General features: G+C 57.7%; 48 protein-coding genes and 3 tRNA genes. 35 read left to right on the top strand and 16 right to left on the bottom strand.

Annotated elements, in window-relative coordinates; genetic code table 11:
* Positions 1–572: TCP-1/cpn60 chaperonin family protein (locus tag ACK5JN_RS17665; RefSeq protein WP_416871352.1), on the top strand; the 572-nt coding region annotated here is incomplete at its 5' end.
* A 133-nt stretch (positions 573–705) separates the two neighbouring features.
* Positions 706–1059 (top strand): DUF4156 domain-containing protein, encoded by a 354-nt coding sequence (locus ACK5JN_RS17660; RefSeq protein ID WP_416871351.1) that lies wholly within the window; start codon positions 706–708, stop codon positions 1057–1059.
* A 49-nt stretch (positions 1060–1108) separates the two neighbouring features.
* Here ACK5JN_RS17660 and epmB read toward each other — a convergent pair whose 3' ends face one another.
* The gene (gene epmB, locus ACK5JN_RS17655) at positions 1109–2137 is read right to left on the bottom strand and encodes an EF-P beta-lysylation protein EpmB (protein WP_416871350.1); all 1029 of its coding nucleotides are present in this window, start codon (positions 2135–2137) and stop codon (positions 1109–1111) included.
* Positions 2138–2177: 40 nt separating this feature from the next.
* Between epmB and efp the strand changes: the two genes are divergently transcribed.
* The 3 genes from efp to sugE all read left to right on the top strand — a co-directional run bounded on the left by efp (position 2178) and on the right by sugE (position 3515).
* Positions 2178–2744 (top strand): elongation factor P, encoded by a 567-nt coding sequence (gene efp / locus ACK5JN_RS17650; protein WP_163447350.1) that lies wholly within the window; start codon positions 2178–2180, stop codon positions 2742–2744.
* Positions 2745–2911: 167 nt separating this feature from the next.
* Entirely contained in the window at positions 2912–3058 is a 147-nt protein-coding gene (gene ecnB / locus ACK5JN_RS17645) for a lipoprotein toxin entericidin B (RefSeq protein WP_395596572.1), read from the top strand.
* Between the two features lie 139 nt (positions 3059–3197).
* A complete protein-coding gene (gene sugE / locus ACK5JN_RS17640; protein WP_416871349.1) occupies positions 3198–3515 on the top strand; it encodes a quaternary ammonium compound efflux SMR transporter SugE in 318 nt (105 codons plus the stop codon).
* 96 nt (positions 3516–3611) lie between these two features.
* On the opposite strand, the gene frdD is transcribed toward sugE, so the two are convergent.
* Genes frdD through frdA form a run of 4 tightly spaced genes read right to left on the bottom strand, consistent with a single transcriptional unit; the run spans position 3612 to position 6902 of the window.
* On the bottom strand, positions 3612–3968 hold the full coding sequence (gene frdD, locus ACK5JN_RS17635) for a fumarate reductase subunit FrdD (RefSeq protein WP_064546815.1): 357 nt from the start codon (positions 3966–3968) through the stop codon (positions 3612–3614).
* Positions 3969–3978: 10 nt separating this feature from the next.
* Positions 3979–4374 carry a fumarate reductase subunit FrdC gene (gene frdC, locus ACK5JN_RS17630; RefSeq protein WP_416871353.1) on the bottom strand — a complete coding sequence of 132 codons (396 nt, stop codon included), beginning with the start codon at positions 4372–4374 and terminating at the stop codon, positions 3979–3981.
* Positions 4375–4384: 10 nt separating this feature from the next.
* Entirely contained in the window at positions 4385–5119 is a 735-nt protein-coding gene (locus ACK5JN_RS17625; protein WP_416871348.1) for a succinate dehydrogenase/fumarate reductase iron-sulfur subunit, read from the bottom strand.
* Positions 5112–6902 (bottom strand): fumarate reductase (quinol) flavoprotein subunit, encoded by a 1791-nt coding sequence (gene frdA / locus ACK5JN_RS17620; protein ID WP_416871347.1) that lies wholly within the window; start codon positions 6900–6902, stop codon positions 5112–5114. Before frdA ends, ACK5JN_RS17625 begins: the two co-directional genes overlap by 8 nt.
* A 311-nt stretch (positions 6903–7213) precedes the next feature.
* Here frdA and epmA point away from each other — a divergent pair, with 311 nt between their 5' ends.
* Positions 7214–8191, top strand: coding sequence for an elongation factor P--(R)-beta-lysine ligase (epmA, locus tag ACK5JN_RS17615; protein ID WP_416871346.1), 978 nt, complete (start codon positions 7214–7216; stop codon positions 8189–8191).
* Positions 8192–8417: 226 nt separating this feature from the next.
* Complete coding sequence (gene yjeM / locus ACK5JN_RS17610; protein WP_416871345.1) at positions 8418–9920, top strand: glutamate/gamma-aminobutyrate family transporter YjeM; 1503 nt, start codon at positions 8418–8420, stop codon at positions 9918–9920.
* Between the two features lie 76 nt (positions 9921–9996).
* Here the strand turns inward: yjeM and ACK5JN_RS17605 are convergent, their stop codons facing one another.
* Both ACK5JN_RS17605 and ACK5JN_RS17600 read right to left on the bottom strand, forming a co-directional pair.
* Complete coding sequence (locus ACK5JN_RS17605) at positions 9997–12090, bottom strand: glycoside hydrolase family 36 protein (protein WP_416871344.1); 2094 nt, start codon at positions 12088–12090, stop codon at positions 9997–9999.
* Between the two features lie 21 nt (positions 12091–12111).
* A complete protein-coding gene (locus ACK5JN_RS17600) occupies positions 12112–13350 on the bottom strand; it encodes an oligosaccharide MFS transporter (protein WP_416871343.1) in 1239 nt (412 codons plus the stop codon).
* 249 nt (positions 13351–13599) lie between these two features.
* Here ACK5JN_RS17600 and ACK5JN_RS17595 point away from each other — a divergent pair, with 249 nt between their 5' ends.
* A complete protein-coding gene (locus ACK5JN_RS17595) occupies positions 13600–14595 on the top strand; it encodes a LacI family DNA-binding transcriptional regulator (RefSeq protein WP_416871342.1) in 996 nt (331 codons plus the stop codon).
* A 52-nt stretch (positions 14596–14647) separates the two neighbouring features.
* Here ACK5JN_RS17595 and mscM read toward each other — a convergent pair whose 3' ends face one another.
* The 3 genes from mscM to rsgA form a co-directional block, all read right to left on the bottom strand.
* On the bottom strand, positions 14648–17971 hold the full coding sequence (mscM, locus tag ACK5JN_RS17590) for a miniconductance mechanosensitive channel MscM (protein WP_416871341.1): 3324 nt from the start codon (positions 17969–17971) through the stop codon (positions 14648–14650).
* A 20-nt stretch (positions 17972–17991) separates the two neighbouring features.
* Positions 17992–18972 carry an archaetidylserine decarboxylase gene (gene asd / locus ACK5JN_RS17585; RefSeq protein ID WP_416871340.1) on the bottom strand — a complete coding sequence of 327 codons (981 nt, stop codon included), beginning with the start codon at positions 18970–18972 and terminating at the stop codon, positions 17992–17994.
* A gap of 119 nt (positions 18973–19091) precedes the next feature.
* On the bottom strand, positions 19092–20147 hold the full coding sequence (rsgA, locus tag ACK5JN_RS17580) for a small ribosomal subunit biogenesis GTPase RsgA (RefSeq protein ID WP_416871339.1): 1056 nt from the start codon (positions 20145–20147) through the stop codon (positions 19092–19094).
* Positions 20148–20254: 107 nt separating this feature from the next.
* On the opposite strand from rsgA, the gene orn reads away from it, so the two are divergent.
* From orn to ACK5JN_RS17560, 4 genes are all read left to right on the top strand, one after another.
* Positions 20255–20800 carry an oligoribonuclease gene (gene orn, locus ACK5JN_RS17575; RefSeq protein ID WP_416871338.1) on the top strand — a complete coding sequence of 182 codons (546 nt, stop codon included), beginning with the start codon at positions 20255–20257 and terminating at the stop codon, positions 20798–20800.
* A gap of 180 nt (positions 20801–20980) precedes the next feature.
* Positions 20981–21056: transfer RNA gene (locus tag ACK5JN_RS17570), tRNA-Gly, on the top strand.
* A gap of 35 nt (positions 21057–21091) precedes the next feature.
* A tRNA-Gly gene (locus tag ACK5JN_RS17565) sits at positions 21092–21167 on the top strand.
* Between the two features lie 36 nt (positions 21168–21203).
* Positions 21204–21279, top strand: a tRNA-Gly gene (locus ACK5JN_RS17560).
* Positions 21280–21548: 269 nt separating this feature from the next.
* Here ACK5JN_RS17560 and queG read toward each other — a convergent pair.
* On the bottom strand, positions 21549–22688 hold the full coding sequence (gene queG / locus ACK5JN_RS17555; protein ID WP_416871337.1) for a tRNA epoxyqueuosine(34) reductase QueG: 1140 nt from the start codon (positions 22686–22688) through the stop codon (positions 21549–21551).
* Here queG and nnr point away from each other — a divergent pair.
* The 15 genes from nnr (at position 22687) to ACK5JN_RS17480 (ending at position 40534) form a co-directional block, all read left to right on the top strand.
* On the top strand, positions 22687–24213 hold the full coding sequence (nnr, locus tag ACK5JN_RS17550) for a bifunctional ADP-dependent NAD(P)H-hydrate dehydratase/NAD(P)H-hydrate epimerase (protein WP_416871336.1): 1527 nt from the start codon (positions 22687–22689) through the stop codon (positions 24211–24213). The genes queG and nnr overlap by 2 nt on opposite strands.
* Entirely contained in the window at positions 24206–24667 is a 462-nt protein-coding gene (gene tsaE, locus ACK5JN_RS17545) for a tRNA (adenosine(37)-N6)-threonylcarbamoyltransferase complex ATPase subunit type 1 TsaE (RefSeq protein WP_416871335.1), read from the top strand. Before nnr ends, tsaE begins: the two co-directional genes overlap by 8 nt.
* A gap of 16 nt (positions 24668–24683) precedes the next feature.
* Positions 24684–26048 (top strand): N-acetylmuramoyl-L-alanine amidase AmiB, encoded by a 1365-nt coding sequence (gene amiB / locus ACK5JN_RS17540; RefSeq protein ID WP_416871334.1) that lies wholly within the window; start codon positions 24684–24686, stop codon positions 26046–26048.
* A gap of 9 nt (positions 26049–26057) precedes the next feature.
* The gene (gene mutL, locus ACK5JN_RS17535) at positions 26058–27908 is read left to right on the top strand and encodes a DNA mismatch repair endonuclease MutL (RefSeq protein ID WP_416871333.1); all 1851 of its coding nucleotides are present in this window, start codon (positions 26058–26060) and stop codon (positions 27906–27908) included.
* Positions 27901–28851 carry a tRNA (adenosine(37)-N6)-dimethylallyltransferase MiaA gene (gene miaA / locus ACK5JN_RS17530; protein ID WP_416871332.1) on the top strand — a complete coding sequence of 317 codons (951 nt, stop codon included), beginning with the start codon at positions 27901–27903 and terminating at the stop codon, positions 28849–28851. The genes mutL and miaA overlap by 8 nt, the downstream gene beginning before the upstream one ends.
* 149 nt (positions 28852–29000) lie before the next feature.
* Positions 29001–29306, top strand: a complete 306-nt coding sequence (gene hfq / locus ACK5JN_RS17525) for an RNA chaperone Hfq (protein ID WP_052284691.1) — start codon at positions 29001–29003, stop codon at positions 29304–29306.
* 126 nt (positions 29307–29432) lie between these two features.
* Positions 29433–30713 (top strand): ribosome rescue GTPase HflX, encoded by a 1281-nt coding sequence (hflX, locus tag ACK5JN_RS17520; protein WP_416871331.1) that lies wholly within the window; start codon positions 29433–29435, stop codon positions 30711–30713.
* A 156-nt stretch (positions 30714–30869) separates the two neighbouring features.
* Positions 30870–32129 carry an FtsH protease activity modulator HflK gene (hflK, locus tag ACK5JN_RS17515; protein ID WP_416871330.1) on the top strand — a complete coding sequence of 420 codons (1260 nt, stop codon included), beginning with the start codon at positions 30870–30872 and terminating at the stop codon, positions 32127–32129.
* 2 nt (positions 32130–32131) lie between these two features.
* A complete protein-coding gene (gene hflC / locus ACK5JN_RS17510) occupies positions 32132–33136 on the top strand; it encodes a protease modulator HflC (protein WP_064546859.1) in 1005 nt (334 codons plus the stop codon).
* Between the two features lie 70 nt (positions 33137–33206).
* Entirely contained in the window at positions 33207–33404 is a 198-nt protein-coding gene (locus ACK5JN_RS17505) for a DUF2065 domain-containing protein (protein ID WP_416871329.1), read from the top strand.
* Positions 33405–33506: 102 nt separating this feature from the next.
* A complete protein-coding gene (gene purA, locus ACK5JN_RS17500) occupies positions 33507–34805 on the top strand; it encodes an adenylosuccinate synthase (RefSeq protein ID WP_416871328.1) in 1299 nt (432 codons plus the stop codon).
* A 228-nt stretch (positions 34806–35033) separates the two neighbouring features.
* Entirely contained in the window at positions 35034–35459 is a 426-nt protein-coding gene (gene nsrR, locus ACK5JN_RS17495) for a nitric oxide-sensing transcriptional repressor NsrR (RefSeq protein ID WP_416871327.1), read from the top strand.
* Positions 35460–35497: 38 nt separating this feature from the next.
* Complete coding sequence (gene rnr / locus ACK5JN_RS17490; protein WP_416871326.1) at positions 35498–37954, top strand: ribonuclease R; 2457 nt, start codon at positions 35498–35500, stop codon at positions 37952–37954.
* Between the two features lie 89 nt (positions 37955–38043).
* Positions 38044–38775: a 23S rRNA (guanosine(2251)-2'-O)-methyltransferase RlmB gene (gene rlmB, locus ACK5JN_RS17485; protein WP_416871325.1), complete on the top strand. Its 732-nt coding sequence runs from the start codon at positions 38044–38046 to the stop codon at positions 38773–38775.
* Between the two features lie 136 nt (positions 38776–38911).
* On the top strand, positions 38912–40534 hold the full coding sequence (locus ACK5JN_RS17480) for an isovaleryl-CoA dehydrogenase (protein WP_416871324.1): 1623 nt from the start codon (positions 38912–38914) through the stop codon (positions 40532–40534).
* A gap of 59 nt (positions 40535–40593) precedes the next feature.
* Here ACK5JN_RS17480 and yjfN read toward each other — a convergent pair whose 3' ends face one another.
* The gene (gene yjfN / locus ACK5JN_RS17475; RefSeq protein ID WP_416871323.1) at positions 40594–40869 is read right to left on the bottom strand and encodes a DUF1471 family protease activator YjfN; all 276 of its coding nucleotides are present in this window, start codon (positions 40867–40869) and stop codon (positions 40594–40596) included.
* 121 nt (positions 40870–40990) lie between these two features.
* Positions 40991–41305, bottom strand: coding sequence for a biofilm peroxide resistance protein BsmA (gene bsmA / locus ACK5JN_RS17470; protein WP_416871322.1), 315 nt, complete (start codon positions 41303–41305; stop codon positions 40991–40993).
* A 206-nt stretch (positions 41306–41511) separates the two neighbouring features.
* Between bsmA and yjfP the strand changes: the two genes are divergently transcribed.
* Positions 41512–42240 (top strand): esterase, encoded by a 729-nt coding sequence (yjfP, locus tag ACK5JN_RS17465; RefSeq protein ID WP_416871321.1) that lies wholly within the window; start codon positions 41512–41514, stop codon positions 42238–42240.
* On the opposite strand, the gene ulaR is transcribed toward yjfP, so the two are convergent.
* Together ulaR and ulaG are read right to left on the bottom strand one after the other, a co-directional pair.
* On the bottom strand, positions 42237–42992 hold the full coding sequence (ulaR, locus tag ACK5JN_RS17460; RefSeq protein ID WP_416871320.1) for an HTH-type transcriptional regulator UlaR: 756 nt from the start codon (positions 42990–42992) through the stop codon (positions 42237–42239). The genes yjfP and ulaR overlap by 4 nt on opposite strands.
* 133 nt (positions 42993–43125) lie before the next feature.
* Positions 43126–44190: an L-ascorbate 6-phosphate lactonase gene (gene ulaG / locus ACK5JN_RS17455; RefSeq protein ID WP_416871319.1), complete on the bottom strand. Its 1065-nt coding sequence runs from the start codon at positions 44188–44190 to the stop codon at positions 43126–43128.
* A gap of 362 nt (positions 44191–44552) precedes the next feature.
* Here ulaG and ulaA point away from each other — a divergent pair, with 362 nt between their 5' ends.
* Genes ulaA through ACK5JN_RS17425 form a run of 6 tightly spaced genes read left to right on the top strand, consistent with a single transcriptional unit; the run spans position 44553 to position 48960 of the window.
* Positions 44553–45953, top strand: coding sequence for a PTS ascorbate transporter subunit IIC (ulaA, locus tag ACK5JN_RS17450; RefSeq protein WP_416871318.1), 1401 nt, complete (start codon positions 44553–44555; stop codon positions 45951–45953).
* Positions 45954–45964: 11 nt separating this feature from the next.
* Positions 45965–46270: a PTS ascorbate transporter subunit IIB gene (ulaB, locus tag ACK5JN_RS17445; RefSeq protein ID WP_185669107.1), complete on the top strand. Its 306-nt coding sequence runs from the start codon at positions 45965–45967 to the stop codon at positions 46268–46270.
* Between the two features lie 10 nt (positions 46271–46280).
* Positions 46281–46748: a PTS ascorbate transporter subunit IIA gene (gene ulaC, locus ACK5JN_RS17440; protein ID WP_416871317.1), complete on the top strand. Its 468-nt coding sequence runs from the start codon at positions 46281–46283 to the stop codon at positions 46746–46748.
* A gap of 14 nt (positions 46749–46762) precedes the next feature.
* The gene (ulaD, locus tag ACK5JN_RS17435) at positions 46763–47413 is read left to right on the top strand and encodes a 3-keto-L-gulonate-6-phosphate decarboxylase UlaD (RefSeq protein ID WP_416871316.1); all 651 of its coding nucleotides are present in this window, start codon (positions 46763–46765) and stop codon (positions 47411–47413) included.
* 9 nt (positions 47414–47422) lie between these two features.
* On the top strand, positions 47423–48277 hold the full coding sequence (locus tag ACK5JN_RS17430; RefSeq protein ID WP_416871315.1) for an L-ribulose-5-phosphate 3-epimerase: 855 nt from the start codon (positions 47423–47425) through the stop codon (positions 48275–48277).
* On the top strand, positions 48277–48960 hold the full coding sequence (locus tag ACK5JN_RS17425) for an L-ribulose-5-phosphate 4-epimerase (protein ID WP_416871314.1): 684 nt from the start codon (positions 48277–48279) through the stop codon (positions 48958–48960). The genes ACK5JN_RS17430 and ACK5JN_RS17425 overlap by 1 nt, the downstream gene beginning before the upstream one ends.
* 149 nt (positions 48961–49109) lie before the next feature.
* Here the strand turns inward: ACK5JN_RS17425 and ACK5JN_RS17420 are convergent, their stop codons facing one another.
* Positions 49110–49385 carry a DUF1471 domain-containing protein gene (locus ACK5JN_RS17420; protein WP_416871313.1) on the bottom strand — a complete coding sequence of 92 codons (276 nt, stop codon included), beginning with the start codon at positions 49383–49385 and terminating at the stop codon, positions 49110–49112.
* 337 nt (positions 49386–49722) lie between these two features.
* Here ACK5JN_RS17420 and rpsF point away from each other — a divergent pair, with 337 nt between their 5' ends.
* A complete protein-coding gene (rpsF, locus tag ACK5JN_RS17415; protein WP_042321529.1) occupies positions 49723–50118 on the top strand; it encodes a 30S ribosomal protein S6 in 396 nt (131 codons plus the stop codon).
* Positions 50119–50141 lie beyond the last annotated feature (23 nt).

The following is a 50141-nucleotide window of genomic DNA, read 5'->3' as shown; positions in this document are numbered from 1 at the left end:
ATTACGACCGTGAAAAACTGCAGGAGCGCGTAGCGAAACTGGCTGGCGGCGTTGCGGTAATCAAAGTCGGTGCGGCGACCGAAGTTGAAATGAAAGAGAAGAAAGCCCGCGTTGACGATGCCCTGCACGCGACCCGTGCTGCGGTAGAAGAAGGCGTGGTTGCTGGTGGTGGCGTTGCGCTGGTGCGTGTAGCCGCTAAGCTGGCTGGCCTGACCGCTCAGAACGAAGATCAGAACGTCGGTATCAAAGTTGCGCTGCGCGCAATGGAAGCACCGCTGCGTCAGATCGTCTCCAACGCCGGTGAAGAGCCGTCTGTGGTGACCAACAACGTGAAAGCGGGCGAAGGTAACTACGGTTACAACGCGGCAACTGAAGAAGACGGCAACATGATCGACTTCGGTATCCTGGACCCAACCAAAGTAACCCGTTCTGCTCTGCAGTACGCGGCTTCCGTGGCTGGCCTGATGATCACCACCGAGTGCATGGTGACCGACCTGCCGAAAGGCGACGCGCCTGACTTAGGTGCTGCTGGCGGCATGGGTGGCATGGGCGGTATGGGCGGCATGATGTAATCGTGCGCTATACCCCATAGCAACAAGAAACCCCCGCGCAGAAATGCGCGGGGGTTTTTCTTTTAGTCATCTTTTTAGTATAAGGTTTACACGCGGACGACATGCGTCCAGCTCATTGATTGTGGGGATTAACATGCAGGTAAAATTTTTAGCAGGGATTGTCGGCGCGGCATTGCTGTTAGCGGGCTGTAGCTCTACCACCGAGCTGACCTCAGCCGGTCAGAGCGTGCGCTTTGTCGAAGATAAGCCGGGCGCAGAATGCCAGCTGCTGGGCACTGCTAAGGGCGCGCAGAGCAACTGGCTTTCCGGCCAGCAGGGCGCAGAAGGCGGCTCAATGCGCGGGGCGGCAAACGCGCTGCGTAACCACGCGGCGGAAATGGGCGGCAACGTGATTTACGGTGTCAGCAGCCCGACGCAAGGCATGCTCTCCAGCTTCGTTCCTACCGACAGCGAAATGAACGGCCAGGTTTATAAGTGCCCGAACTGATGCGTTCTAAACCCTCTCTTAGTCATTAAGAGAGGGTTGGCTCCTCTTCTTATCGCTGGCGCAGCTGCAAATCCAGCGGCGTCTTGCTTGGCTCACCGCCAATCTCGCGCGCCAGCTTCGGCACCATATAGCCGGAAACCAGCGTTAACAGCTCCCGCATAATTTCACGCGCTTCGTCATCGCTGACGAGGAAGTGCGCCGCGCCCTGCACTTTATCCAGCACGTGGAGGTAATAGGGCATCACGCCGGCGTCAAACAGCGCGTTGCTGAGGTTGGCCAGCGTCCGGGCGTTATCGTTCACCCCGCGCAGCAGCACGCTCTGGTTGAGCAGCGTCACGCCGATCTGGCGCAAGCGCGACATGGCTTCGCGAAACTCGGCGTCGATCTCATTGGCGTGGTTGATGTGGTTCACCAGCAGAATCTGTAATGGTGAACGTGCGAAACGCGCGACCAGCGTATCGGTGATGCGCGCCGGAATGACGATCGGCAAGCGGCTGTGGATGCGCAGACGCTTAATGTGCGGAATGGCCTCCAGCTGCGTGAGCAGCCAGTCCAGCTCGTGGTCCTTCGCCATCAGCGGATCGCCGCCGGAGAAGATAATTTCGTCAAGCTCCGGATGCGCACCCACGTAGTCCAGCGCCGCCTGCCAGTTGCGCTTGTTGCCCTGATTATCGGCATACGGGAAATGGCGACGGAAACAATAGCGGCAGTTTACCGCGCAGCCGCCCTTCACCAGCAGCAGGGCGCGGTTATGGTATTTGTGCAGTAAACCGGGTACCACGCTGTGCTGCTCTTCCAGCGGATCGGTTGAGAACCCCGGCGCGGCGATAAACTCTTCTTGCGACGTCAGTACCTGGCGCAAAAGCGGATCGTTCGGGTTGCCTTTTTCCATACGCGCGACGAATGCGCGCGGAACGCGCAGGGCGAAAAGACGCTTAGCCTCGCGGCCAGCGAGCAAATTTTCATCGGCGTCTATATTCAAAAGACGGAATAGTTCATCCGGATCGGTGAGAACATCGGCAAGTTGTATCAACCAACCTTCTCTGGATGGGGTATTTAGGGTTACAATATGCGCCATTTTGTGGCTAAGCTACCATTTAACAATTTCAGAGGGCCTTATGGCGACTTACTATAGCAACGATTTCCGTGCTGGTCTTAAAATCATGATGGACGGCGAACCGTACGCGGTTGAAGCCAGCGAATTCGTTAAACCAGGTAAAGGTCAGGCGTTCGCGCGCGTTAAGCTGCGTCGTCTGCTGACCGGCACCCGCGTAGAGAAAACCTTCAAATCTACCGACTCTGCAGAAGGCGCAGACGTTATCGATATGAACCTGACTTACCTGTACAACGACGGTGAGTTCTGGCACTTCATGAACAACGAAACCTTCGAACAGCTGTCCGCTGACGCGAAAGCGATCGGTGACAACGCGAAATGGCTGCTGGACCAGGCTGAGTGCATCGTGACCCTGTGGAACGGCCAGCCGATCGCAGTGACCCCGCCGAACTTCGTAGAACTGGAAATCGTAGAAACCGATCCAGGTCTGAAAGGCGACACCGCAGGTACTGGCGGCAAGCCGGCTACCCTGTCCACTGGCGCAGTGGTTAAAGTTCCGCTGTTCGTCCAGATTGGCGAAGTGATCAAAGTCGATACCCGCTCCGGCGAATACGTATCCCGCGTGAAGTAATTCATGCTTTGATCCGTTCGGCGCAGCAATCATGCTGCGCCAGCCGCTCTCCTGCTGTTCCCCGCTTCGTCTTGTTCTGAAAAAAATCGCTGAGATCCAGCATCCTGTATGAAGTTGTCTATGCTTATTGAGCAAGATAACTAAAACTGACACAAAGGATGATTATTATGGTGAAAAAAGCGATCGCAGCATTTTTTACAGTTCTGGTTCTCTCCTCTGCTTTAACCGCGTGTAATACGACTCGAGGAGTCGGTCAGGATATTTCGGATGGGGGTAATGCTATTTCTGGTGCCGCCACTAAAGCGCAGCAGTAATTTTGCCCTGACGGTACAGCGGGCCGTTGTACCGTCATTTGCCCTTCTCTATAATAGTCTGCTCATACCTGAAACCTTACGGGACGACCCGTAAGCGTATCTCTCATCCGGGGACGGCCCCATCGTTATGGAGCCAAGCATGTCCTGGTTAGTTCTTTTTATTGCCGGTCTTCTTGAAGTGGTCTGGGCCGTTGGCCTGAAATACACCCATGGGTTTAGCCGTCTGATGCCGAGCGTCATCACCATCGTGGCGATGGTCGCCAGCATGGCGCTGCTGTCGTGGGCGATGAAAAGCCTGCCGGTGGGCACGGCCTATGCGGTATGGACGGGGATTGGCGCGGTGGGCGCGGCGATTACCGGTATTCTGCTGCTGGGTGAATCCGCCAGTCCGCTGCGTATCGCCAGCCTGGCGCTGATTGTGGTGGGGATTATTGGTTTAAAAATGAGCGCGCATTAATGACCCCGGCGTCGGCGTAAACGCCTTGGCCGGGCTACGATGCAGCATCAGATTGTAGCTCGGCCAAGCGAAGCGCCGCCGGGTAGCGGCACCGCGTTAGATAAACAGCACGCCGACCAGCGTCACCACCGTCAGAATCGCTGCCAGACCGTAGAACACCCACTTGCCGTTTGGCACATGGATTTTCAGGTCGTGCATCGCGTGGTGAATACGGTGTAAACCGCACCACAGCGGCAGGACGATCATCAGGAAGATAAACGCGCGGCCAATCAGGCTCTGGGCGAAGCCCAGTACGCGCTCGTAGCTGAACGCGTCGCCGGAGGCCATCAGCGGCAGCAGGATGCCGACCAGCAGCACCATCACCGGCGCGATGATTGCGCTCCACATGCCGCCCGCGCCAAACAGGCCCCAGAATACCGGCTCATCGGAACGTTTTGGATTAGGGTTAATCATGCCAGTCTCCTTACCAGAACAGGGCGATAAACAGAATCACCACGCTGACCACCGCGGTCACCACCCAAAGCCCTTTAATAATTGGCTCTGGCCCCATTTTCTCACTTTTGACGATGATGTTGGCGGCCTTCGGCGCCAGCTCAAACCAGGTTTTGGTGTGCAGCAGCGCGGCGGCGAGGGTAATCAGGTTCAGCACCACCACGATGGGGTTTTGCAGAAAACCGACGTACCCGGCCCAGCTCTCCGCGCCGTGCTTCAGCGCAAACAGCCCGTAGATCAGCACGATGCTGAACCACACCGTCGGCACTGCGGTGCCTTCACGCAGCATATAGAAGCGATAAAACGGCAGCGTTTTCCACCAGGTGGACGGCATTGGCCGTACATAGGGTTTGCGTTTAGTCGTCATCATGCACTCCTTAGCGTGGTTTCAGGGTAGCGATAAGAAAGTCTTTCGAGCTTTCTACTTTACCCTGCTGAATAGCGGCGGCCGGGTCGACGTGTTTCGGGCACACTTCGGAGCAATAGCCGACAAAAGTACAGGTCCAGACGCCATTCTGGCCGTTCAGCTGCGCCATACGCTCTTTCTTACCGTGGTCGCGGCTGTCTTCGTTATAGCGATGCGCCAGGGTAATCGCCGCCGGGCCGATGAACTCAGGATTCAGGCCAAACTGCGGGCAGGCGGCATAGCACAGGCCGCAGTTGATGCAGCCGGAGAACTGATGGTATTTCGCCATCTGCGCCGGGGTCTGGGTATTTGGCCCCTGATCCGGCGTGCGCGGGTTGCCGATAATGTAGGGCTTGATGGCTTCCAGGCTCTCGATAAAGTGGGTCATATCGACCACCAGATCGCGCTCGATAGGGAAGTTTGCCAGCGCCTCGACCTTGATTCCCTTGGTGTATTCACGCAGGAAGGTTTTACAGGCCAGCTTCGGCACCTTGTTAACCATCATGCCGCAGGAGCCGCAGATCGCCATACGGCATGACCAGCGATAGCTCAGGTCCGGCGCGAGGTTATCTTTGATGTAGCCCAGCGCGTCAAGCAGCGAGGTTTGCTCATCGTAAGGCACCTCATAGAAGACGCTGTGCGGTGCGCTGTCCACTTCCGGGTTGTAGCGCACGATCTCAACTTTTAAATTCTGCATCTCAGCCATTCGCCGTCTCCTTCTTCTCGGCCGCTTCGGCTTCCGCGCCGTACACGCGTTTTGCCGGTGGCAGGGTCGTTATCTTCACATCGCTGTAGTCGAGGCGGGTAGTGCCGTCGGCGTCGCGGAAGGCGAGGGTATGCTTGAGGAAATTGACGTCGTCACGTTCGGTGCAGCCTTCGTCCAGACGCTGATGCGCGCCGCGGGACTCTTTACGCGCCATCGCCGAGTGTGCCATACATTCGGCGACGTTCAGCCCGTGGCCCAGCTCTATGGTGTAGAGCAGGTCGGTGTTGAAGACGCTGGAGGTATCGGTGATGCGCACGCGCTTGAAGCGCTCCTGCAGCTCGGCCAGCTTATCGATGGTTTTCTGCATCAGCTCCGGCGTACGGTAGATACCGCAGCCTTCTTCCATCGACAGCCCCATTTCGTCGCGGATTTTCGACCAGTTTTCGTTGCCTTCCTGGTTCACCAGCGTTTTCAGACGGTTTTCGATATCGCTGACCTGGGCGTCCAGCGCGCTGCCGTTGGCTTCACCGGCCGTGGCCGCGCGGGCCATCGCCTGTTCGCCGGCCATGCGGCCAAACACCACCAGTTCCGCCAGCGAGTTGGAGCCGAGGCGGTTTGCGCCGTGCAGGCCCACGGAGGAACATTCGCCAACGGCAAACAGCCCTTTAATGCGGGTTTCGCACTGCTGGTCGGTTTCGATGCCGCCCATGGTGTAGTGCGCGGTCGGGCGTACCGGAATCGGCTCTTTCACCGGGTCGACGCCCACGTAGGCTTTCGCCAGCTCGCAGATAAACGGCAGGCGTTCCAGCAGCTTTTTCTCGCCGAGGTGGCGCAGGTCAAGATAGACCACGTCGCCGCGCGGCGTCGGCACGGTGTTGCCTTTGCGCCATTCGTGCCAGAAGGCCTGGGAGACTTTGTCTCGCGGGCCCAGCTCCATGTATTTGTTTTTCGGCTCGCCGAGCGGGGTTTCCGGGCCCATGCCGTAATCCTGCAGGTAGCGATAGCCGTTTTTGTTGACCAGAATACCGCCTTCGCCGCGGCAGCCTTCGGTCATCAGGATGCCGGAACCCGGCAGGCCGGTCGGGTGATACTGCACGAATTCCATGTCGCGCAGCGGGACGCCGTGGCTCAGCGCCATGCCCATCCCGTCGCCGGTAACGATGCCGCCGTTGGTGTTATAGCGATAGACGCGGCCTGCGCCGCCGGTCGCCATCACCACCGCGTTGGCGCGAATCTGCACCAGCGTGCCTTCCATCATGTTCATCGCCACCAGGCCACGGGCCTGACCGTCGTCGACCAGAATGTCGAGGACGAAGTGTTCGTCAAAACGTTGGATTTGCGGGAACTGTAAGGAGGTCTGGAACAGGGTGTGCAGCATGTGGAAGCCGGTCTTATCGGCGGCAAACCAGGTGCGTTCGATCTTCATCCCGCCGAAGCGGCGGACGTTAACGCTGCCGTCAGGACGGCGGCTCCACGGGCAGCCCCACTGTTCCAGCTGGGTCATTTCGGTTGGGCAGTGGTGGACGAAGTAATCTACGACATCCTGTTCGCAAAGCCAGTCGCCGCCGGCGACGGTGTCGTGAAAATGGTACTCGAAGCTATCATGGTCCTGTGCGACGGCAGCGGAACCGCCTTCAGCGGCCACGGTGTGGCTGCGCATAGGATAAACTTTTGAGATCAAAGCAATTTTGGCTTTCGGGTTGGCCTGAGCGGCTGCGATAGCAGCGCGTAGTCCCGCTCCGCCTGCGCCTATAATGGCAAGATCGGCTTGAAAGGTTTGCACGACATTCCTCCAGATTTTTGTTATTTCACAACACGCTACGTGGGGGGATATCACGTGGCCTGCGCAAAAACGTTTCCACTGCTCCTTTATGGGTAAAGCAGTATACCCGTCGGGTTGGTGGGGAAATTTGATGTGTTCGATTTTTTTGTCGTTATGTGCGCTTTATTTATCACTGTAGCTGATGAATTACGTTATGGAATTACTTGAGGAAATGTTCCTTCCCTTATATCGAGAAATCACTGCGCAAAATTTGTGTCATGTGACGCTTGCGGGTAGACTTCGTGCCCTTGTCTGTAATCGGAGAAATAACCATGAGCGAGACGGCAACCTGGCAGCCGAGCGCATCCATCCCTAACCTGTTAAAACGCGCGGCGTTGATGGCGGAAATCCGTCGCTTCTTTGCCGACCGCGGCGTACTGGAGGTGGAGACGCCCTGCATGAGCCAGGCGACGGTGACTGACGTACATCTGGTCCCGTTTGAAACACGTTTCGTCGGTCCGGGGCATTCCCAGGGAATGAACCTTTATCTGATGACCAGCCCGGAGTACCACATGAAGCGCCTGCTGGCAGCAGGATGCGGCCCGGTGTTTCAGCTGTGCCGTAGCTTCCGCAATGAAGAGATGGGGCGTCATCACAACCCTGAATTCACCATGCTGGAGTGGTATCGCCCGCACTTTGATATGTATCGCCTGATTAACGAAGTGGACGATCTGCTGCAACAGGTGCTGGAGTGTCAGCCGGCGGAAAGTCTTTCTTATCAGCAGGCGTTCCAGCGCCACCTGGAAATTGACCCGCTGTCGGCGGATAAAACGCTGCTGCGCGAAGTGGCGGCGAAGCTCGACCTGAGCAACGTGGCCGATACCGAAGAAGACCGCGATACGTTATTGCAGCTGCTGTTTGCCTTCGGCGTAGAGCCGCACATTGGTAAAGAGCGCCCGACGTTCGTTTATCACTTCCCGGCAAGCCAGGCGTCGCTGGCGCAGATCAGCGCGGAAGATCACCGCGTGGCGGAGCGCTTCGAGGTGTACTTTAAAGGCATGGAGCTGGCGAATGGCTTCCATGAGCTGACCGACGCCCGCGAGCAGCAGCAGCGCTTCGAGCAGGATAACCGCAAGCGCGCGGCGCGCGGTTTGCCACAGCAGCCGATTGACCAGAATCTGCTGGATGCGCTGGCCGCAGGCCTGCCGGACTGTTCCGGCGTGGCGCTGGGCGTTGACCGCCTGATTATGCTGGCGCTGGGCGTCGAAACGCTGGCCGAGGTGCTGGCGTTTAGCGTCGATCGGGCATAAGTCTGATAATTTACCATTATGCAACATAAAATGGCGCATCACGCGCCATTTTCTAGTCATATCTTCCCGAAATCCCTTTTATAGCCACAAGAATGCTCTGGATGTTTGCTATCATCCGGCCAGCATATCCTCGCGTTGATTTTCCGCTGCCTTGTTGCTGACAAGCCCGCAGCGCCGCTGCCCTGTCGACGTGTAAAAAAAACGATCCACAGTGAGGGAAGGTCATATGACCCCATCAATAAAAAAGATGAGCCTGATTGGTCTCATCCTGATGATATTTACGTCCGTTTTTGGTTTTGCCAATAGCCCGTCCGCCTTTTACCTGATGGGATATAGCGCCATTACCTGGTATATATTTTCGGCATTATTATTCTTTATTCCATTTGCCTTAATGATGGCTGAAATGGGATCGGCCTACCGTAAAGAAGAGGGCGGTATCTATTCCTGGATGAATAATAGCGTGGGCCCGCGCTATGCATTTATTGGCACCTTTATGTGGTTCTCTTCATACGTTATCTGGATGGTCAGCACCTCGGCGAAGGTGTGGGTACCGTTCTCCACTTTCCTGTTCGGTTCCGATATGACCCAGCACTGGGGCTTCGCGGGGCTGCAATCTACCCAGGTAGTGGGATTGCTGGCGGTGATATGGATGGTGCTGGTTACCGCCGTGGCGGCGAAAGGCATTAATAAAATCGCCCGCATTACCGCCGTTGGCGGTATCGCCGTAATGTGCCTGAATCTGGTTTTATTGTTAGTCAGTATTGCGATTCTGTTATTAAACGGCGGTCACTTTGCCCAGCCGATTAATTTCACCGCTTCACCAAACCCAGGTTATCAATCTGGCCTGGCGGTATTATCGTTTGTGGTCTTCGCCATCTTTGCCTACGGCGGTATTGAAGCGGTGGGCGGCCTGGTGGATAAAACCGATAAGCCGGAAAAGAACTTCGCCAAAGGGATTGTATTCGCTGCAATTGTTATTTCCATCGGCTATTCGCTGGCGATTTTCCTGTGGGGCGTGAGCACCAACTGGCAGCAAATTCTCAGCGACCGTTCGGTTAACCTTGGCAATATTACCTACGTGCTGATGACCAGCCTCGGCGCCACGCTGGGCAACGCGCTGCACCTGTCGCCGGAAGCGGCGGCCACCGTGGGCGTGTGGTTTGCGCGTATCACCGGGCTATCGATGTTCCTCGCCTATACCGGCGCATTCTTTACCCTGAGCTACTCGCCGCTGAAGGCGATTATTCAGGGCACGCCGAAAGCGCTGTGGCCGGCTTCCATGACGCGGCTGAACGAAAACGGCATGCCGTCGACGGCGATGTGGATGCAGTGCGTGCTGGTGAGTCTGTTTATTCTGCTGGTGTCGTTTGGCGGTGATACCGCATCGGCGTTCTACAACAAACTGACGCTGATGGCGAACGTGTCGATGACCCTGCCGTACCTGTTCCTGGCGCTGGCCTTCCCGTTCTTTAAAGCGCAGGCGGATCTCGAACGTCCATTCGTGATTTTCAAAAGCAAAACGTCGACCGTGCTGGCCACGAGCGTGGTGGTGCTGGTGGTGACGTTCGCCAACATCTTTACCGTGATTCAGCCGGTGATCGAAGCAGGAGACTGGAGCAGCGCGCTGTGGATGATCGGCGGGCCAATCTTCTTCTCGCTGCTGGCGATGGCGATTTATGAAAACTATCACCGCCGTGTCAACGTTCAGCCGAGTCTGGCGACGGAATAGTGCCCGATGGCGCTACGCTTATCGGGCCTACGATGCAATGGTAGGCCGGGTAAGCGCAGCGCCACCCGGCAGTTTGTTAACGCCTAATCTCAAAAATCGCCGCCGAACGTGGCGGCATCGTGACCGTTAATACGTCATTGTCCCAGGCCGTTGCGTGTTGCACGGTGGATGGATATCCCTGAACTATCTTACCTTTCAGCCCAGTTAGTGGGAGTTCACAGCTCGCCTGATCGCCTTCGCGCCGCCACACCGCCAGCCATACTTTTCCATCCTCGGCCTGCATCCCCAGCGCCACCCACTCGTCGGTAAAGCTCGACAGCCCCAGCGGCCAGAACGGCAGCGCCGTTTTCAGCTGTGCGCGCAGGGTTTTGTAGTAGCGAATGGCCTCCTGTACCTGACGGAACCCCGGTTCGGACAGCTCGGCCAGATGGCCGCTCTGGTGAATGCGCAGCAGCATCGCCGACACCTGATTGAAAATCACCGCCTGTTCGTCGTCGTCGCGCAGCGGATAGGACCAGATTGCCGCCTGTTCCGGCGTCACCGCCGTTGGCGCATTGGCGGCGATGGTGGCGTATTTGAGGTAATCTTCCTGATCGCTGGTGGATTGAATCGAGCAGCGGCTCAGCATCGCGTAGTCCATACGCAGACCGCCGCTGCCGCAGTTTTCGATAATCAGCTGCGGATAGCGGGTAAAGACCGCGTCGAGCCACGCCAGATAGGCGCGGTTATGTTTGAGCAGGCCATCACCGGCGCTGTCGGCGTCCTGCTCAGTACCGATGCCCGGCTCAATGTTGTAGTCCATCTTGATGTAGCCCACACCGTACTCGGTGACCAGACGGTCGATAACCTCGTCGGCATGGCGCAGCACCGCCGGGCTGGTAAAGTCCAGCTGGTAGCGGCTGCGGTCAAAGACCCGCTTACCGTGGCGCATAAAGAACCAGCTGTCGTCGGTTTCCGCCAGCTTCGGCGACTTCACGCCCATCACTTCCAGCTCCAGCCACAGCCCGGGAATCAACCCCTTCTCACGGATGTAGCCAATCACGTACTGAATGCCTTCCGGGAAGCGCTCGGCGCTCGGCAGCCACTGGCCGACGCCGTTCCACCATTCGCCTTTGTCATACCAGCCACAGTCGATACAGAAGTACTCCGCGCCCGCCTCAGCGGCGGCATCGATCAGCGGCAGCAGCTTCGCGGTGGTGGGGTCGCCAAACAGGCAGTTCATGTAGTCGTTGAAGATAACGCCCAGCCGCTGGTTGTCGTCGTTGACGCGACGCGTGCGACGGCGATACTGCGTAAGGGTGGCGATAGCGTCGGTAAAGCCCGATTGCGTGACGCCAACCGCCACCGGCACCGAGCAAAATTCATCGCCCGGCTGCAGGTTTTTAAACCAGTGATGATAAAACTCGTTGGGTCCGCCGATTTGCAGATACAGGTGGTTGGCCTGATCGCCAATTTCCCAATGCCAGGAACCGTTGTGTTCAATCTGCCAGAACAGCCCCGTGCCGGTGTGCTTATCTTCCAGATAGCCCATCGGCAGATACTCTTTGCTCGACCAGGCCCCGGTGTTGGTGTAGTGCAGCGGCTTTGATGAGCGCTGTAGGCCTTTCTGGATGCAGGGCATAAAGCCCAGTTCATCAAAGGTGTACTGGCGCCACTGAAGCTCGCGAGTCCAGCTGTTGTGGGGGATGTGCAGACTAAAGTTGTCTCCCCAGTTCTTTGCGCTCTCTTTCTCGATACCGTTAATCACGAAGCTGGAGAGGTACTCGACGGTAAACGGCACATCGCCGCGGTTGCGGATAACGCTCCAGCTGCGCAGCAGCGAGAGGCGAGAGTAAAACTGGTAGTGCACCTCCACCTCGGCGGCGGTATTCACGTCGAAAAGCGTAAACACCAGCTTGCGACCGTCGGCGTTGCGGGTGTCCTCGTGCTGGCGGTAGCCCAGCGTGTAGCCCGGCGCGGTAGCGGTGAAGCCAGCGCCGTGGCGCTCCAGCGGCTTATCGAGGCCGGAGATATTCACTTCCACCAGGTTAAAACGCGACAGTTCATCGGCGTTGTGGCCGAGGGTGTCGGCGTTAAACGGTAGGGCGGAAAAGTGCAGCAGACGCGCCCTGTCCTGTAAATCAAAGACCATGGTGATGCCGTTTTCAATCACGGTAAATAAGGCTGACATAGCGACTCCTGAAAGACAGCGTTAGGCCGCAGGCGCGGGTTGCAGCACCCGATTGCCTGAAAGCGTAAAGACGGAAATAACGGTGAAGCACAGCGCAATCGCGCCAAGGATGGTGTACGACTCTTTAAAGCCCATCACGTCGTACATATTGCCGATGGCGGTGCTCATAAAAATCTGGCTGAACTGTTTGGCGAACTGGAAGCCAATCAGGTAGACGGTGGCGGAGAGCCGCCAGTCGAAGTTGGCGGAGATATATTTCAGCGTGGCGATAATCAGGATCGAGCTTTCAAAGCCGTGCAGCAGCTTCATGGTAGAAATCAGGATCGGGCCGGTCGCCATTGCGCTGCCGATGATGCGGAACGCCATGATAAAGCCGCAGTAGAGCAGGGCGTTTTTCGGCCCGATGCGGTTAACGATCGCCGGGGCGAAGAACATGGTTAGCGCATCAAGGAAGATTTGCACCGTGTACAGGTAGCCAAACACCTCCGCGCCGCGTTCACGGGTGGCAAAGAAGCTGCTGTAGTAAACGGCGAACTGCTGGTCATAGGTTTCATACACCGCGCCGACGCCCACCATGTAGAGCACCAGGAACCAGAAGCGGCGGGTTTTCAGCAGGGCGAGTACGTCGCCGCGATCGATCTTCAGCCGCTGCGGGTTCAGCGCATCCGCGCCGCCGTCCTGGCCCGGACGGAAGAAGCACAGCAGCGCCGCCAGCACCAGGCCGGCGCAGCTGGCCATGATAAAGATGTAGTCAGGATTGATGGCGAACAGCTTGCCGGAGATAAACGTCCCGACCGCCGCACCGATGCCGCCCCACATTCTGGCGCGGCCAAATTCAAAGCCTTCCAGGCGCGAGACTTTATCAATCCATGCCTCGCAGATACCGCAGCCGCAGCCGAACGCCAGGCCGATAAACGCGCCGCCCGCCAGCGCCCCGGCGATGATGTTGATTTTCAGCAGCGGCGCGAAGACAAAGATCCACCACGGCGCGAAGGCGATCATCAGACCGGCCAGCATCCACATCAGGTGCTTACGGAAATTCAGCTTGTCGGCCAGTATGCCGAACACCGGTTGGAAGACCACGGCCACGATGGCGATGCAGGTATACACCATGCCGACTTCCGTTGAGTCGATGCCGATTTTTTCCGTGAGCCACAGCGACAGCCAGGGGAAGCAGGCACCCCAGCAGATGAAGAAAAAGAGAAACCATATGCTGGAGAGCAGGTAGTTCTCTTGCTTAACACCCCTTGCCAGTAACATATAAAACCTCATTTTTAGTAAACAAGATATTGTTACTTTAAAAATTAACCTGTCTTCAGGGGAAGAAAACGGTGAGCGAAGCGTGAATGCGATCATGTTTATCCGCGAACTGAGCAATATATTTCATGCAGATAGCGGCATCATCCATACGTCATGGCGCGCTGGTGCGGGAAGGCGCGATCTGTCGTTGCGGTGAAATGCGCATAAAACTATAGTGAACAAAACCATGTTTCTTTTTTCGGGAGCGTCATGACGAAGCCGGTCAGGATCAGAAGTATTGCCGAGGCGTGCGGGCTTTCCGTCGCGGCGGTGTCCCGGGCGCTGAAAGGGCAGCCGGGACTTAAGGAGGAGACCCGCCGGCGGGTGATGGCGGTTGCGCAGGAGATGGGCTATGACTTTTCCCGTCTGCGCGGCGACAAGGTGAAGCGGGTGCTGTTTTTACTGCATCGCCAGCATGATATCGCCCGCGCGCTGCCGTTTTACTCGCTGCTGCTGCTGGGCGTGGAGGATCACTGCCGCGAAAAAGGGATCGCCATGAGCTTTTTGTCGATTGGCCCCGGCGACAACATTGAGGAGCAGATTGCGCTGCATCACCCGGATGCGCTGATCTGCGCAGGGTACTTTGAAAGCACGCTGATTATGGCGGTGCAGAAAACCCAACTGCCGATGGTGTTGGTTGACCTATGGGCGCCCGACCTGCCGTGCGTTAACGTCGATAACCAGCGCGGCGGCTATCTGGCGACGCGCCACCTGATTGATACCGGCCGCAAGCGCATTGCCTTCCTTGCCAGCACGGCAACCCACTACAGTATTCGCCAGCGCGAGAAGGGCTACCGTCAGGCGCTGTACGAGTCGCAGATGATGATGCCGCCGGAGTATGAGGTGATTGCTTCGCCGCTGGTCGATACCAGCCAGTCGCTGGTGACGGCGATGAATGAGCTGCTGTCGCTGGCGGAGCCGCCTGATGCCATCTTTGCTTATAACGACGTTACGGCGATTGCGGCGATGAATATCTGCGAACAGCGCGGCTTCCGCGTGCCGCAGGATATTGCGATTGTTGGCTTTGATGATATTGAACCCGCCGCCTGGAGCCGTCCGGCGCTGACCACGATTGCGGTGGATAAGCATCAGCTAGGCTATCGCGCGGTTGGGCTGCTGCTGGAAGAGGTGACGGCGGCGGATGAGATGCTGCCGGTGGCGCTGGTGGTGAGAGGCAGTACCGGCAAAGCGCACAATAAAAAATGAGCGCCGGATGGCCCCTCGCTTCTTTGAAGAGAGGGGCCATCGCGCCCCGCTTTTACAGGCTCCCCGGCATACGACTACCGCGGCCCGTTGAGCTCAGCGTCGTCGCCGTTTTCTTGCCGTTCAAACTCTCCAGACGCATCTGGAACGGTGGGAACGGCATATCAATACCGTGCTCGCGGAAGCCCGCCAGAATCAGCTGATGCAGCTCGTGGCGCAGCGGCATACGGTGCCCCATCTCGGCGGCGTAGATACGCAGCTCGAAAATCTGAATCCCCTGCTGGAGATCCACGAGGAATGCTTCCGGCGCCGGGGTATCAATCACCAGCGAGCAGCGATGCGCGGCGGTCAGCAGGATCTGCGTCACCTCTTCGCTGTTGGCGTCCGACGGCGCAGGCACGCTCAGCACCACGCGGGTCACCGAATCCGACAGCGACCAGTTGATGAACTGCTCGGTGATAAAGGCCTTGTTCGGCACGATAATCTCTTTGCGGTCCCAGTCGCTGATGGTGGTGGCGCGGGTGTTGATTTTGGTCACGCTGCCGGTCAGGTCGCGAATGGTGACCGTATCGCCAATACGAATCGGTTTCTCAAACAGAATGATCAGGCCAGAGATAAAGTTGGCGAAAATCTCCTGCAAACCGAAGCCGAGACCGACACCCAGCGCGGCGACCAGCCACTGCAGCTTCGACCACTCAATACCAATCATCGAGAATCCCACCAGTCCGCCGATCAGCAGCAGCAGATATTTGGTGATGGTGGTAATGGCGTAGCCGGTGCCCGGCGTCAGCGACAGGTGCTGCAGAATCGCCAGCTCCAGCAGCGCGGGCAGATTGCGCACCAGTTGGGTAGTGATAATCAGCACCAGAATGGCGATCAGCACGGCACCGAGAGTAATCGGTTCGATGCTTTCAACGCCCTGCACCGTGGAGGTGACGTCCCACAGCGAAATGTTCTCGAGGAAGCCAAACGCCGAGTGGATTTCCGACCATAGGATAATGACCGATACCAGCGCAATCAGCATCAGAATGGAGCGCACCAGGCGCAGCGACTGCTCGCTGATGGTATCGAGGTTCACTTCGCTCACCTCCTGCTCGGCGGAACCTTCGAGGCTGGTGGCGTGCGTTTCTTCTTCGCCGCGGGCGCGGTGCGCCAGCATTTCGGCGCGCTTGTGCTTCGCGCGGTCAAAGGCCAGACGGCGGCGCTGAATCAGCATCCAGCGGCGGATCACGTGGTAAATCACCAGCAGCAGGAACCAGATGGCGACCGACGTTTCCAGGCGCGCCAGCAGGGCCTGGGCGGTAGCAAGATAGCCAACGGCGGCGGCGAAAATGGCGACCAGCGGCGCGCCGGTCATCAGGTTCCACAGCAGCAGGTTAATACGGTTCTCGCCGCTGCCCTCTTTGTCGAGATAGAGCGGGATCCCGGCGCGCTTCAGGCTGAGGGTGACCACCGCCAGTGCGCCGCAGATCAGGATAAAGCACAGCCTGCCGAGTGAGGCGGAGAACTCACGGTCGTCGAGATTATCGAACATCATCAGCGCCATGATCAGCGGCACGATAAACCCGATGCTCATCAGGTAATAGCGCATGGCGCGCGCCACGCGGTTTTGCGGCCAGCCAAAATGGACGATGAACAGGCCGTTGGTGCGGGCAAAGGTGGCGCAAATCATGACGACCCACAGCAGCGGCACGGTGGCGGTCACGCCGTCGCCTATCGCCACGGCAAGCGGGTAGGGCCACGCCTCCTGTAGACCATAGCCGAGCGTTGCCCACAGCACCGGGAGCGGCGACGCCACCAGAATCGACCAGAACACCGTGCGCATGGTCAGCCAGAAGTGGTCCTGGGTGACTTTTCCCACGCGGGCGCTGGAGCGCTCGAGGAAGCGCGTGAAGTGTTTTCGCGAGCTGATGCTGAAGCCGACCAGCAGCAGCGCGGCAAACAGCGGGATCAGCGTCTGGCGGCTGGTCAGCATCATCACGCTGGCTTTGCCCAACTGGCTGAAGGTGTCGAGCGAGATAAGACGGCGCAGGTCCTGCACGATTTCAATCGGCCAGCTGAAGTCGATAGGCCGCACGTCGGAGGTCCAGAACAGATAGCGGTGGGTGGCTTCGTTCACCTCTTTGAGCGCGTCTTCCAGCTGGCTGTTGGAGACCTTCAGCTTGGTCAGCTCGAGGATCAGCGTGTCGCCGCCCTGTAGCAGCGAGTTCAGCAGCTCGCGCTGGGTGCGCAGCTGGGCTTCCAGAATGCGGTTTTCTTCGTTGGTCAGCGGCTGGCCGTCAGTCTGGCGAATCTGGCGCAGCTGCGGCTGCTTGTTGAGCAGGTCTTCGTAGCGCAGGCGATGAACACGCAGCTGCGCCATCTCGGTATCGAGCTGCTGCGGCTTCGGCATCTCCGGCAGACGCGCCACCTGGGCGCGCAGGGCTTCGCCCAGCAGATTCGACGATCCCAGCCACTGAGACTGCTCGCGCAGGGTATTTAACGCCTGGCGTACTTGCAGCGTCTGATTGGTGGCCTGACGCTGCTGAGAGGCCACCAGGTCCATCCGCTGCGCCTGTTGGTTCAGCGCCTGGGAAAGTTCGCGGTTGATTCTGAACTGCGCGACGATGCCGGCCGGCAGGTTTTCGCTGTTTTCCGCCAGCAGTTCGGTGCTCTCCAGCGCCCGTTCCGCTTCGCGCTGGCGCTGGCTGTTGAGCTGATTACGCAAGGCTTGCAGATAGGCGTCGAGCTGCTCGCTCTGCTTCTGCGCCAGCTCGGAGCGCATGCGCGCCAGCTCCTGACGGTTGTTGGCGGAAAGCTGTGCCAGCTCCAGCTCATCGACCAGCGCTTTCAGCTTGCTGGAGTCGGCCTGCAGGCTGAGCGTTTGCGCCTGAGCCAGCGGCGTGTTGCCGGTCTGGGTGCCAATACGGCGTTCAATCTCGTTGAGCTGGCGACGAGCATCGGTCTGCTGCTGCGGTAGCTGGTTGAGGGAGTCGGCGATATCGCGGGCGCGTTCCTGCTCCTGCTGGGCCTGACGGCTCTTTTCGAGCAACTGGCTGCTGACCTGCAAAATCTCCTGGTTCAGCGCGTCGGTCGTCATGCCGTCCGGCACCTGCTGGGGTTCATCGCGCAGGTTGTTGAGCTGGTTACGCAGCGTCTGGGAGAGTTTGGGGAAGTTGTCGATGACCTGCTGGTACTGCGCTGCGCGCTCGATGGAGCCTTTTTGCTCTTCTAGCGCGGTGAGGGCGCTTTGCAGCGCCTCGACGGTTTCAGGCTGGGCGGGCTTCGCCGCCTTCGCCTGTTCTAATTCCTGGGCAATTTGCCGGGCATTGGGGGCCGTTGCTGCGAACGCCCCCTGGCTGAGGCACCAGGCCATCAGTAAAGTGATAATCAGGCGCACGTCAGACCCTTATTCTGTAATTAGCTTTTTTCTGGCGTATCGTCAGCCTGCGGGGCGACGTCCTGCTCGACGACCGTTTCGGCGACCGGTTCAACCACCGCTTCGACTACGGGTTCGACCACCGGTTCTGCTACCGCTTCGGTAGACACGGCCAGCGGCTCGCCCAGACGGGTGACGGAGAGGTTTTGCAGATGCTCAACCAGCGTCACTTTGCCCGGCGCAAACAGGTTAATGACCGTTGAGCCCAGCTTAAAGCGGCCCATTTCCTGGCCCTTCAGCAGCGCGACGGAGCCTTCCTGATCGCCCGCCGGGTAGGTCCAGCGTTTGATGATGCCTTCGCGCGGCGGGGTGACGGTGCCGGACCACACGGTTTCGATGCTGCCAACGATGGTGGCGCCGACCAGGATCTGCGCCATCGGGCCGAATTCGGTGTCGAACAGACAGATAACGCGTTCGTTACGGGCAAACAGGTTAGGTACGTTCTGCGCCGTCAGGTGGTTGACGGAGAACAGATCGCCCGGCACGTAGATCATCTCACGCAGGATACCGTTGCACGGCATGTGAACGCGGTGATAGTCGCGCGGCGACAGATAGGTGGTGGCGAAGGTGCCGTTGCGGAACAGGTCGGCCATGATGTAGTTGCCGGCCAGCAGCGCTTCCAGCGAATAGTTATGGCCTTTCGCCTGCAAAATTTTGTCGTCTTCAATGGCGCCCAGCTGGCTGATTGCGCCGTCGGCCGGCATGACCAGCACGCTTGGGTCGGTGTTGACCGTGCGGACGTCTTCACGCAGCGGGCGAACGAAGAAATCGTTAAAGGTGCGGTAGCTGGCAGTATCCGGCTTTTGCGCCTCTTTCATATCGACCTTGTAGAACTTCACGAACAGATCGATAACCAGTTTGGTCAGCCATCCCGCTCGTTTGCTCGCACCCCAGCCTGCGAGACGCGTAAGCCACAGTTTAGGCAGAATGTATTGCAGTGAAAGTTTAAACGAGTTTAACAAGGTAGCCTCCAGGCCATTATGTGTCGATCCTGATCCAACGCCAGGCGTTGGATCTTTCAAGAAAAGCGGCCGATTCTAGCGAGAGTTGACGAAAATGTCAGTCGGCAAAATCATAGTTCTCAATTATCGATGTCTAAAAAGTTTTTACGCGTTTTTACCTGCGCCATGGTTTCCAGAATGCGGTGATAATTGGCAAAACGCGTCTCGGCGATCTTCCCTTCTTCTACGGCTTCGCGGATAGCGCAGCCCGGGTCGGTGTCGTGCTTACAGTCGCGGTATTTGCAGTGGCCGAGATAGTCATGGAATTCGACAAATCCGTTGGTGATTTGTTCCGGCTCGAGGTGCCACAGGCCAAATTCACGCACCCCGGGGGAGTCAATCACGTCGCCGCCGTGCGGGAAGTGGTACAGGCGCGCCGCCGTGGTGGTGTGCTGACCCAGACCGGAGACATCGGAGACGTCGTTGGTCAGGATGCGGTCGTCGTTCAGCCCCAGAAGGGCGTTCAGCAGGCTCGATTTCCCGACGCCAGACTGCCCGGCAAAGATGCTGATACGGTTGGTCAGCGCTTCTTCCAGCGGCTTTAAGCCATCCTGAGTATGGCTGGAGGCCATCAGAACGGTATAGCCAATCTTACGGTAGATATCCATCTGCTCGTTGACGAACGCCATGCCTTCATCGTCCAGCAGATCGATTTTATTCAGCACCAGCAGCGGCTCGACGTTGAGCGTTTCGCAGGCCACCAGATAACGGTCGATAATATTCAGCGACAGCTCCGGCAAAATGGCGGAGACGATGACGATCTGATTGATATTGGCGGCGATCGGCTTCACGCCGTCGTAAAAGTCCGGGCGGGTGAGTACCGACGTACGCTCGTGAACCGCTTCGACGATCCCTTTTACGTTGACGCCTTCAGCAGCGGCTTTGCCCGGACGCCAGACGACGCGGTCACCGGTGACCAGCGAACGGATAGTGCGGCGGATGTTGCAGCGGTGGGTTTCGCCATCGGCGGACTCCACGTCGGCGTGCATCCCAAAGCGGCTGATGACGATGCCTTCGGCGGCTTCGCCAAACAGATTATCGTCGTAATCGGGCTTCTCCGCGGCAGTTGTCAGGCGGCGCTGGTGGTTGGCCTTAACGCGGCGCTGTTGACCTTTGGAGAGTTTATTTTTACTCAATCGTGCTGACTCCTGGTCGCCCCTGTGGGGCAAAACCTCTATGATACACGCTAATTAATACTAGTTAACCCGCAGCGGCAGGTTAGATAAGAAGGGTGGAAAATAACATGAGTGCAGATGAAAACAACCTGATTTGGATCGATCTGGAGATGACTGGCCTGGATCCCGAGCGCGATCGCATTATTGAAATTGCTACGCTGGTGACCGATGCGCATCTCAATATCCTGGCGGAAGGGCCAACTATCGCCGTCCATCAGTCTGACGCTCAACTGGCGCTGATGGATGACTGGAACGTGCGTACCCATACCGGTAGCGGCCTGGTGGATCGCGTAAAGGCGAGCACCATGGGCGACCGTGAAGCCGAACTGGCGACGCTGGAGTTCCTGAAGCAGTGGGTGCCGGAAGGTAAATCGCCCATCTGCGGCAACAGCATCGGGCAGGACCGTCGCTTCCTGTTTAAATACATGCCGGAGCTGGAAGCCTATTTCCACTATCGTTATCTGGACGTCAGCACGCTGAAGGAGCTGGCGCGCCGCTGGAAGCCGGAAATTCTGCCGGGCTTTAAAAAGCAGGGCACTCACCAGGCGATGGATGATATTCGCGAGTCGGTGGCGGAGCTGGCTTACTATCGCGAGCATTTTATTCAACTTTAAGGTGTAAATGGGATGAATCGGCGTTAAAATAATCAACCTGCCGATTTATCCAGCAGTTGAACGAATTTTTTAAAAAATCGCTTCAGGGGGGGTTGCAGGGGGAAAGAATTCTCGTATAATGCGCCTCCCGTAACGAAGCAGAAATGCGAATTACGACAGCAACAAAAATTGCCAGATTTTGCGGGAATAGCTCAGTTGGTAGAGCACGACCTTGCCAAGGTCGGGGTCGCGAGTTCGAGTCTCGTTTCCCGCTCCAAAAATTTGAAAGCAGTAGCAGTACCAAGCACCCAAGCGGGAATAGCGCAGTTGGTAGAGCACGACCTTGCCAAGGTCGGGGTCGCGAGTTCGAGTCTCGTTTCCCGCTCCAAAATTTGAAAGCAGTACAACAGTACCAAGCACCCAAGCGGGAATAGCTCAGTTGGTAGAGCACGACCTTGCCAAGGTCGGGGTCGCGAGTTCGAGTCTCGTTTCCCGCTCCAAATTTTCTTCCACAATAAAATCACTTCCACAACGTAATCAGCCGTTGAGGTTGTTTTTTTCGTTTCCGAAATACTCTTGTAAACAGACTTATCCACAGGCTGTCATCAGCTTCTTCGCACGCTAATTTTATTAAGATTTTTACAAATTTATTTATCTCATTGATATATATAGAGATATATCGTTTCAAAATGTTAGCGAGATCGCTTGACGAACTTTGGCGCGTTGAAACGCAATGCCTTTTTATTTTTACTCACAGGCTGTGAATAGATCAGGCGTCGCGCGGCAGACCTTTTTCCACCACCCTTACCAGACGCTGTTTCTTCGCTAGCTGGACCTCTATCGCTCCCTCATTACGACGCGCAATTTGCTGCGCAATCGCCCATGTTATGTGCTCATCGAGAAGTGGGTGCTCACCTCGGCGACTCTCCAGCGCGTTAAGCGCGGCTTCGCTCCACGGCGCGTTGCCGAGCGCGACGGCAATATTGCGTAGCCAGCGCAGGTGGCCGATCCGGCGAATGGCAGACCCTTCGGTGACTTTCAGGAAATGCGCCTCGCTCCAGGCGAACAGTTCGATAAGTTCGGGCGCATGCAGCGCTTTGCGCGGGCTGAAGTCGGCTTCGTCGGTCAACTGAGAGAAGCGGTTCCACGGGCAGATCAGCTGGCAGTCATCGCAGCCGTAAATACGGTTGCCAATAAGCGGGCGAAATTCTTCCGGGATCGCGCCTTCCAGTTCAATGGTCAGGTAGGAGATGCAGCGGCGGGCGTCGACGGTATAAGGCTCGACGATGGCGCCGGTGGGGCAGATGGTCATGCAGGCCACGCAGCGCCCGCACTCTTCGGCCACCGGCTGGTCGATTGGCAGAGGGATATCAACCAGCAGCTCGCCGAGGAAAAAGAACGATCCGGCGTCGCGGTTGAGAATAAGTGAGTGCTTACCTGTCCAGCCGATACCGGCTTTTTCCGCTAATGGGCGCTCCAGAATAGGCGCAGAGTCGACAAACGGTCTAAAATTCAGCGAGACGCACCGTTCCTGAATCATTTCGCCGAGCTTTTTAAGGCGGTTACGCAACAGCTTATGATAATCACGCCCCAGGGCATAACGGCTGACGTAACCGAGTTCGGGGTTTTTCAGCGTGCGGGCAAACGCCGCATTGGCGGGAAGGTAGTTCATACGAACGCTAATCACCCGGAGCGTTCCGGGCTGCAGTTCGTGCGGACGCGCGCGCATCATACCGTGACGCGCCATCCATTCCATCTCGCCGTGGTATTGTTTATCCAGCCATGCCTGCAATTTGGGCTCGGAGGCGCTGAGATCGGTATCGGTGATGCCGACCTGCTGAAACCCCAGTTTAGTGCCCCACTGTTTGATTTGTTGCGCTAATTGATTGAGATCGAGGGGCTGTGACATGACGGACCATACATTGACAAGAAACCCCCACAGTATACCACACTCCATTTGGCCTGCGGATGCGCTGCGTCGCGCCGAAAAAGCGGCGGCAGCGGATCTCGGCATCTCCCTTTACGAATTAATGCAGCGCGCCGGTCAGGCGGCGTTTGAGGTGGCTCGCGCCGAGTACCCCGCGTCGCGTCACTGGCTGATCCTTTGTGGCCACGGCAATAACGGCGGCGACGGCTACGTGGTGGCGCGTCTGGCGCAGGCGGCGGGAATTCGCGTCACGCTGCTGGCGCAGGATAGCGAAAAACCGCTGCCGGACGAGGCCCACGCCGCGCGCGAGGCCTGGCTGGAAGCGGGCGGTGTTATCCATGCGACGGATATCCTGTGGCCAAAGAATACCGATCTGATTATTGATGGCCTACTGGGTACTGGGCTGCAAAATGCGCCACGTGACCCCATCGCAAGCCTGATTGCGCAGGCGAACCGTTTTCCGGCGCCGATTATCGCGCTGGATATTCCCTCCGGGCTGAACGCCCAGACCGGCACCACGCCCGGAGCGGTGATTGACGCTGCCCATACCATCACGTTTATTGCCCTGAAGCCGGGGCTGCTGACCGGAAAAGCCCGCGACGTGGTCGGTACGCTGCATCATCATGCGCTGGAATTAGAGTCGTGGCTGGCGGAGCACCCGACGAATATTCAGCGGCTGGATGCTTCCCAGCTGGCGCAGTGGCTGACGCCGCGTCGCCCGACATCGCATAAAGGCGATCATGGCCGGCTGGTGGTGATTGGCGGCGATCACGGTACCGCCGGGGCCATTCGTATGACCGGTGAAGCGGCGCTGCGGGCGGGGGCGGGATTGGTGCGCGTACTCACGCGAGCGGAAAACGTCGCGCCGATTATCACCGCCCGCCCCGAGCTGATGGTGCACGAGCTGACGCCGCAGCTGCTTGATGAAAGCCTCGAGTGGGCCGATGTGGTGGTGATTGGCCCCGGTTTAGGCCAGACGGAGTGGGGCAAGCAGGCGCTGCGAAAAGTGGAGAACGTCCGTAAACCGATGCTGTGGGACGCCGACGCTTTGAACCTGCTGGCATTCAATCCGGATAAACGTCACAATCGCGTGATCACGCCGCACCCCGGCGAGGCCGCGCGTTTACTCAACTGCCGGGTGGCAGAAATTGAGAACGATCGCTTACTTTCTGCGCAGCGTCTGGTACAACGTTACGGTGGCGTCGTGGTGCTGAAAGGCGCGGGGACGGTGGTGGCCGATGAACGCGGCCCACTCAGTATTATTGATGCCGGAAATGCCGGCATGGCCAGCGGCGGCATGGGCGATGTGCTCTCGGGCATCATTGGCGCATTGCTGGGGCAGGCCTTATCGCCGTATGATGCAGCGTGCGCAGGGTGTATTGCCCACGGCGCGGCGGCAGACAGGCTGGCCGCGCGCTATGGCACCCGCGGAATGCTGGCGACCGATCTCTTTTCCACGCTACGGCGTGTTGTTAACCCGGATGTGATTGACGTAGACCATGATTAATCGAGTGATTCCTTTACCTGACGAGCAGGCAACCCTGGACCTTGGCAACCGAGTGGCGCAGGCCTGCGTCGGCGCAACGGTCATCTATCTGTACGGCGATTTAGGCGCGGGGAAAACCACCTTCAGCCGCGGTTTTCTGCAGGCGCTGGGGCATAACGGCAACGTCAAAAGCCCGACCTATACGCTGGTCGAACCGTACCAGCTCGATAACCTGATGGTTTACCATTTTGATCTTTACCGCCTTGCGGATCCCGAGGAGCTCGAATTTATGGGGATCCGCGATTACTTCGCTAACGATGCCATCTGCCTGGTGGAATGGCCGCAACAGGGCGCAGGTGTTCTGCCCGAGCCGGATATCGAAATACACTTAGAATACCAGGCGCAAGGGCGTGAGGCGCGCATTGCCGCGGTCTCCTCATTAGGTGAGTCTCTGCTGGCGCGGTTAGCCGGTTAATTTAAGGGATCCCAGGATGATTTTTCGCGCAAAAGGGTGGTTGATGGCGGCGCTGATGCTGGTTGGCGCACCGACAATGGCGGCAAGCTTGTCCGATATTCAGGTAGCGAACGGTGAAACGCAGGCGCGGATCACCTTCAGCTTTATGGGCGACCCGGAATACAATTTTAGCCAGGATGACAAACGCAGCGTGGTGCTCGACATCAAGCAAACGGGCGTGATTCAGGGCTTGCCGCTGCGCTTTAGCGGCAACAATCTGGTGAAAGCGATCCGCTCCGGCGCGCCGAAGGACGATCAGTCCCTGCGGCTGGTGGTCGACCTTACCGAAAACGGTAAAACCCGCGCGGTGAAACAGCAAAACGGCGCGAATTACACCGTGGTGTTTACCATCAACGCCGACGTCCCGCCGCCGCCTCCACCGCCGCCAGTCGTGGCGAAGCGCGTGGAAACGCCGGTCGTGACGCCTGCGCCGGTGCCGAGCCAGCCCGCACGTAACCCGTTTAGCGGCAACGGCAACGGCGGTGGCAGCTTCACCACCGAACGCCAGCCGGCGATTGCCAGCAACACCGCTCCGGCGCCGCGTCCGGCGGCCCGCGCGCGCAGCCTCTCCGGCGATAAAGTGATTATCGCCATCGACGCCGGCCACGGCGGCCAGGATCCGGGGGCGATTGGCCCGGGCGGCACGCGTGAGAAGAATGTCACCATCGCCATTGCCCGCAAGCTGAGAACGCTGCTCAACGACGATCCGATGTTCCGCGGCGTCCTGACCCGCGACGGCGACTATTTTATTTCGGTGATGGGCCGCTCCGACGTGGCGCGTAAGCAAAACGCCCACTTCCTGGTGTCGATTCACGCCGACGCCGCGCCAAACCGCGACGCTACCGGGGCCTCGGTGTGGGTGCTGTCTAACCGCCGCGCCAACAGCGAAATGGCGGGCTGGCTGGAACAGCATGAGAAACAGTCCGAGCTGCTGGGCGGCGCGGGCGACGTGCTGGCCAACAGCCAGGCCGATCCGTACCTGAGCCAGGCGGTGCTCGACCTGCAGTTCGGTCATTCCCAGCGCGTAGGGTATGATGTGGCGACTAACGTCATCAGCCAGCTGCAGCGGGTCGGCAACCTGCATAAACGCCGTCCGGAACACGCCAGCCTCGGCGTGCTGCGTTCGCCGGATATCCCGTCGATCCTGGTGGAGACCGGCTTTATCAGCAACAGCGGCGAAGAACGGCTGCTGGGCAGCGATGACTATCAGCAGAAAATTGCTGAAGCCATTTATAACGGTTTACGTAACTATTTTACGGCGCATCCGATACAATCCGGCCCTCGCGATGAACAGTCGCAGACCGCCAGCGCCGTCTCATCCAACAGGACGCTCGTTAACTAAGGAGTTTTCATGCCGATTCAGGTTTTACCGCCGCAGCTTGCGAACCAGATTGCCGCGGGTGAAGTGGTTGAGCGGCCTGCATCGGTAGTGAAAGAACTGGTGGAAAACAGTCTCGATGCGGGCGCCACCCGCATCGATATTGATATTGAACGCGGCGGCGCGAAGCTTATCCGCATCCGCGATAACGGCTGCGGCATCAAGAAAGACGAGCTGGCCCTCGCGCTGGCGCGTCATGCCACCAGTAAAATCGCCTCGCTGGACGATCTGGAAGCCATTATCAGCCTCGGCTTTCGCGGCGAAGCGCTGGCGAGCATCAGCTCGGTGTCGCGCCTGACGCTCACCTCACGCACGGCGGAGCAGCAGGAAGCCTGGCAGGCCTACGCCGAAGGGCGCGACCAGGACGTCACCGTCAAACCCGCTGCGCACCCGGTTGGCACCACGCTGGAAGTGTTGGATCTGTTCTATAACACGCCGGCGCGGCGCAAGTTTATGCGTACCGAAAAAACCGAATTCAATCATATCGATGAGATCATTCGCCGCATTGCGCTGGCGCGCTTCGATGTGAGCTTCAACCTGACCCACAACGGCAAGGCGATCCGCCAGTATCGCGCGGTAGCCGAAGGGGCGTCGCAAGAACGCCGTCTGGGGGCTATCTGCGGTGCGCCGTTCCTCGAACAGGCGCTAGCGATTGAGTGGCAGCACGGTGACCTGGCGATGCGTGGCTGGGTGGTCGACCCGAAACACACCACCGCCGTGCTGGCGGAAATTCAGTATTGCTACGTTAACGGCCGCATGATGCGCGACCGCTTGATCAACCACGCCATTCGCCAGGCCTGCGAAGACAAGCTTGGGGCGGATCAGCAGCCGGCGTTTGTGCTGTATCTGGAAATCGATCCGCATCAGGTGGACGTGAACGTCCATCCGGCTAAGCATGAAGTGCGTTTCCACCAGTCTCGGCTGGTGCATGACTTTATCTACCAGGGCGTTCTGAGCGTGCTGCAACAGCAGCTGGATGCGCCGTTGCCGCTGGCGGAAGAGGATGAACCCGCGCCGCGCGCGCTGCCGGAGAACCGTATCGCCGCCGGGCGCAATCAGTTCGCCGAACCGGCGGCGGCACGCGAGCCGGAGACGCCGCGCTATCAGTCGTCATCAAGCGGCGGCGGTGGGCGCAGCGGCGGCGCAAGCTGGCCGAACGCGCAGCCTGGCTACCAGAAACAGCAGGGGGCGCTGTATCGCCAGCTGCTGGATACGCCGGTGAGTCGGCCAGAGCCGGTCAAGCCTGTGGCGGAAAACCTGGCGGGACACAGCCAGAGCTTTGGCCGCGTGCTGGCCATCATTGATGAACGCTGCGCGCTGCTGGAGCGTAACGGTAAGCTCAATCTGCTGTCGTTGCCGGTCGCGGAACGGTGGCTGCGTCAGGCGCAGCTCACGCCCGGCGAGGCGACCATTTGCGCTCAGCCGCTGCTCATTCCGCTGCGCCTGAAAGCGAGCGAGAACGAGCGTAAAACCCTGGAAAACACGCGGGAAATGCTGGGCCAGCTGGGCATTGAAATTCTGCTAGAGGGGCAGCACGTGACGATCTGCGCCGTGCCTTTACCCTTACGACAACAAAATTTACAAATCTTGATTCCTGAACTGATAGGCTACCTGGTGGAGAAAACTCAGGTTGATGCCGGCGACGTGGCGCAGTGGTTGGCCCGTCATCTGGCAAGCGACCACGCGCAGTGGAATACCGCGCAGGCCATCGCGATGCTGGCAGATGTTGAACGTCTTTGCCCGCAGCTGGTCAAAGCTCCGCCGGGTGGTTTGTTACAACCCGTTGATTTAGATTCTGCGATGAACGCCCTGAGACATGAGTGACGTAACCGAGGCGAGCCTGCCTAAGGCAATTTTTTTAATGGGGCCAACCGCCTCGGGCAAGACGGCGCTGGCCATTGAGCTGCGTAAAGTTTTGCCAGTAGAGTTGATTAGTGTAGATTCCGCCCTCATCTATCGGGGGATGGATATCGGCACTGCCAAGCCGAGCGCGGAGGAGCTGCAAGCCGCTCCGCATCGGCTGCTGGATATTCTCGACCCTGCACAGGCCTACTCGGCGGCGGATTTCCGTCGTGATGCGCTGGCGCAGATGGCCGAGATCACTGCCGCAGGGAAAATTCCGCTGCTGGTCGGTGGAACCATGTTGTATTTCAAGGCGTTGCTTGAAGGTTTATCACCGCTGCCCTCGGCCGACCCGGAAGTCCGGGCGCGAATTGAGCAGCAGGCAGCAGAGCAGGGATGGGTGGCGCTGCATCAGCAGCTGCGGGAAATTGACCCCGTCGCGGCCGAGCGCATTCATCCGAATGATCCGCAAAGACTTTCCCGAGCACTGGAAGTTTTTTTCATTTCGGGTAAAACTTTAACGGAGCTGACGCAAACGTCAGGAGACGCTCTGCCCTACAAGGTGCATCAGTTCGCCATCGCCCCGGCGAGCCGTGAACTGCTCCATCAGCGCATTGAGCAGCGTTTTCATCAGATGTTGGCTTCGGGTTTTGAAGCAGAAGTGCGGGCGCTATTTGCCCGTGGAGATTTGCATACGGACATGCCTTCCATTCGTTGTGTGGGATATCGCCAGATGTGGTCATACCTTGAAGGCGAAATTTCATATGATGAAATGGTTTATAGAGGAGTTTGTGCCACGAGACAGCTAGCCAAGCGCCAGGTGACGTGGTTACGCGGTTGGGAAGGGGTTCACTGGTTAGATAGTGAGCAACCGGAGCAGGCGTTTAACCAACTATTACAGGTAGTGGGTGCTAGTGTAGACTGAATGTGTACAATTGAGTCGTATCGTGCGCAATTTTCGGAATCGTAAGGTTCATACGCAACATCGTTCGGGCTGTAGCAAAGCAGATAACGCAGAAGCGGCTTGAGGGATGGCGTGTATAAGTACAAATAAGCATATAAGGAAAAGAGAGAATGGCTAAGGGGCAATCTTTACAAGATCCGTTCCTGAACGCACTGCGTCGGGAACGTGTTCCAGTTTCTATTTATTTGGTGAATGGTATTAAGCTGCAAGGGCAAATTGAGTCTTTCGATCAGTTCGTGATCCTGTTGAAAAACACGGTCAGCCAGATGGTCTATAAGCACGCAATTTCTACCGTTGTTCCGTCCCGTCCGGTTTCCCACCACAGCAACAACGCTGGCGGCGGCACCGGTAGCAACTACCATCACGGTAGCAACGCGCAGGGTTCTGCACAGCAAGACAGCGAAGAAACCGAATAAGGTTGATGGCTGTTAATCCATGTCGGGGAGCCAGCATATGCTCTATGGCTTTTAAGTCAACGCAGCTGCGGCTTAAAAGACGACGAGCATTTTGGTTCCCCGCTGGTATTTCAGGAGATATAACGCTTGTTTGACCGTTATGACGCCGGTGAGCAGGCGGTGCTGGTACACATCTATTTTACGCAAGACAAAGATATGGAAGACCTCCAGGAGTTTGAATCTCTGGTCTCTTCCGCCGGCGTCGAAGCAATGCAGGTGATTACTGGTAGCCGTAAAGCGCCGCACCCAAAATATTTTGTTGGTGAAGGTAAGGCTGTCGAGATTGCGGAAGCCGTCAAAGCGACAGGTGCTTCCGTGGTGCTGTTCGATCACGCACTAAGCCCAGCGCAGGAGCGTAACCTTGAAGCCCTGTGTCAATGCCGGGTTATCGACCGTACCGGTCTGATCTTAGATATTTTCGCCCAACGTGCGCGTACCCATGAGGGTAAGCTGCAGGTTGAGCTGGCGCAGCTTCGCCATCTGGCGACGCGCCTGGTGCGCGGTTGGACGCACCTTGAAAGACAAAAAGGCGGTATCGGTTTGCGCGGCCCGGGTGAAACCCAGCTCGAAACCGACCGTCGTTTACTGCGTAACCGTATTATGCAAATCCTCTCGCGCATTGAGCGCGTAGAGAAACAGCGTGAGCAGGGCCGTCGCGCGCGCGTGAAGGCCGATGTGCCAACGGTATCGCTGGTGGGCTACACCAACGCCGGTAAATCGACGTTGTTTAACCATATTACGCAGGCGGAGGTGTACGCCGCCGATCAGCTGTTTGCGACCCTTGACCCGACGTTGCGTCGTATTGACGTGGCTGATGTGGGCGAGACCGTGCTGGCGGATACCGTAGGCTTTATTCGTCACCTGCCGCATGACCTGGTGGCGGCGTTTAAAGCCACACTGCAGGAAACGCGCGAAGCCACGCTGCTGCTGCACGTGATTGACGCCGCGGACGTTCGCGTGCAGGAAAACATCGATGCGGTAAATACCGTTCTTGAAGAGATCGACGCGCACGAGATTCCGACCCTGCTGGTGATGAACAAGATCGATATGCTCGACGACTTCGAACCGCGTATCGACCGTGATGAAGAGAACAAACCTACCCGGGTGTGGCTGTCTGCACAAACCGGGGTAGGGATACCACTCCTTTTTCAGGCGTTGACCGAACGACTGGCCGGCGAAGTCGCGCAGCACACGCTGCGTCTGCCTCCGCAGGAAGGGCGTTTGCGCAGCCGCTTTTATCAGCTTCAGGCAATCGAAAAAGAGTGGATGGAGGAGGATGGCAGTCTCAATTTGCAGGTTCGTATGCCGATTGTCGACTGGCGTCGCCTCTGTAAACAAGAACCGACACTGGCAGACTACGTCGTCTGACCGTGCAGCTTGCCTGAAAACATTAGCCCTTTGGGCACCCAGCGGTTCAGGTCGCCTCCGCGCGATCGCGACAACCAGGACGGCGTCGCGGTTATCAGCCAAATGATCTGGACTGGGAAAAGGTATATCACCGCATAACAAATATGGAGCATAAACATGGCGTGGAATCAGCCCGGTAATAACGGACAAGACCGCGACCCGTGGGGAAGCAGCAATAATCAAGGCGGCAACTCCGGGGGGAATGGAAATAAAGGCGGTCGCGATCAGGGGCCGCCGGATTTGGATGATATCTTCCGTAAGCTGAGCAAAAAGCTCGGTGGTTTTGGGGGCGGTAAAGGCGGTTCCGGCAGCGGTTCGTCTCAAGGGCCACGTAGCCCGATGGGCGGGCGCATCGTCGGTATCGCAGCGGCTGCCGTGGTCGTCATTTGGGCGGCCAGCGGGTTCTATACCATTAAAGAAGCCGAGCGCGGCGTTGTGACGCGCTTTGGTAAGTTCAGCCACCTGGTGGAACCGGGCCTGAACTGGAAGCCAACCTTCATCGACGAAGTGACGCCGGTGAACGTCGAAGCCGTACGCGAACTGGCCGCGTCTGGCGTGATGCTGACTTCCGACGAAAACGTCGTGCGCGTCGAAATGAACGTGCAGTACCGCGTGACCGATCCGCAGCGCTATCTGTTTAGCGTGACCAGCGCCGACGACAGTCTGCGTCAGGCCACCGACAGCGCCCTGCGTGGCGTCATCGGTAAATACACCATGGACCGTATCCTGACCGAAGGTCGTACCGTTATTCGTAGCGATACCCAGCGCGAGCTGGAAGAGACCATTCGTCCGTACAACATGGGTATTACCCTGCTGGACGTCAACTTCCAGGCCGCTCGTCCGCCGGAAGAGGTGAAGTCTTCCTTCGATGATGCGATTGCCGCGCGTGAAAACGAGCAGCAGTACATCCGTGAAGCAGAAGCGTACACCAACGAAGTGCAGCCGCGTGCTAACGGTCAGGCGCAGCGTATTCTGGAAGAAGCGCGTGCGTATAAGACTCAGACCGTGCTGGAAGCGCAGGGTGAAGTGGCGCGCTTTGCCAAGATCCTGCCAGAATACAAGGCTGCTCCGCAGATTACCCGCGAGCGTCTGTATATCGAGACCATGGAAAAAGTGCTGAGCCATACCCGTAAAGTGCTGGTGAGCGACAACAAGAACGGCAACCTGATGGTGCTGCCGCTGGATCAGATGCTGAAAGGCGGCAACGCCCCGGCAGCAAAGAGCGATAGCAGTGGTGCGAATAACCTGTTGCGCCTGCCGCCTGCGTCCTCTTCCAGCAGTAGCGCGAGCAACAACTCGTCTGCCAGTCAGGGCAATATCATGGACCAACGCCGCGCTAACGCGCAGCGTAACGACTACCAGCGTCAGGGGGAATAACGATGCGTAAGTCAGTTATTGCGATTATCATCATCGTGCTGGTAGTGCTGTACACTTCTATCTTCGTGGTTAAAGAAGGCGAGCGCGGAATTAAGTTCCAGTTCAGCAGCGTGGTGCGCGACAGCGATAAGAAACCGTTGATTTATGAGCCGGGCCTGCACTTTAAGGTGCCGTTCATTCAGTCGGTGAAAATGCTGGACGCGCGTATCCAGACCATGGATAACCAGGCCGATCGTTTCGTGACCAAAGAGAAGAAAGACCTGATCGTCGACTCCTACATCAAGTGGCGCATCAGCGACTTCAGCCGTTACTTCCTGGCAACCGGCGGCGGCGACGTCTCCCAGGCCGAAGTGCTGCTGAAGCGTAAATTCTCTGACCGTCTGCGTTCTGAAATTGGTCGTCTGGACGTGAAAGACATCGTCACCGACTCCCGCGGTCGTCTGACCCTGGAAGTACGCGATGCCCTGAACTCCGGTTCTTCCGGCGCGGAAGATGAAGTGGCCACTCCGGCAGCCGATAGCGCGATTGCGGAAGCCGCAGAGCGCGTTGAGCAGCAGGCGAACATCAAAGGGCCAACCATTAACCCGAACAGTATGGCGGCGTTAGGTATTGAAGTGGTCGATGTGCGTATCAAGCAGATCAACCTGCCGACCGAAGTGTCTGAGGCTATCTACAACCGTATGCGCGCCGAGCGTGAAGCTGTAGCCCGTCGTCACCGTTCACAGGGTCAGGAAGAGGCAGAAAAACTGCGCGCTACCGCTGACTATGAAGTGACGAAGACGCTGGCAGAGGCAGAGCGCCAGGGCCGTATCCTGCGCGGTGAAGGTGATGCCGAAGCGGCTAAACTGTTCGCCGATGCGTTCAGCCAGGATCCGGACTTCTATGCCTTTATCCGTAGCCTGCGTGCCTACGAGAAGAGCTTCGATAGCAATCAGGACGTGATGGTCCTGAGCCCGGATAGCGATTTCTTCCGCTATATGAAAAACCCGGGGACTACCGCCCGCTAAGCGCGCGATAGCCTGAATAAAACCACCGCCTCCCTCGGGAGCCGGTGGTTTTCTTTTATAAGGATGAAAAATGAATTCCACAATCTGGCTGGCGCTCGCGCTGGTGTTAGTTCTCGAAGGCCTCGGCCCGATGCTCTACCCAAAAACCTGGCGTAAGATGATTTCTACGATGACCCAGTTACCGGATACGATGTTACGTCGATTTGGCGGCGGTCTTGTGGTTGCTGGCGTAGTGATCTACTACATGTTGACGAAAACGATTGGCTGATTAAAAAGCCAGCGATAAAGTGCCATTTTGTGGTGAAAAAGTGCTGTATATCTGAAAAAGCGATGGTAGAATCCATTTTTAAGCAATGGGTGATTTTGAAAAATGGGTAACAACGTCGTCGTACTGGGCACCCAATGGGGTGACGAAGGTAAAGGCAAGATCGTCGATCTTCTTACTGAGCGTGCAAAATATGTTGTTCGCTATCAGGGTGGCCACAACGCAGGCCATACTCTCGTAATCAACGGTGAAAAAACCGTCCTCCATCTTATTCCATCAGGTATTCTCCGCGAGAATGTAACCAGCATCATCGGTAACGGTGTTGTGCTGTCTCCGGCTGCGCTGATGAAAGAGATGAAAGGCCTGGAAGACCGTGGTATCCCGGTTCGCGAACGTCTGCTGCTTTCCGAAGCATGCCCGTTAATCCTCGACTATCACGTCGCGCTGGATAACGCTCGCGAAAAAGCGCGTGGCTCCAAAGCTATCGGTACTACCGGTCGCGGTATCGGCCCGGCTTACGAAGATAAAGTCGCTCGTCGCGGTCTGCGCGTGGGCGATCTGTTCGATAAAGCCACTTTCGCCGACAAACTGAAAGAAGTGATGGAATATCACAACTTCCAGCTGGTGAACTTCTACAAAGCTGACGCGGTTGACTACCAGAAAGTGCTGGACGACGTGATGGCGGTTGCCGACATCCTGACCAGCATGGTGGTTGACGTTTCTGACCTGCTGGATCAGGCGCGTAAGCGCGGCGACTTCGTGATGTTCGAAGGCGCGCAGGGCACGCTGCTGGATATCGACCACGGTACCTATCCGTACGTAACCTCTTCCAACACCACCGCAGGTGGCGTAGCAACCGGTTCTGGCCTTGGCCCGCGCTATGTTGACTACGTACTGGGCATCATCAAAGCGTACTCCACTCGCGTGGGTGCCGGTCCGTTCCCGACCGAACTGTTTGATGACACCGGTGAGTTCCTGTGCAAGCAGGGTAACGAATACGGCGCCACGACCGGCCGTCGTCGTCGTACCGGCTGGCTGGACGCCGTTGCCGTGCGTCGTGCTGTACAGATCAACTCCCTGTCTGGCTTCTGCCTGACTAAGCTGGACGTTCTGGACGGCCTGAAGGAAGTGAAAATTTGCGTGGCCTACCGCATGCCGGACGGCCGTGAAGTGACCACCACCCCGCTGGCGGCTGATGATTGGGAAGGTATCGAACCAATCTACGAAACCATGCCGGGCTGGTCTGAAACCACCTTTGGCGTGAAGGATCGTAGTGGCCTGCCGCAGGCAGCGCTGAACTACATCAAGCGTATTGAAGAACTGACCGGTGTGCCGATTGATATTATTTCAACGGGCCCGGACCGTACTGAAACCATGATTCTGCGCGACCCGTTCGACGCATAATTGTGGTTCAAGGTGCAGCGCCCTGTGGCGCTGCGCTTATCAGGCCTACTCGCTTTGTAGGCCGGATAAGACGCAAAGCGTCGCCATCCGGCTTAATCGTGCGTTAAACCCTCGCTTTTTTCCTTCCCGAAAGAAATAAATTAGCGGCTCACAGGCTGGCTGGTTTATCATCAATATAATTAATATCAACAGGCTCATCCTGTTTTTCCCCTTTTCCCTGAGGTTGATGTGCAGTTAACAAGTTTTACCGATTATGGACTCCGTGCGCTGATTTACATGGCGTCGCTGCCGGAAGGCAAGATGACCAATATCTCGGAGGTGACCGAGGTCTACGGCGTGTCGCGTAACCATATGGTTAAAATCATCAACCAGCTAAGCCGCGCCGGGTACGTGACGGCGGTGCGGGGGAAAAATGGCGGTATCCGTCTGGGTAAACCGGCGAAAGATATTCGCGTAGGGGACGTGGTGCGTGAGCTTGAACCGCTGTCGCTGGTGAACTGCAGCAGCGAGTTTTGCCACATTACGCCTGCCTGTCGTCTGAAACAGGCGCTTTCTCAAGCCGTGCAAAGTTTTCTCAAGGAACTGGACAACTACACACTGGCTGATTTGGTTGAACACAATCAACCGCTATACAAATTATTGCTGGTGGAGTGACGAATATCTCCACCAGAGATGACAACGGAGGAACCGAGATGTCACAAGATCCTTTCCAGGAACGCGAAGCGGAAAAATACGCTAACCCTATCCCTAGCCGGGAATTTATCCTCGAACATTTAACAAAACGCGAAAAGCCGGCTAATCGTGAAGAACTGGCCGTCGAGCTGAACATTGAAGGCGAAGAGCAAATCGAAGCGCTTCGCCGTCGCCTGCGGGCGATGGAGCGCGACGGGCAGCTGGTCTTTACCCGCCGCCAGTGCTACGCGCTGCCGGAACGTCTGGACCTGCTCAAAGGCATGGTTATCGGCCACCGCGACGGCTACGGCTTCCTGCGCGTTGAAGGGCGCAAGGACGACCTGTATCTGTCGAGCGAGCAGATGAAAATGTGCATGCACGGCGATGAAGTGCTGGCGCAGCCGCTGGGCGCGGACCGTAAAGGCCGCCGCGAAGCGCGCATCGTTCGCGTGCTGGTGCCGCGTAACGCGCAGATTGTCGGCCGCTACTTTACCGACGCCGGCGTGGGCTTTGTCGTTCCGGACGACAGCCGCCTGAGCTTCGATATCCTGATCCCGCCTGAATCGCTGATGGGTGCGCGTATGGGTTTTGTGGTGGTGGTCGAACTGACCCAGCGCCCAACCCGCCGCACCAAAGCGATCGGTAAAATCGTCGAAGTGCTCGGCGATAATATGGGCACCGGCGTGGCGGTTGAAATGGCGCTGCGCACCCATGAAATTCCTTACGTCTGGCCGCCAGCGGTAGAAGCGCAGGTTGCCGGATTAAAAGAGCAGGTGCCGGAAGAGGCCAAAATTGGCCGCGTTGACCTGCGCGATTTGCCGCTGGTCACCATCGACGGTGAAGACGCCCGTGACTTTGATGATGCGGTCTACTGCGAGAAAAAACGCGGCGGCGGCTGGCGCCTGTGGGTGGCCATTGCCGACGTGAGCTACTACGTCCGTCCGCCGACACCGCTGGACAACGAAGCCCGTAGCCGCGGAACGTCAGTATACTTCCCAACGCAGGTCGTTCCGATGCTGCCGGAAGTGCTCTCCAACGGCCTGTGCTCGCTGAACCCGCAGGTTGACCGTCTGTGTATGGTCTGTGAAATGACCGTCTCAACCAAAGGGCGTTTAACCGGCTTTAAATTCTATGAAGCGGTCATGAGCTCGCATGCGCGTCTGACCTACACCAAGGTCTGGCATATGCTGCAGGGCGACCAGGAGCTGCGTGAACAGTACGCGCCGCTGGTCAAACATATCGAAGAACTGCACAACCTCTACAAAGTGCTGGATCAGGCGCGCGCCGAGCGTGGCGGCATCTCCTTTGAAAGTGAAGAAGCGAAGTTTATCTTCAACGCCGATCGCCGCATTGAGCGTATCGAACAGACCCAGCGTAACGATGCCCACAAGCTGATTGAAGAGTGCATGATCCTGGCCAACATCTCGGCGGCGCGTTTCGTTGAGAAAGCCAAAGAGCCGGCGCTGTTCCGTATCCACGATAAGCCGACCACCGAAGCGATCACCGCGTTCCGTTCCGTGCTCTCTGAGCTGGGCCTGGAGCTGCCGGGCGGCAACAAGCCGGAGCCGCGCGACTACGCCGAGCTGCTGGAATCCGTGGCCGACAGGCCGGATGCTGAAATGCTGCAAACCATGCTGCTGCGTTCGATGAAGCAGGCTATCTACGATCCGGAAAACCGCGGTCACTTCGGCCTGGCGCTGCAGTCTTATGCGCACTTCACCTCGCCGATCCGTCGTTACCCTGACCTGTCGCTGCACCGCGCCATCAAATATCTGCTGGCGAAAGAGCAGGGGCATAAGGGCAACAGCACGGAGACCGGCGGCTACCATTATTCTATGGAAGAGATGCTGCAGCTGGGCCAGCACTGTTCGATGACCGAACGCCGCGCTGATGAAGCGACCCGTGACGTTTCCGACTGGCTGAAATGCGACTTTATGCAGGATCAGGTCGGCAACGTCTTTAACGGCGTGATTGCCAGCGTGACCGGCTTTGGCTTCTTTGTCCGTCTGGACGAGCTGTTTATTGATGGCCTGGTGCACGTCTCCTCGCTGGATAACGACTACTACCGCTTTGACCAGGTCGGCCAGCGGCTGATCGGTGAATCCGGCGGCCAGACCTATCGCCTTGGCGACCGCGTGGAAGTCCGCGTGGAAGCGGTGAATATGGACGAGCGCAAAATTGACTTCTCGCTGATCTCCAGCGAACGCGCGCCGCGCAACGTGGGTAAAACCGCGCGTGAAAAATCGAAGAAAGACGCGGGCGGCAAGCCGGGCGGTAAACGCCGTCAGGTGGGCAAACGCGTAAACTTCGAACCGGACAGCGCGTTCCGCGGTGAGAAGAAAGGTAAGGCGAAAGCTAAACCGGCGTCTACCGAGAAAGGTGCGGCGAAGAAGGCGAAAAAACCTTCGACCAGGACGCAGAAAATCGCGGCGGCAACCAAAGCTAAGCGCGCCGCGAAGAAAAAAGCAGCGGAATAACCTTGTTCCTCTCACCCGGACCTTCTCCCCTGTAGGGAGGGGGCTGGGCCGAGGGTAATCACAACGTAGAATTAACAACGAGTACATTCATGAGTGAAATGATTTACGGCATCCACGCCGTGCAGGCACTGCTGGAGCGTGCGCCTGAACGTTTTCAGGAAGTTTTTATTCTGAAAGGTCGCGACGACAAGCGTCTGATGCCGCTGATCCACGCGCTGGAAGCGCAGGGCGTGGTGATCCAACTGGCGAACCGTCAGTACCTGGATGAGAAAAGCGAAGGTGCGGTGCACCAAGGGATCATTGCGCGCGTGAAGCCGGGTCGTCAGTATCAGGAAAACGATCTGCCGGATCTGCTCGCTACGCTGGATAACCCATTCCTGCTGATTCTCGACGGTGTTACCGACCCGCATAACCTCGGCGCCTGCCTGCGTAGCGCAGATGCGGCGGGCGTGCACGCGGTTATCGTACCGAAAGATCGCTCCGCCCAGCTGAACGCGACGGCGAAAAAAGTGGCCTGCGGCGCGGCGGAAAGCGTACCGCTGATCCGCGTGACCAACCTGGCGCGTACCATGCGTATGCTGCAGGAAGAGAACGTCTGGATTGTGGGCACCGCCGGTGAAGCGACCCACACCCTGTACCAGAGCAAAATGACCGGCTCGATGGCGCTGGTAATGGGCGCGGAAGGCGAAGGCATGCGCCGTCTGACGCGCGAGCACTGCGATGAGCTGATCAGCATCCCGATGGCGGGCACCGTCTCGTCGCTGAACGTCTCCGTGGCGACCGGCATCTGCCTGTTTGAAGCGGTGCGTCAGCGCGGCTAATGCTCCACTCCCGGGAGCGGCGTAAACGCCTTGCCCGAGTTGTGCGCCGAGCCACCCTTTCCGGGGTGGCTTTTTATTGTGTATCGCCCCCAACCGTCCATACTTAATCTGTTGCCTATTGACGGAGGGAGACACAATGCACTGGCAAACTCACACCGTTTTCAACCAACCCGCACCGCTTAACAACAGCAACCTTTTCCTCTCAGACGCCGCGCTGCGCGACGCCATCACCCGCCACGACGCCGGCTGGGACAGCGAACTGCTGGCCAGTATTGGTCAACAGCTTGGCACTGCCGAATCGCTGGAGCTGGGGCGACTGGCTAACGCCCATCCCCCGGAGCTGCTGCGCTACGATCCGCAGGGTCAGCGTCTGGACGACGTGCGCTTTCATCCCGCCTGGCACCTGCTGATGCAGGGGCTGTGCGCCAACCGTGTACACAACCTGCCCTGGGAAGAGGAGGCGCGCAGCGGATCGTTCGTCGCCCGCGCCGCGCGTTTTATGCTGCATGCGCAGGTGGAGGCGGGCACCCTGTGCCCCATCACCATGACTTTCGCCGCCACGCCGCTCCTGCAGCAGGCACTACCGCCGCTGTTTGCCGAGTGGCGCTCCCCGCTGCTGAGCGATCGCTACGACCCGCATCAACAGCCCGGCGCGCAGAAACGTGGGCTGCTGATAGGGATGGGGATGACCGAAAAACAGGGCGGTTCGGACGTGCTGAGCAATAGCACGCGGGCGGAGCGGCTGGAAGATGGCAGCTATCAGCTGACGGGCCATAAATGGTTTTTCTCCGTGCCGCAGAGCGATGCGCATCTGGTACTGGCGCAGGCCAGCGGCGGCCTGACCTGCTTTTTTGTGCCGCGACTGCTGCCCGACGGCACGCGCAACGCCATTCGCCTTGAACGGCTGAAAGACAAACTGGGAAACCGCGCCAACGCCAGCAGCGAAGCGGAGTTCCAGCAGGCGCTTGGCTGGCCGCTGGGTGAAGAAGGCGAGGGGATTCGGCAGATCCTCAAAATGGGCGGTCTGACGCGCTTCGACTGCGCGCTGGGCAGCCATAGCCTGATGCGTCGTGCGCTCTCGGTGGCGCTGTACCACGCCTTCCAGCGCCAGGCATTTGGCCATAACCTGGTCGATTTGCCGCTGATGCGTCAGGTGCTGGGCAGAATGGCGCTACAGCTGGAGGGGCAAACGGCGTTGATGTTCCGCCTGGCCAGCGCCTGGGGCCAATCGCGTACCCCGCGCGAAGCCTTGTGGGCGCGGCTGTTTACGCCCGCCGCCAAGTTTGCCATCTGTAAAGCGGGCATTCCGTTTGTGGCCGAAACGATGGAAGTGCTGGGCGGGATTGGCTACTGCGAAGAGAGCGAGCTGCCGCGTCTGTATCGCGAGATGCCGGTGAACAGCATCTGGGAGGGTTCCGGCAATATCATGTGCCTCGACGTGCTGCGGGTGCTGGTCAAACAGCCGGATGCGCTGGCGCTGCTGGCCGATGAGTGTGCGGAAGTCAAAGGCCTGGACAGGCATTTCGATCGCCACTGGCGTCAGCTCCAGCAACGATTGCGCAGGCCTTCGGAAGCCCAGGGGCGTGAGATTACCGCTCAGCTCTATCTGCTGGGGGCTGGGGCGCAAATGCTGCGCTACGCTTCTCCGCCGCTGGCTCAGGCCTGGTGTCGCATGATGCTCGACCCACGCGGTGGCGTGCTGCTGCATGAACAGGTGATAAGCGAAGTGTTACATCGGGCTACGGGTGGGATACGCTAGATCGGGAAGGGGGTGGAAGAGGCGCGATAAACGAACGCTTCTTCCACTAGAGGCTGGTCTTAGGCATAGATAATCGCCTGTGCACGCCAGTTATCCTGCTGGGGTTCTTCATACATCTGGACAATACGATACCAGGAGGCGCCCTGTTCGTCCGCCTTGCGGGCGATAACCAGTTCGACGTCTTCCAGACTCCCGGCGACGTTGTTCACCGAAATCAGTCCGATCTCATTGAGCCCGGTGACACAATCAGCGCTGGCGAACTCTGCCGATTGCGCCGCAGCAGCGTGCGCGCCGCCTGACAAAAGCAGGGTAGATAAGGTAAGTGATTGTTTCATCGTCAGCTCCATTTCACATAACCCAGTAGGGCAGTCCATAGCAGACGCATATCCGTATTCCGACAGAGGCGTCATTGTGCATCAAGGAAACGTGAAACGGGGCAAACCTACGTAAAGTTCATTAAAGTGACTTACGGTAAAGGATTGCCTGTGAATACCACTGCCCGGGTACGACGGTATCGTCAATCATCACGATCACGTAGTAATCCGCTTTCTGCGCGGTGGCCTTCGCCCTGATGGTCTCTTCAACATCCATCGGCGAGCCGTATACCAGCGCGCTAACCGTACCCATGCGCTGCAAACCTTCCGTCTGGTTGCGACGAATCTCCTGCGGGTGGTCGGTTGCCGGAGGCGGCGCTTCTGGCGTGCCTTCCAGCAGGGTGCAACCGCTCAACAAGAGCGCCAACAACAGTGGGATAAACCGTTTTATCGTCATTTCCCGTTTCCTGATAGCCATAGTGTAGTGGGGAAAAAATTCCCTTTTGGGTAAATGTTCCTGATTTGTTAACCACAGCGCTATTTTCGAATGAAAATAACATGAAAGCGTAACCGGGTTCTCAATGTTATCAATCAAGGGTATTGTCGTCATATGACTGAATCCATTTTCGTCTGCTACATCAGCATAGCTAAAGGAGAGGCCCGATGATCGAACTAGAAACACGCACCCTGGCAGGACAACAAATTCTGCACGCTTATCCTAAAGGATGCGCGGAAAGAGCGCTGCCAACAATCGTGTTTTATCACGGATTTACCTCTTCTAACGTGGTGTACAGCTATTTTGCCGTGGCGCTGGCGCAGGGCGGTTTTCGGGTGGTGATGCCCAGTGCGGCGGAGCACGGCGAGCGCTTTAACGGCGACCATGCCGAACGCTTACAGCACTTCTGGCAGATTCTGCTGCAAAATTTTACCGAGTTCCCGGCGCTGCGCGATGCGCTCCTGGCCAGCGGGCTGGTGAGTGAAGGGCGGCTGGCGGTGGCCGGCGCGTCGATGGGCGGCATGACCGCGCTGGGGTTGATGACTCAGCACCCGGAGCTCAGGTGCGTCGCCAGTTTGATGGGATCGGGCTATTTTAGCGAGCTTTCTGCGACGCTGTTTCCGCCGCCGGCACCGCAACGCGAACGCCTGATGGTACCGCTGGCAAAATGGGACGTTGGCCATCAGCTCGCGCGCTTAGCCGACAGGCCGCTGCTGCTGTGGCACGGTGAAGAGGATGATGTGGTTCCTGCCGGGGAAACCTTCCGCTTACAGCAGGCGCTGCGGGAAGGCGGGCTGGATACGCATCTGAGCTGCGTCTGGCAGGCGGGCGTGCGCCACCGTATTACGCCGGAGGCGCTGGATAGCACGGTGGCGTTTTTCCGCCAGCATCTTTAAACGCGGATCACCTGAACCCCGTGATCCTCCAGTTTTTTGAGGATCTCTGGGTTGGCCTGCTTGCCAGTGATCAGCAGATCGATTTCATCGGCGCGGCTGAACAGCATGCCCGCGCGCTCGCCAACCTTACTGCTGTCGACCAGCACCGCCAGTTTCCCGACGACGTTCAGCATTTTCTGCTCCGCCATGGCGGTGAGCATGTCGGTTTTATACAGCCCTTCCGCCGTCAGCCCCTTGCCGCTGGTAAACATCCAGTGCCCGGCATAAAGGCTATTTTCGCTGCCCTGCGGGCTAAGGGTGATGGCGTGGCTGCGGTTGTACTGGCCGCCCATGATGATCACGCTGTCGTGTTCTTTGTCGATCAGATAATTTGCCAGCGGCAGGTAGTTGGTGATGATTTGCACCGGCTTGCCGCAGATCTCCTGGCCGACCAGAAAGGCCGTTGAGCCGCAGTTGATGACCACGCTTTCCCCGGGCATCACCAGCTGCGCGGCGGCTTTGGCAATGCGCACCTTCTCATCGTGGTTCTGCGCCTGGTGAATGTTCATTGGCGACCAGCGCGGCACCTGCTGGCTGATGGCTTCGGCGCCGTTGCGCACTTTTTTCAGCTTACCGCTTTCATCCAGTTTATTGATGTCCCTGCGGGCCGTGGCGGGTGAGATCCCCAGACGGGAAATCACCTGCTCTACCGTAACAAAACCCGCCTGTGCCAGCAGTTCCAGTAGAATCTGATGTCTTTGCGCTTCCGTCATGAGCTAATCCGATAAAAAATGATGAGTAAAGATGATATTTGAAATATCAGCAAATTACTAAAACTATATACGGGTGGGAAGGGGAAAGATGGGGAGGTTTCCCGGCGTCGCGATGCTCGGCCGGGAAGCCTGACTACAGGAACGATTTAAACGGCAGATCCGGCTCAATGGTAAAGCAGTCATCAAAACCGCGCGGGTAGTGGTATTCGAAGTTGTCTTTATCCAGCGGCCAGGTAAATTTGCCGCCCACCTGCCAGATAAAAGGTTTGAATCCGTACTTCAGGCGGTCTTTTTTCATCTCCCACAGCACGCGGATTTCCTGCGGATCGGCCTGGAAGTTTGACCAGATATCATGATGGAACGGAATCACCACCCTGGCATTCAGCGCTTCGCCCATCCGCAGGATATCGGCGCTGGTCATTTTGTCGGTAATGCCGCGTGGGTTCTCGCCGTAGGAGCCTAACGCGACGTCAATGTGATGCTCGTTGCCGTGCTTCGCGTAGTAGTTGGAGTAGTGGGAGTCACCGCTGTGGTACAGGCTGCCGCCCGGGGTTTTAAACAGATAGTTTACCGCGCGCGCGTCCATGCCGTCCGGCAGTACGCCAGCCGCTTTTTGATCTGCCGGTAAGGTAATCAGCGCGGTACGGTCAAAGGCATCGAGGGCATGAATTTCAATGTCTTTGACTTTGACGACGTCGCCCGGTTTTACCACGATGCAGCGTTCTTTCGGCACGCCCCAGCCCATCCACAGATCGACACAGGTTTGCGGGCCGATAAACGGTACGTCATCGGCGCAGTTCTGCATCACCGCGGCGGCGACGTTAACGTCGATATGATCGTTATGATCGTGCGTCGCCAGCACGGCATCGATCTGGCGAATGGCAAATGGGTCCAGGACAAAAGGGGTGGTGCGCAGGTTAGGCTGGAGCTTTTTCACCCCGGCCATGCGCTGCATCTGATGCCCCTGCTTCATCAACGGGTTGCCGTGACTCTGTTTGCCTGTCCCGCACCAGAAATCGACGCAGACGTTGGCGCCGCCTTCTGATTTAAGCCAGATTCCGGTACAGCCAAGCCACCACATTGCAAAAGTCCCCGGCGCGACCTGTTCCTGCTCAATCTCTTCGTTCAGCCAGCTTCCCCACTCCGGAAAGGTGCTCAGGATCCAGGATTCCCGTGAAATGGTTTCTACTTTGCTCATCGTGTTTTTCCTCTTGAAGACGTCATGAGTAATCACATGGTGATTTGTTGTGATTAATATTGTCACCGTTTTTTCACGATTGCAACGGGGCGTTTTGCGCATTTTTGCGGGTTATTGCCGGTTACATAGCCTTTCTTAGACGTTTTTATCGCAATGATTTTATGCAATTACATGATTTTATGCGTTTATTTATTTCCCTTCTTTTCTCCAGCGTAAACCCTTTTAGCCGTAAGCTTATTATTGCGGCGCGCATCACATTTAATCAAATCAAATCTTGTTGTGATTATTTTTGATTATTAGAGTGTGTGGCACCCGGCTGGACAGGGCGTTCAGTTCAGCCCCCTCATTTACTGGAGAGCGTTATGCAGATTCTCTACAACATCTTTACCGTCTTTTTTAACCAGGTGATGACTAACGCCCCGCTGTTGCTGGGTATCGTGACCTGTATCGGCTATATCCTGCTGCGTAAAAGCGTCAGCGTGATAATTAAAGGCACCATCAAAACCATTATCGGTTTTATGCTGCTGCAGTCGGGGTCCGGCATTCTGACCAGCACCTTTAAACCGGTGGTGGCGAAAATGTCTGAGGTTTACGGCATTAACGGCGCCATCTCTGATACCTATGCATCAATGATGGCGACCATTGAACGCATGGGTGACGCCTATAGCTGGGTGGGATACGCGGTGCTGTTAGCACTGGCGTTGAATATTTGCTACGTGCTGCTGCGGCGTATTACCGGCATTCGCACCATCATGCTCACCGGCCACATCATGTTCCAGCAGGCCGGGCTTATTGCGGTGTTCTTCTACATCTGCGGCTACTCCATGTGGACCACCATTATCTGCACCGCGGTGCTGGTGTCGCTGTATTGGGGCATCACCTCCAACATGATGTACAAGCCAACCCAGGAAGTGACCGACAACTGCGGCTTCTCGATTGGTCACCAGCAGCAGTTCGCCTCATGGATTGCCTACAAGGTGGCGCCGTATCTCGGTAAAAAAGAAGAGAGCGTGGAGGAGCTGAAGCTACCGGGCTGGCTGAATATTTTCCACGACAACATCGTCTCCACGGCGATTGTGATGACGGTGTTCTTCGGGGCGATACTGCTCTCTTTCGGCCTCGACGTGGTACAGGCGATGGCCGGTAAAACGCACTGGACTATCTACATCCTGCAAACCGGCTTCCAGTTCGCCGTCGCCATTTTCATCATTACCCAGGGCGTGCGCATGTTCGTCGCCGAGCTGTCGGAGGCCTTCAACGGTATCTCTCAGCGCCTGATCCCCGGCGCGGTGCTGGCGATTGACTGCGCCGCCATTTATAGCTTCGCGCCGAACGCTGTGGTGTGGGGCTTTATGTGGGGCACCATCGGCCAGCTGATTGCGGTGGGTATCCTGGTGGCCTGCGGTTCTTCGATCCTGATTATTCCTGGCTTTATCCCGATGTTCTTCTCTAACGCCACCATCGGCGTCTTTGCTAACCACTTCGGCGGCTGGCGGGCGGCGCTCAAGATTTGCCTGGTGATGGGGATGATTGAAATCTTCGGCTGCGTCTGGGCGGTGAAGCTCACCGGCATGAGCGCCTGGATGGGGATGGCCGACTGGTCGATTCTGGCGCCGCCGATGATGCAGGGCTTTGCCTCCATCGGGCTGATTTTCATGGCCGTCATTATCGTGATTGCCCTGGCTTATATGTTCTTCGCCGGCCGCGCCTTACGCGCCGAGGAAGATGCGCAAAAACAAATGGCAGAAGCTTCTGCTCAATAAGGAGTTTGATTATGACCGTACGTATCCTGGCTGTATGTGGTTGTGGGCAGGGCAGCTCGATGATTATGAAAATGAAAGTCGACCAGTTCCTTAAGGAGCAGGGCGTGGATCACACGGTAAACAGCTGCGCCGTGGGCGAGTACAAAAGCGAGCTGAGCGGGGCCGACATCATTATCGCTTCTACCCACGTGGCGAGCGAAATCACCGTCTCCGGCAACAAATATGTGGTGGGCGTGCGCAATATGCTCTCGGCGGCGGACTTTGGCCCGAAGCTGATGGAAGTCATCAGCGCGCATTTCCCAAAAGACGTGAAGTAAGGATAACGACATGAAGCTACGTGATTCGTTAGCGGAAAACCAATCCATCCGCCTGCAGGCTGAAGCGGACACCTGGCAGGAGGCGGTCAAACTGGGCGTCGACCTGCTGGTGGCCGCCGACGTGGTTGAGCCGCGCTACTACCAGGCCATCCTCGATGGCGTTGAGCGCTTTGGCCCGTACTTTGTGATTGCGCCGGGCCTGGCGATGCCGCATGGCCGCCCGGAAGAAGGGGTGAAAAAGAGCGGCTTCGCGCTGGTGACCCTGAAAACGCCGCTGGTGTTCAACCACGAGGATAACGACCCGGTGGATATCCTCATCACCCTCGCGGCGGTCGATGCCCGTACCCACCAGGAGGACGGCATTATGCAGATCGTCAACCTGTTTGAAGATGACGCCAACTTTGATCGTTTACGCGCCTGCCGCAGCGAGCAGGACGTGCTGGATTTAATCGATAGCGCCAACGCGGCGGCTGTATAAAAAGGAATCTGAAAATGTCATTACCGATGTTGCAAGTGGCGCTGGATAACCAGACGCTGTCCCACGCCTATGAAACCACCCGCCTGATTGCGGAAGAGGTGGATATTATCGAAGTTGGCACCATTCTCTGCGTGGGCGAAGGCGTGCGCGCGGTGCGCGACCTGAAGGCGCTCTACCCGCACAAAATCGTGCTGGCGGACGCCAAAATTGCCGACGCGGGCAAAATCCTCTCCCGTATGTGCTTTGAAGCCAACGCCGACTGGGTCACCGTGATCTGCTGCGCCGATATCAACACCGCCAAAGGGGCGCTGGAAGTGGCGAAAGAGTTTAACGGCGACGTGCAGATTGAGCTGACCGGCTTCTGGACCTGGGAGCAGGCCAGCGAGTGGCGCGATGCGGGCATTCAGCAGGTGGTCTATCACCGCAGCCGCGATGCGCAGGCCGCGGGCGTGGCGTGGAGCGAGGCGGACATCACCGCCATCAAACGGCTGGCGGATATGGGCTTTAAGGTCACCGTCACCGGCGGGCTGGCGCTGGAGGATTTGCCGCTGTTCAAGGGGATTCCGATCCATGTCTTTATCGCTGGTCGCAGCATTCGCGATGCCGCATCGCCGGTAGAAGCCGCGCGGCAGTTTAAGCGCTCAATCGCCCAGCTTTGGGGTTAAGGAGCGGCTATGTTGTCGAAACAGACGCCGCTCGGCATCTATGAAAAAGCGCTCCCCGGGGGGGAGTGCTGGCTGGAACGTCTTCAGCTGGCGAAAACGCTGGGTTTTGATTTCGTCGAAATGTCGATTGATGAGACCGACGAACGTTTAGCGCGCCTTGACTGGACGCGCGAGCAGCGTCTGGCGCTAGTAAGCGCGATTGCGGAAACCGGCGTGCGCGTTCCGTCAATGTGCCTGAGCGCTCACCGCCGCTTTCCGCTCGGCAGCGAAGATGACGCGGTTCGCGACCAGGGGCTGGCGATCATGCGTAAAGCCATCCAGTTCGCCCAGGATATCGGCATCCGGGTGATTCAGCTGGCGGGCTATGACGTGTACTACCAGCAGGCCAACGACGAAACGCGCCGCCGCTTTCGCGATGGGCTAAAAGAGAGCGTTGAAATGGCCAGCCGCGCGCAGGTGACGCTGGCGATGGAGATCATGGACTACCCGCTGATGAACTCGATCAGCAAGGCGCTGGGCTACGCGCACTATCTCAATAACCCGTGGTTCCAGCTCTACCCGGATATCGGCAACCTGTCGGCCTGGGACAACGATGTGCAGATGGAACTGCGCGCCGGAATAGGGCATATCGTCGCCGTTCACGTCAAAGACACCAAACCCGGCGTCTTCAAGAACGTGCCGTTTGGCGAAGGCGTGGTCGACTTTGAACGCTGCTTCACCACGCTGCGGGAAAGCGGCTACTGCGGCCCGTATCTGATTGAGATGTGGAGCGAAACGGCAGACGACCCGGCGGCCGAGGTGGCGAAAGCGCGAGACTGGGTGAAAGCGCGGATGGCCCGCGCCGGGCTGGTGGAGGCGGCATAATGAAAACGCTAAAACAGCAGGTATTTGAAGCCAATATGGATTTGCCGCGCCACGGCCTGGTGACGTTTACCTGGGGTAACGTCAGCTCCATCGATCGCGAACGCGGCGTGATCGTGATTAAGCCGAGCGGCGTCGCCTACGACGCCATGAAGGCCGATGACATGGTGGTGGTGGATTTAGCGGGAAAGGTTGTCGAGGGCCAGTACCGCCCGTCGTCTGATACCGCCACCCATCTGGCGCTGTATCACCGCTACCCGTCGCTGGGCGGTATTGTTCATACCCACTCCACCCACGCTACGGCCTGGGCGCAGGCGGGGCTGGCGATTCCGGCGCTGGGCACCACCCATGCGGATTACTTCTTTGGCGATATCCCCTGTACGCGGGGGCTGAGCGAGGCCGAGGTTCAGGGCGAGTATGAGCTGAACACCGGTAAGGTGATCGTTGAAACGCTGGGCGACGTCGAACCGCTGCATACGCCGGGCATTGTGGTCTATCAGCACGGCCCGTTCGCCTGGGGAAAAGACGCGCACGATGCGGTGCATAACGCGGTGGTGATGGAGGAGGTGGCGAAAATGGCGTGGATTGCGCGGGAGATAAACCCGGCGCTCAGCCCCATTGACCCGTATCTGATGAATAAACACTTTCTGCGTAAACACGGCCCGAACGCTTACTACGGCCAGTGACGTGTAGCCCGGACGAGGCGTAGCCGACCCCGGGAACGCCCGGCGACGCTACGCTTGCCGGGCTACCGGTATAACCGAATTGTGCTCCGGGATCTGTACGCCTGCGGGATGTACTGGTCTGATTCCGGAGCCTTTTTTATGGCGGCAACCTAGCGGTACAGCGCCGCGCTGGCGTGGATTAAACCATCGCTGCCCGGCATATGCACCAGGATGGGCTGGTAATATTTAGCCCCCTGGGCGTCGCTCTCCTGACTGAGCGCCTGGTCGGCCTCTTGCTCAGTGGCGATATTATGGTTGATATAGATAACCCCCAGGCTGTGAACATCGTCCATGTTACGCGCCTGACGGCCATCGATCTTAATGGCGGCCTGTGCGCCGACGCTGACGAGCAGCGTAGCAAAAATGGCAATAATGATGTTTTTCATACTCAACTCCTGACTCACGGTCCTGACGGTTACTCGGCTCTCCTGTGGTGTTGGGGGGCTTCTGATTTAAGTGTAATCCCTCTTTGGCGGATGTATCGCGACCATTTCTGATGCTGTCGTTCAAAAAAATGCGTCGTCCGTACTGTTCAATTTTAAATCATCGACTTAGACCAGCTTCACGCTTTGTGCGAATTTTTTGCGCAATCAGCTTGAGTTTAGAGGGGGAGGCAAGTATTATGACGCGTCAATTTTTCAGCCGCCCTTTAACACGTTCCTTGCCTCCATGGGCCGCGGCTGACCCAGACAGGAGGCTGAATAATCCGTAAGGAGCAATTCGATGCGTCATTACGAAATCGTTTTTATGGTCCATCCTGACCAGAGCGAACAGGTTCCGGGTATGATCGAGCGTTACTCTGCTGCCATCACTGGTGCAGAAGGCAAGATCCACCGTCTGGAAGACTGGGGCCGCCGTCAGCTGGCTTACCCGATCAACAAACTGCACAAAGCTCACTACGTTCTGCTGAACGTTGAAGCGCCGCAGGAAGTGATCGATGAGCTGGAAACTACCTTCCGCTTCAACGATGCCGTTATCCGCAGCATGGTTATGCGTACTAAACACGCTGTTACTGAAGCATCTCCGATGGTTAAAGCGAAAGACGAGCGTCGTGAACGTCGCGATGATTTCGCTAACGAAACCGCAGATGATGCTGAAGCTGGGGATTCTGAAGAGTAATTTCTGATGACCAACCGTCTGGT

Origin of the sequence: Kluyvera sp. (genome assembly GCF_047971185.1) — a bacterium.
Taxonomy (GTDB): domain Bacteria; phylum Pseudomonadota; class Gammaproteobacteria; order Enterobacterales; family Enterobacteriaceae; genus Kluyvera.
The sequence above is the reverse complement of the archived record's forward strand: the minus strand, read 5'-3'. Positions and strand labels throughout refer to the sequence as shown.

What these genes read in the sequence shown, in the direction of transcription:
- ACK5JN_RS17660 (WP_416871351.1), top strand. Translation starts at nt 706, where the DNA reads ATGCAGGTAAAATTTTTAGCAGGGATTGTCGGCGCGGCATTGCTGTTA.
- epmB (WP_416871350.1), bottom strand. Translation starts at nt 2,137, where the DNA reads ATGGCGCATATTGTAACCCTAAATACCCCATCCAGAGAAGGTTGGTTG.
- efp (WP_163447350.1), top strand. Translation starts at nt 2,178, where the DNA reads ATGGCGACTTACTATAGCAACGATTTCCGTGCTGGTCTTAAAATCATG.
- ecnB (WP_395596572.1), top strand. Translation starts at nt 2,912, where the DNA reads ATGGTGAAAAAAGCGATCGCAGCATTTTTTACAGTTCTGGTTCTCTCC.
- sugE (WP_416871349.1), top strand. Translation starts at nt 3,198, where the DNA reads ATGTCCTGGTTAGTTCTTTTTATTGCCGGTCTTCTTGAAGTGGTCTGG.
- frdD (WP_064546815.1), bottom strand. Translation starts at nt 3,968, where the DNA reads ATGATTAACCCTAATCCAAAACGTTCCGATGAGCCGGTATTCTGGGGC.
- frdC (WP_416871353.1), bottom strand. Translation starts at nt 4,374, where the DNA reads ATGACGACTAAACGCAAACCCTATGTACGGCCAATGCCGTCCACCTGG.
- ACK5JN_RS17625 (WP_416871348.1), bottom strand. Translation starts at nt 5,119, where the DNA reads ATGGCTGAGATGCAGAATTTAAAAGTTGAGATCGTGCGCTACAACCCG.
- epmA (WP_416871346.1), top strand. Translation starts at nt 7,214, where the DNA reads ATGAGCGAGACGGCAACCTGGCAGCCGAGCGCATCCATCCCTAACCTG.
- yjeM (WP_416871345.1), top strand. Translation starts at nt 8,418, where the DNA reads ATGACCCCATCAATAAAAAAGATGAGCCTGATTGGTCTCATCCTGATG.
- ACK5JN_RS17605 (WP_416871344.1), bottom strand. Translation starts at nt 12,090, where the DNA reads ATGTCAGCCTTATTTACCGTGATTGAAAACGGCATCACCATGGTCTTT.
- ACK5JN_RS17600 (WP_416871343.1), bottom strand. Translation starts at nt 13,350, where the DNA reads ATGTTACTGGCAAGGGGTGTTAAGCAAGAGAACTACCTGCTCTCCAGC.
- ACK5JN_RS17595 (WP_416871342.1), top strand. Translation starts at nt 13,600, where the DNA reads ATGACGAAGCCGGTCAGGATCAGAAGTATTGCCGAGGCGTGCGGGCTT.
- orn (WP_416871338.1), top strand. Translation starts at nt 20,255, where the DNA reads ATGAGTGCAGATGAAAACAACCTGATTTGGATCGATCTGGAGATGACT.
- nnr (WP_416871336.1), top strand. Translation starts at nt 22,687, where the DNA reads ATGACGGACCATACATTGACAAGAAACCCCCACAGTATACCACACTCC.
- queG (WP_416871337.1), bottom strand. Translation starts at nt 22,688, where the DNA reads ATGTCACAGCCCCTCGATCTCAATCAATTAGCGCAACAAATCAAACAG.
- tsaE (WP_416871335.1), top strand. Translation starts at nt 24,206, where the DNA reads ATGATTAATCGAGTGATTCCTTTACCTGACGAGCAGGCAACCCTGGAC.
- amiB (WP_416871334.1), top strand. Translation starts at nt 24,684, where the DNA reads ATGATTTTTCGCGCAAAAGGGTGGTTGATGGCGGCGCTGATGCTGGTT.
- mutL (WP_416871333.1), top strand. Translation starts at nt 26,058, where the DNA reads ATGCCGATTCAGGTTTTACCGCCGCAGCTTGCGAACCAGATTGCCGCG.
- miaA (WP_416871332.1), top strand. Translation starts at nt 27,901, where the DNA reads ATGAGTGACGTAACCGAGGCGAGCCTGCCTAAGGCAATTTTTTTAATG.
- hfq (WP_052284691.1), top strand. Translation starts at nt 29,001, where the DNA reads ATGGCTAAGGGGCAATCTTTACAAGATCCGTTCCTGAACGCACTGCGT.
- hflK (WP_416871330.1), top strand. Translation starts at nt 30,870, where the DNA reads ATGGCGTGGAATCAGCCCGGTAATAACGGACAAGACCGCGACCCGTGG.
- hflC (WP_064546859.1), top strand. Translation starts at nt 32,132, where the DNA reads ATGCGTAAGTCAGTTATTGCGATTATCATCATCGTGCTGGTAGTGCTG.
- ACK5JN_RS17505 (WP_416871329.1), top strand. Translation starts at nt 33,207, where the DNA reads ATGAATTCCACAATCTGGCTGGCGCTCGCGCTGGTGTTAGTTCTCGAA.
- purA (WP_416871328.1), top strand. Translation starts at nt 33,507, where the DNA reads ATGGGTAACAACGTCGTCGTACTGGGCACCCAATGGGGTGACGAAGGT.
- rnr (WP_416871326.1), top strand. Translation starts at nt 35,498, where the DNA reads ATGTCACAAGATCCTTTCCAGGAACGCGAAGCGGAAAAATACGCTAAC.
- rlmB (WP_416871325.1), top strand. Translation starts at nt 38,044, where the DNA reads ATGAGTGAAATGATTTACGGCATCCACGCCGTGCAGGCACTGCTGGAG.
- ACK5JN_RS17480 (WP_416871324.1), top strand. Translation starts at nt 38,912, where the DNA reads ATGCACTGGCAAACTCACACCGTTTTCAACCAACCCGCACCGCTTAAC.
- yjfN (WP_416871323.1), bottom strand. Translation starts at nt 40,869, where the DNA reads ATGAAACAATCACTTACCTTATCTACCCTGCTTTTGTCAGGCGGCGCG.
- bsmA (WP_416871322.1), bottom strand. Translation starts at nt 41,305, where the DNA reads ATGACGATAAAACGGTTTATCCCACTGTTGTTGGCGCTCTTGTTGAGC.
- yjfP (WP_416871321.1), top strand. Translation starts at nt 41,512, where the DNA reads ATGATCGAACTAGAAACACGCACCCTGGCAGGACAACAAATTCTGCAC.
- ulaR (WP_416871320.1), bottom strand. Translation starts at nt 42,992, where the DNA reads ATGACGGAAGCGCAAAGACATCAGATTCTACTGGAACTGCTGGCACAG.
- ulaG (WP_416871319.1), bottom strand. Translation starts at nt 44,190, where the DNA reads ATGAGCAAAGTAGAAACCATTTCACGGGAATCCTGGATCCTGAGCACC.
- ulaA (WP_416871318.1), top strand. Translation starts at nt 44,553, where the DNA reads ATGCAGATTCTCTACAACATCTTTACCGTCTTTTTTAACCAGGTGATG.
- ulaB (WP_185669107.1), top strand. Translation starts at nt 45,965, where the DNA reads ATGACCGTACGTATCCTGGCTGTATGTGGTTGTGGGCAGGGCAGCTCG.
- ulaC (WP_416871317.1), top strand. Translation starts at nt 46,281, where the DNA reads ATGAAGCTACGTGATTCGTTAGCGGAAAACCAATCCATCCGCCTGCAG.
- ulaD (WP_416871316.1), top strand. Translation starts at nt 46,763, where the DNA reads ATGTCATTACCGATGTTGCAAGTGGCGCTGGATAACCAGACGCTGTCC.
- ACK5JN_RS17430 (WP_416871315.1), top strand. Translation starts at nt 47,423, where the DNA reads ATGTTGTCGAAACAGACGCCGCTCGGCATCTATGAAAAAGCGCTCCCC.
- ACK5JN_RS17425 (WP_416871314.1), top strand. Translation starts at nt 48,277, where the DNA reads ATGAAAACGCTAAAACAGCAGGTATTTGAAGCCAATATGGATTTGCCG.
- ACK5JN_RS17420 (WP_416871313.1), bottom strand. Translation starts at nt 49,385, where the DNA reads ATGAAAAACATCATTATTGCCATTTTTGCTACGCTGCTCGTCAGCGTC.
- rpsF (WP_042321529.1), top strand. Translation starts at nt 49,723, where the DNA reads ATGCGTCATTACGAAATCGTTTTTATGGTCCATCCTGACCAGAGCGAA.